Source organism: Streptomyces sp. S063 (genome assembly GCF_002832675.1).
Classification (GTDB): domain Bacteria; phylum Actinomycetota; class Actinomycetes; order Streptomycetales; family Streptomycetaceae; genus Streptomyces; species Streptomyces sindenensis.
In genome coordinates, this window is the sequence record NZ_CP021707.1 from 5,858,587 (window position 1) to 5,916,257 (window position 57,671).

Genomic DNA, 57,671 nt, shown 5'->3' on the forward strand with positions numbered 1-57,671 from the left:
GATCCACGCGGCGAGCGAGCCGGGACGGGGTTCGACCTTCACCCTGTACCTGCCGCTGCACCGCGCCGAGCTGCCGCCCCAGGGCTTCCCCGCGGTCGGTTCCGGTTCCGCCGAGGTGCTGGGTGGCGCGGGCGAGATGGGGCAGGCGCAGCCGCCGCAGGGCCAGTCGGCTCCGTACGGCGACCCGGCCAACTCGGCAGGGGTGTTCCGCAGGCGGCGCAAGGCCCTGGGGGACGCGGCCCGCAAGCCCGCGCTGCCGGCCGGTCGCACGGCGTCCGAGGGCGCCCCGCAGCAGGAGGAGTGGGTGCAGGGGAGCCAGGGCGGGAGTCAGGGGCAGGAGCAGGGCGCGGCGGCCGAGCCGGCGCCTCGGCGGACATTCCGTTTCCGGGGCGAGAAGGTGCTCATCGTCGACGACGACATCCGCAACGTCTTCGCACTCACCAGCGTGCTGGAGCAGCACGGGCTCTCCGTGCTGTACGCGGAGAACGGCCGTGAGGGCATCGAAGTCCTGGAGCAGCACGACGATGTGACGGTCGTGCTGATGGACATCATGATGCCCGAGATGGACGGGTACGCGACGACGACCGCGATCCGGCGGATGCCGCAGTTCGCCGGACTGCCGATCGTCGCGCTCACCGCGAAGGCGATGAAGGGCGACCGGGAGAAGGCCATCGATTGCGGAGCTTCCGACTATGTGACGAAGCCGGTCGATCCTGATCATCTGCTTGCGGTGATGGAGCAGTGGATGCACGGAGAGTGATCGAGGATTGAATGAATTGGCGTGAGTTGTTGACCGACTGTGCTCGAACGGGTGTGAACGCGCCGTATTCGGGGAACCTTCTGGTCTCCCACCGCGTTTGCGGTATGTGCACAGTGACATCGCGGTGACAGGGTGTGGTGACGGGCGGGGTGCGGCTACCATGACCGGCACAAGGACGGACGGCGTAAGGGAGTCGTCCCCTGGGGCGGCACCCGGTGCATTTCCGGGGCGAGGAGGGCGGGCCATGGTGCAGAAGGCCAAGATCCTCCTGGTCGATGACCGGCCGGAGAATCTGCTGGCGCTGGAGGCCATCCTCTCTGCGCTCGATCAGACACTGGTGCGGGCATCGTCAGGGGAGGAGGCGCTCAAAGCGCTGCTCACGGACGACTTCGCGGTCATCCTGCTGGACGTCCAGATGCCGGGCATGGACGGTTTCGAGACCGCCGCGCACATCAAGCGGCGCGAGCGGACCCGGGACATCCCGATCATCTTCCTCACCGCGATCAACCACGGTCCGCACCACACCTTCCGTGGGTACGCGGCCGGTGCGGTGGACTACATCTCCAAGCCCTTCGACCCGTGGGTGCTGCGGGCCAAGGTGTCCGTCTTCGTCGAGCTGTACATGAAGAACTGCAAGCTCCGCGAGCAGGCGGCCCTGCTGCGGCTCCAGTTGGAGGGCGACGGCCACGCGGGCGGCGAGAACGAGAAGGAGCCGGCCGGTCTGCTGGCCGAACTCTCCGCACGGCTCGCGGCGGTCGAGGAGCAGGCGGAAGCGCTCTCCAAGCAGCTCGACGACGAATCCGCGGACGCCGCGGCGGTCGCCACCGCGGCTCACCTGGAGCGCAAGCTGACCGGTCTGCGCCGCGCGCTCGACGCGCTGGAGCCGGGCACCGGTGGGGGCGCGGGCGTCCTGCCCGCACAGGGCTGACATTCCCCAGCCCCTGGCGCGTCGATCCTCGCTCGTGCGCAGCCCCTGCCGTGAAGCGGAGCCGGGGCCATGAGGCGGCGTCAGTTCCCGGCCGCTCGGAGGCGACACGGTCGGGTGAACCAGTAGGCGAACGTGTTCACGGGCGACGACAGCGGTAACCTCGGCACCATGGCCTCACGTACGTCCGGCAAGGGTTCCCAGGGCACGGCGGGCACCGCCAAGCGCGTCGGCCGTACTTCAGGCCCGGCGAAGAAAGCCGCGCCCGCCAAGAAGACCGCACCGAAGAAGTCGGCTGCCCCCGCGAAGAAGGCTCCCGCGAAGAAGGCGGCGGCCAAGAAGCCCGCGCCCAGGCCCGCGCCGTCACCCACCGGGGGCGTCTACCGGCTGGTGCGCGCGGTCTGGCTCGGAACGGCCCACGGTGTCGGCGCGGTGTTCCGCTCGATAGGGCGCGGTGCCAAGGGACTTGACCCCGCCCACCGCAAGGACGGGCTCGCACTCCTCCTGCTGGGCCTGGCTCTGATCGTCGCCGCGGGCACCTGGTCCAATCTGCAGGGGCCGGTCGGCGACCTGGTCGAGATGCTGGTGACCGGGGCCTTCGGACGGCTCGACCTGCTCGCGCCGATACTGCTGGGCGCGATGGCGGTGCGGCTCATCCTGTACCCGGAGCGGCCCGAGGCCAACGGCCGTATCGTCATCGGGCTGTCCGCGCTGGTCATCGGGGTCCTCGGTCAGGTCCACATCGCCTGCGGTTCGCCGGGCCGGGACGCGGGCACCGAGGCCATGCAGGACGCGGGCGGACTGGTCGGCTGGGCCATGTCCAAGCCGCTGATCTTCATGATGGGCGAGGTGCTCGCCGTACCGCTGCTGGTGCTGCTGACCGTGTTCGGTCTCCTCGTCGTCACCGCCACCCCGGTCAACGCCATTCCGCGGCGGCTGCGTCAGCTCGGCGTCCGCCTCGGCATCGTCGAGCCCGCCCCCGAGGAGTACGAGGGGTACGAGGACGACGACGAGCGCTACGACGAACAGTGGCGTGAGGCGCTGCCCGAGCGGACCCGCCGACGCGGTACACGGCGTACGGACACGGACCCGGCGGACGACCACGACCGGGCCGAGGAGGAAGCGCTCACCAAGCGCCGCAGGACCCGCAGGCCCTCCGCGCAGCCCGCGATGAACCGGCCGCTGGACCCGGTGGACGTCGCCGCCGCCGCCGCTGCCGCGCTCGACGGGGCCGTGCTCAACGGCATGCCGCCCTCTCCGGTCGTCGCCGACCTGACCCAGGGCGTCTCCGTGGACCGGGAGCGCACCGGGACGCCCGTGCCCGGGGCCCGGGAGGCCGAGCGGGAGGAGCGCCCGAAGCCCGGAGTCCGCAAGTCCGCCCCCGCGCCCGAGGGCGGCGAGGAACGGTCGGGCGGGGTGCCCGACCTGACCAAGCCCGCCCCCGAGTCCGCGCAGGGGCTGCCCGGCCGAGCCGAACAGCTCCAGCTCTCCGGCGACATCACCTACTCCCTGCCCTCGCTCGACCTGCTGGAGCGCGGCGGCCCGGGCAAGACCCGCAGCGCCGCCAACGACCGTGTGGTCGAGTCGCTGACCACCGTGTTCACCGAGTTCAAGGTGGATGCCGCCGTCACCGGCTTCACCCGGGGGCCCACCGTCACCCGGTACGAGGTGGAGCTCGGCCCCGCCGTGAAGGTCGAGAAGATCACCGCGCTGACCAAGAACATCGCCTACGCCGTGGCCAGCCCGGATGTCCGGATCATCTCGCCCATCCCGGGCAAGTCGGCGGTCGGCATCGAGATCCCCAACAGCGACCGGGAGATGGTCAACCTCGGCGACGTGTTGCGCCTGGCCGAGGACGACGACCCGATGATGGTGGCCTTCGGCAAGGACGTCGAGGGCGGCTATGTCATGCACAGCCTGGCGAAGATGCCCCACATGCTCGTGGCCGGCGCCACGGGTTCCGGCAAGTCGTCCTGCATCAACTGCCTCATCACCTCGATCATGGTGCGGGCCACTCCCGAGGACGTGCGCATGGTCCTCGTCGACCCCAAGCGCGTCGAGCTGACCGCGTACGAGGGCATTCCGCACCTGATCACCCCGATCATCACCAACCCCAAGAAGGCCGCCGAGGCGCTGCAATGGGTCGTGCGCGAGATGGATCTGCGCTACGACGACCTCGCCGCCTTCGGCTTCCGGCACATCGACGACTTCAACAAGGCGGTACGCGAGGGCAAGGTGAAGCTCCCCGAGGGGAGCGAGCGCGAGCTGTCCCCGTACCCGTATCTGCTGGTGATCGTCGACGAGCTGGCCGACCTGATGATGGTGGCCCCGCGCGACGTCGAGGACTCGATCGTCCGCATCACCCAGCTCGCCCGCGCGGCCGGCATCCACCTGGTGCTCGCCACCCAGCGGCCCTCGGTCGACGTCGTGACCGGCCTGATCAAGGCGAACGTGCCCTCCCGGCTCGCCTTCGCCACCTCCTCGCTCGCCGACAGCCGCGTCATCCTCGACCAGCCCGGCGCCGAGAAGCTCATCGGCAAGGGCGACGGGCTCTTCCTCCCGATGGGCGCCAACAAACCCACCCGCATGCAGGGCGCCTTCGTCACCGAGGACGAGGTCGCGGCCGTCGTTCAGCACTGCAAGGACCAGATGGCCCCGGTCTTCCGGGAGGACGTCGTCGTCGGTACGAAGCAGAAGAAGGAGATCGACGAGGACATCGGCGACGACCTGGACCTGCTCTGCCAGGCCGCCGAGCTGGTCGTCTCCACCCAGTTCGGATCGACCTCGATGCTCCAGCGCAAGCTGCGGGTCGGCTTCGCCAAGGCGGGCCGGCTGATGGACCTGATGGAGTCCCGCTCCATCGTCGGACCCAGCGAGGGATCCAAGGCGCGGGACGTCCTGGTGAAACCCGACGAGCTCGACGGGGTGTTGGCCGTCATCCGCGGGGAATCCGCTTCGTAACGGAATCCGCTCCGTAAAGGTTTTGTGGGCAACCGTTTCGTACGGTCGTACGTCCAGTTGAAGGGAGGGACGGAACCGTGCTCCTCCCCGCAGCTCGCTCCGTCACCACCTCACCCTTGCTCCTACCCCGTTCGGCCCACTACAGGTTGCCCAGTCCTCGATCGGGGCTGTCCCCCGCCCCCGCTCCGCACCGGAGCCGGAGGCGGGGACGTCCGGCGAAACCCGATGGCGTACAAAGTCGTCCCTCCCGGTTGCCCCACCCTTTCGCACCCCCCCTAGACTGAACATCCAGCAGGTGGCTCACGCTCGAAAGGCGCCCCCGTGTCCATCGGCAACTCCCCCGAAGACGACCGGCCTTCGATCGGTCGTGCCCTTCAGCAGGCTCGCATCGCCGCAGGCCTGACGGCCGAGGAAGTCAGCAGCTCCACCCGGGTGCGCATCCCCATCGTGCACGCGATCGAGCAGGACGACTTCTCCCGCTGCGGCGGCGACGTCTATGCCCGCGGCCACATCCGCACGCTCGCCCGTGCCGTCGGCCTCGATCCGGCACCGCTGGTCGAGGAGTACGACGCCGATCACGGCGGCCGCCCCGCCCCGACCCCCGCGGCACCGTTGTTCGAAGCGGAACGCATCCGCTCCGAACCCCGACGGCCCAACTGGACCGCCGCCATGGTCGCGGCCATCGTCGCCGTCGTCGGGTTCGTCGGCTTCACGCTCTTCAGCGGCGAGGACGAACCCACCAACACCGCCCAGGTCGCGGAGGGCTCCAAGCCCGACAAGACCGCGGCCAAGCCCACCGCCACCGAGCCCGCCGACCCCGAGCCGGTGCCCTCCGAGAGCGCCATCGCCGCCGCCCCCCGGGACAAGGTGACGGTCAAGCTCAGCGCGGACCGCGGCAAGAGCTGGATCTCGGTCAAGGACCACAACGGACGGCGGCTCTTCGACGGGCTGCTGCTCCAGGGTGAGTCCAAGACCTTCCAGGACAAGGAGCGCATCGACCTCGTCCTCGGCGACGCCGGGGCCATCGGCCTCTTCGTCAACGGCAAGCAGGTCGAGGACCGCTTCGGTCCCGGCCAGGTCGAACGGCTTTCCTACACCAAGGGTGACCCCGAGGCCGGCTGATCCGAGCCCTCGTTTCCCTGCCGCGTCCCGACGGGCGCCCGGTCTCGCACCGGGCGCCCGTCGGCGTTCCCCGCCCGGCCCCGGCTGCTACGGGGAGTAACAGCGGTGGGGCAGGCAACCCTGCACGGCAGGGCGGTCGCCGGGACGAAGTAGTCTTGAGTCCATGCCCGAACGCCGTACCGTCGCCCTTGTCACTCTTGGCTGCGCCCGTAACGAGGTGGACTCGGAGGAGCTTGCAGGCCGCTTGGCAGCGGACGGCTGGGACCTCGTCGAGGACGCCTCGGACGCGGATGTCGCAGTCGTCAACACCTGTGGGTTCGTCGAAGCCGCCAAGAAGGACTCCGTCGACGCCCTGCTCGAAGCCAACGATCTCAAGGACCACGGCCGCACCCAGGCCGTCGTCGCCGTCGGCTGCATGGCCGAGCGCTACGGCAAGGACCTCGCCGAGGCCCTGCCGGAGGCGGACGGCGTCCTCGGATTCGACGACTACGCCGACATCTCCGACCGGCTCCAGACCATCCTCAACGGCGGCATCCACGCCTCGCACACCCCGCGCGACCGCCGCAAGCTGCTGCCGATCAGCCCCGCCGAGCGGCAGGACGCCGCCGTGGCGCTGCCCGGCCACGCCCAGGAGGCGCCCGCCCCGGCCCCCGAGGACCTTCCCGAAGGCGTCGCCCCGGTCTCCGGTCCGCGAGCACCGCTGCGCCGCCGGCTCGGCACCAGCCCGGTCGCCTCGGTCAAGCTCGCCTCCGGCTGCGACCGCCGCTGCTCCTTCTGCGCCATCCCCTCCTTCCGCGGCTCCTTCATCTCGCGGCGGCCCTCGGACGTGCTCCAGGAGACCCGCTGGCTGGCCGAGCAGGGCGTCAAGGAGGTCATGCTCGTCTCCGAGAACAACACCTCCTACGGCAAGGACCTCGGCGACATCCGCCTCCTGGAGACCCTGCTGCCCGAGCTGGCCGATGTGGACGGCATCGAGCGGATCCGGGTCAGCTACCTCCAGCCCGCCGAGATGCGCCCCGGCCTCATCGACGTCCTCACCTCGACGCCGAAGGTCGCGCCGTACTTCGACCTCTCCTTCCAGCACTCCGCCCCCGGCGTGCTGCGCGCCATGCGCCGCTTCGGCGACACCGACCGCTTCCTGGAGCTCCTGGACACCATCCGGAGCAAGGCGCCCCAGGCCGGCGCCCGCTCCAACTTCATCGTCGGCTTCCCCGGCGAGACCGAGGCGGACCTCGCCGAGCTGGAACGCTTCCTCACCGGCGCCCGCCTCGACGCGATCGGCGTCTTCGGCTACTCCGACGAGGAGGGCACCGAGGCGGTCGGCTACGAGAACAAGCTGGACGCCGACGTCATCGCGGAACGCCTCGCCCACATCTCCCAGCTGGCCGAGGAGCTGACCTCGCAGCGGGCCGAGGAGCGGGTCGGCGAGACCCTCCAGGTGCTCGTGGAGTCCGTGGAGTCGGAGGACGACGGCGAGGTCGCGATCGGCCGTGCGGCCCACCAGGCCCCCGAAACCGACGGCCAGGTGCTCTTCACCACACGCGAGGGGCTCGTGCCGGGCCGTATGGTCGAGGCAAAGGCAGTGGGCACCGAGGGCGTCGACCTGGTGGCCGAACACCACGAGCTTGCGGAGGCAGCCAGATGACGGGAGTCCCGGCATCCGCGGCAGGCGGTTCCGGCGCGAAGCCGGTCCGCGGCGGCAAGCTGGGGACTGCGGCCGTCAACCAGGCCAGCCTGTGGAACATCGCCAACATCCTGACCATGGTGCGACTGCTGCTCGTGCCCGGCTTCGTCCTGCTGCTGTTCCACAACGGCGGCTACGATCCGGCCTGGCGCTCCTTCGCCTGGGCGGCCTTCGCCATCGCCATGATCACCGACCTGTTCGACGGCCATCTCGCGCGCACGTACAACCTGGTCACGGACTTCGGGAAGATCGCCGACCCGATCGCCGACAAGGCGATCATGGGCGCGGCGCTGGTCTCGCTGTCGATCCTGGGTGATCTGCCCTGGTGGATCACCGGTGTGATCATCGCGCGTGAGCTGGGCATCACCCTGATGCGGTTCTGGGTGATCCGCCATGCCGTGATCCCGGCCAGCCGGGGCGGCAAGCTGAAGACGCTCGCGCAGGGGACGGCGGTCGGGATGTACGTCCTGGCGCTCACCGGACCCCTGGCGACCCTGCGCTTCTGGGTGATGATGGTCGCCGTCGTGCTGACGGTCGTCACCGGACTCGACTACGTACGCCAGGCCGTCGTCCTGCGCCGCAAAGGCCTCGCGGCGGAGCGCGCCGCCGCGGCCGGGCGGGCGGCGGAGGCCGCGGAGGAGGCGTTGCAGACCGCGGCGGGGACCGCGGTCGGTGCCGGTGCCGCGGCCGGCGTGGCGGACGTACACGGTGGTGTCAGCGACGTACGGGGTGGCGTCGCCGACGTACGCGGTGCTGGGACGGATGTACGCGGTACGGCCGAGGCGCGCGACGCCGCGGAGGCCGAGCGGTGACAGCCGCGGCCCGGGTGCTCCGGCTTCTCGGGGCGCGGGGCGAGACGCTCGCCGTCGCGGAATCGCTGACCGGTGGCCTGGTCGCCGCCGAACTGACCTCCGTACCCGGAGCCTCACGGTCCTTCCGAGGCTCGGTGACGGCCTATGCCACCCCGCTGAAGCGGGACGTCCTGGGCGTCGACGCGACCCTTGTGGCGGAGCGCGGCGCGGTGGACCCCGAGGTCGCGTCGCAGATGGCGGCCGGTGTGCGCCGGGTGCTCGACGCGGACTGGGGGATTTCCACCACGGGCGTCGCGGGGCCGGAACCGCAGGACGGACAGCCCGTCGGCACCGTCTACGTGGCCGTCGCCGGACCCTCCGGCGTCGAGAAAGTGACGGCTCTGCGATTGAATGGTGAGAGGGCGGATATCCGTAGTGAGAGTGTGCGAGGCGTCCTCGAACTGCTCGCGAGCGAACTCGGTAGGAATGCGCGGGCACAGGATACGGAACAACCCGGGGGGAATTGATGTTTGCAGCCCTGAGTGAACACGACATCGCTCCCCGCACGGCCGCAGCACAAGGCGGTACGGTAGGGCGTGAAGGATGCGGCTACGCGGTCCGAGGAGGGAGCCACCGATGATTCTGCTCCGTCGCCTGCTGGGTGACGTGCTGCGTCGGCAGCGCCAGCGCCAAGGCCGTACTCTGCGCGAAGTCTCCTCGTCCGCCCGGGTCTCGCTCGGTTATCTCTCCGAGGTGGAGCGGGGGCAGAAGGAGGCATCCTCCGAACTGCTCTCCGCGATTTGCGACGCGCTTGACGTACGGATGTCCGAGCTCATGCGAGAGGTGAGCGACGAGCTCTCGCTCGCGGAGCTGGCCGAGTCGGCAGCTGCCACTGATCCGGTCCCAGTACCGGTTCGTCCCATGCTCAATTCCGTCTCCGTCTCGTCGGTCGCAGGTGTGCCGTCGGGACGTGTGACCATCAAGGCGCCCGCGGAAGCGGTGGACGTCGTCGCCGCCTGATCCACGCGGCACTGAGCTCGACCGGAGTCCCGGTCGGCCCCTACCGGGGTCGGCCGGGACTTTCGCGTCCGGTGCGGCTGGGGCCGGATGCGTTTCGGATCAGTGCATGCGTTTTTGCAGATCAGGTGTGTGAGCCGGGAGTCAGTGGGCACACGGAGACCAAGGCCCACATGACCGTTTTGCTTCATATGTGCCATCGTGGGTGATGCACTGAGACGGTCAGTGAAGTGGCTGACGGATGGGAGTAGCGCACATGTCTGTGGTCAAGAGCACGTTGTCCGAGGGGGATCTCAAGGTCGTGGGAACGGCGCTCCAAGGCGCCCTGGTCGACCTCGTCGACCTCTCCCTGGTGGCCAAGCAGGTCCATTGGAACGTGGTCGGTCCGCGCTTCCGCTCCGTGCACCTTCAGCTCGACGACGTCGTCACCACGGCCCGGCAGCACTCCGACACGGTGGCCGAGCGTGCCTCGGCGGTCGGGGTCAACCCGGACGGGCGCTCCGGCACCGTGGCCAAGGAGACGGCCATCGCGTCCGTGCCCGAGGGCTGGATCAAGGACGCCGACGCTGTGAAGATCCTGGTCGACGCGCTCGGCGTGGTCATCGGCCGGATGCGGGAGCGCATCGAGGCGACTGACGAGCCGGATCCCGTGACCCAGGATCTGTTGATCGCGCTGACGGCGGATCTTGAGAAGCACGCCTGGATGTTCCAGGCGGAGAGCGCCTGACCGGCGACCCGTGGTCGTCGAACGGCGACCGGTGACCGCTAAACGTCTGACGAGCGAAGGAGCGACATCATGAGCGACGGAGCCATGGACAAGCTGAAGGGCAAGGGCAAGGAAGCGGTGGGGAAGCTGACCGGCGACCACCGCAAGGAGGCCGAGGGCAAGGCCGACCAGGCCAAGGGCGGAGCCAAGGAAACGGCAGACGGGCTCACCGAGCGCGCCAAGGGTGTCAAGGACTCCGTCGGCCGGGACGACGACAAGTAGCCCCTCGGCCCCGGCCGCCCAGCCTTTCCGTGCCCCCGCCGTTCCGGTGGGGGCACGGTCGTGTGTCTGGGGGCCTTGCCTGTGGGGGTGGCTCTTCGGCCGGACGTTCTGGATGCACTGCCGTCGCTGCCAGGGGAAACTGCCGGAAAGGACCTCGGCCGCGGGAGGCAGCGATGACACGGCGATGGGTGCCGGCGCTGGTTCTCGGCGGGCTGTGGTGGTGGGCGGTGATCCGGCTGGTGCTGCGTCCGGAGCAGGCGGGGCTGGTGGAGGGGGCAGTGGCGGCGGGCGGCTGGGGGCTGAGCCTGTTGCCGGTTCATGTCGCGTCCGTGGTGCCGTTGAGCTCGCCGAAGGGCTCGGGGGCGGCTGTCGGGCGGCTCACCAGGGCATGGCGACGCCGCCGTTCGGCCGGAGGATCTGACCGGTCATGAAGCCGAGGCGTCCGAGGCCAGGTGCAGCACCGTGTGGGCGACGTCCTCCGGCACCCCGACCCGGCCCAGCGGGGATATCCGGGCCATCGTCGCCTCCGCCCGGTGCTGTCCGGCCGCCTCGTGCCGGTCGGTCATCGGCGTACGGATCCAGCCGGGTGCGACGGCGTTCACCCGTATGGCGTGCGGCCCCAGCTCCGTGGCCAGCGTCTTGGTGAGCTGGGCCACGGCGGCCTTCGCGACGCCGTAGCAGAGCAGGCCCGCGCTCGCGGAATCCACGCCCCCGACGCCATCGTGATCAGCGAGCCGGGGGCACCGGTGACGAACGCGGCGCGGCCCGTGAGGTCGTACGCAGAGAGAGGCATGGCCGGACCGTGCGACCGTATCTGACGGGTCGTCAATCAGGGATCGGTCCTGATTGGCAGCCGGGGCACCAGTAGGTGGGCCGGTCGTCCTGGTCGGCCAGGCGGATCGGGGTACCGCAGCGCAGACAGGGTCTGCGGGCCCGCCCGTAGACGTACAGCCGCTCCTGTACGTGGTGGGGCGGGCGTGGCCGGGGACGGCCGGTGCCCGGGACCGGGCCGGGGCCCCGGTCCGGTGGGGTGCGGTATTCGGAGGTGATCGTCGTCGTACGGGTGGCGCGGTCGCGGTTGGCGTACAGCAGACGCTCGGCGAGCGTGACGAGCCGGGGGAGTACCCCGTCGGGGAGGGCGCCCACGGGGAGCCAGGGGGTGACGCGGGCCAGGAAGCAGAGCTCGCATTTGTAGACGTTGCCGATGCCCGCCAGATTGCGCTGGTCGAGGAGTGCTTCCCCGAGGGGGCGGTCCGGTGCGGCGAGCAACCGGTCCACGGCGAGGCCGGGGTCCCAGTCGGGGCCCAGCAGATCCGGCCCCAGATGCCCCACGGCCCGGTCCTCCTCGGCGGTGCGCAGGAGCTCCAGCACGGGGAGCCGGTAGCCGACGGCGGTGTGCTCGGTGTTGCCGAGGATGGCCCGGATCTGGTGGCCCGGGCCGCCCCGCCACCGCTCGCCCGGGGCGAACACCCGCCAGGCCCCGTCCATCCGGAGGTGACTGTGCAGGGTCAGGCCACCCTCGATCCGGGTCAGCAGGTGCTTGCCGCGCGCGGTGACGTCCAGGACGGTCCGGCCGGTGAGGTCGGCGGTGGCGAAGCGGGGGACGCGCAGGTCCGACCGGGTCAGCACCTGCCCCGCCAGCGCCGCGTGCAGCCGGGTGGCGGTCTGCAGGACCGTGTCTCCTTCGGGCATGCCTCCATGATGGGCGCGCCGGGGCGCCCGTGCGTACCCCTGCGGGCGGCGTCCCGTGCGTCGCCCCGCGCCGGGGCGCCCGTGCGTACTCCCGCAGGCGGCGTCCCGTGCGTCGACCCGTATCCGACGGGCGGCCGCGGCGTGGTCCGGCGGCCCCGGTCAGGCGCGCAGGCGGAGGCCTCTCGGGGTGGCGAGGAAACCCGCCGCTTCCAGCGTCCGGCCCAGGGGCGAGGTGAGGGACGAGACGCCGTTCGTCCGCTCCACCGTCACCGTGCCCAGGGCGCCGGCGCGGGCCGAGGCGGCCAGGGCCTCGGCGGCCGCTCGCAGGGCCGGGGCCTCGGGGTCGGACGGCCAGGCCAGGAGGGATTTGCCGCCGCGCTCCATGTAGAGCGTCAGCTCGCCGTCGACGAGGACCACCAGCGCCCCCGCCTTGCGGCCCGGCTTGTGTCCGGCGCCGTCCGGGGACTCCGGCCACGGCAGCGCCGCGCCGTACGCGTTGGCCGGGTCGGCCGCGGCGAGCACCAGGGCCTCGGGCGCGGTCTCCGGATCCCGGCGGTCGCGAGCCGTGGAGGCCGCCCGCAGCCGGTCCACGGCCCCGTCCATCGCGAACTGGGCGGCTCCCAGTCCCTCGACCACATAGCCGCGCCGCGCCTGCCCGCTGTCCTCGAAGGCGGCCAGGACGCGGTACGTCGCGGAGAAGCCGCCCTCCACCCCCTCCGCCTGCACCGCCCCGCGGGTCACCACGCCGTGCCGGTCGAGGAGGGTCCGGGCCAGGGCATGGGCGCGGTGGGTCCGCTCCGGCTCGACCGGGGGCAGCAGGGACCAGCGGCCCGACACGGTCGGCGGGCCGGTCCGGGACGCGGGCCGGGCGGCGGCGGTGAGCGAGCCGTAGCGCCCGCGAGGGACGCTGCGCCGGGAGCGGTGGGCGGTGGAGCCCGCCGTCCGCCCGGAGCCCAGGAGCGAGCGCAGCGGGGCCAGGGTGTCGTTGGTGAGCCGCCCGGACCAGGCCAGGTCCCACAGGGCGTCGGCCAGCTGCTGGTCCGTGCAGTCCGGGTGGGTGGTGGCCCGGACCTGGTCGGCGATCTGGCGGAAGAAGAGGCCGTACCCGCCGGAGAGCGTGGTGAGCACGGACTCGTGGAGCGCCGACAGCTCCAGCGGGTGCGGGGGAGGCAGGAGCAGCGGCGCGCTGTCGGCGAGGTACAGGGAGACCCAGCCGTCCTTGCCGGGCAGCGCCCCCGCCCCCGCCCAGACGACCTCACCCGTGGTCGTCAGCTCGTCGAGCATCGCCGGGGCGTAGCCGAGGACCCGGCTCGGCAGGATCAGCTTCTCCAGCGCCGATGCGGGCACGGGCGCACCCTGGAGCTGCTCGACGGCGCGGGCCAGCCCGTCGATGCCCCGCAGCCGGTGGGAGCCGAAGTGCTGCCACTGGGGGAGGAAGGAGGCCAGGGCCGCGGGGGGCACGGGCTCCAGCTCCTGGCGGAGCGCCGCCAGTGAACGGCGGCGGAGCCGGCGCAGCACCGTGGCGTCGCACCATTCCTGGCCGATGCCCGCCGGGTGGAACTCACCCTGGACGGTCCTGCCGGAGGCCGCGAGGCGTTGCAGCGCCCCGTCGGTGACGGCGGTGCCGAGTCCGAAGCGCTCGGCGGCCCGGGCTGCGGTGAACGGGCCGTGGGTGCGTGCGTACCGGGCGAGGAGGTCGCCGAGCGGGTCCTTCACCGGCTCGGTGAACGCCTCGGGGACGCCGACCGGAAGCGCGGTGCCGAGGGCGTCCCGCAGCCGGCCCGCGTCCTCGATCGCCGCCCAGTGGCCGGCGCCGGCGATCCGGACCTGGATCGCCCGGCGGGCCGTCGCCAGCTCCGGCGCCCAGGACGGCTGGGCGCCCCGCTCGGCCAGCTCGGCGTCGGTCAGCGGACCGAGAACGCGCAGCAGGTCGGCCACCCCTTCGGCGTCCTTGACGCGCCGGTCCTCCGTGAGCCACTGCAGCTCCCGCTCCAGCTCGGTGAGGACCTCGGGGTCGAGCAGTTCGCGCAGCTCCGCCTGGCCCAGCAGCTCGGCCAGGAGATGGGAGTCCAGGGAGAGGGCGGCGGCGCGCCGCTCGGCCAGCGGTGAGTCGCCCTCGTACAGGAACTGGGCCACATAACCGAAGAGGAGCGAGCGGGCGAAGGGTGAGGGCTCCTGGGTGGTCACCTCGACCAGCCGGACCCGGCGCGCCTCCAGATCGCCCATCAGCTCCGTGAGCCCGGGGACGTCGAACACATCCTGGAGGCATTCGCGGACGGCCTCCAGAACGATCGGGAAGGAGCCGAACTCCGAGGCGACCTGGAGCAGCTGGGAGGCCCGCTGGCGCTGCTGCCAGAGCGGGGTGCGCTTGCCGGGGGAGCGCCGGGGCAGCAGCAGGGCGCGCGCGGCGCACTCCCGGAACCGGGCGGCGAACAGGGCGGATCCGCCCACCTGGTCGGTGACGATCTGTTGGACCTCGCCCTGGTCGAAGACGACGTCGGCCGCCGCCACCGGGGGCTGGTCGCTGTCGTACGCCAGGGCTCCCGGCGCCGGTCCGCCGTTCTCGGTCTCCGACGCCCCTGGAGCCGGGGGGGCGTCGAAATCGAGCAGATCCAGGCCCATCATGTCCGCGTCGGGCAGCCGCAGCACGATCCCGTCGTCGGCGTGCATGACCTGGGCGTCCATGCCGTAACGCTCACCGAGGCGGGCGGAGAGGGCGAGCGCCCACGGGGCGTGCACCTGGGCGCCGAAGGGGGAGTGCACGACGACCCGCCAGTCGCCCAGCTCGTCCCGGAACCGCTCGACCAGGATCGTCCGGTCGTCCGGCACATGGCCGCAGGCCCGACGCTGCTCGTCCAGATAGGCCAGGATGTTGTCGGCCGCCCAGGCGTCGAGTCCGGCCGCGAGCAGCCGCAGCCGGGCATCCTCCTCGGACAGGCCGCCGATCTCGCGGAGGAACGCCCCCAGGGCCCGGCCGAGCTCCAGCGGGCGGCCCAGCTGGTCGCCCTTCCAGAACGGCAGCCTCCCCGGAACGCCCGGGGCGGGCGAGACGAGGACCCGGTCCCGGGTGATGTCCTCGATCCGCCAGGACGTGGTGCCCAGGGTGAAGACGTCGCCGACGCGGGACTCGTAGACCATCTCCTCGTCCAGCTCGCCGACCCGGCCGCCGCCCTTCTTGGGGTCGGCCCCGGCCAGGAAGACCCCGAAGAGGCCGCGGTCCGGGATGGTGCCGCCCGAGGTGACGGCCAGCCGCTGCGCACCGGGACGGCCCGTGACCGTACCCCCCACGCGGTCCCACACCACCCGGGGGCGCAGCTCCGCGAAGGCGTCGGAGGGATAGCGTCCGGCGAGCATGTCCAGGACGGCGGTGAACGCCGACTCGGGCAGTGAGGCGAACGGGGCGGCCCGCCGCACCAGGGCCAGCAGGTCGTCGGCCTGCCAGCTGTCCAGGGCCACCATGGCGACCAGCTGCTGCGCCAGGACGTCCAGCGGATTGGCTGGGATGCGCAGCGCCTCGATGGCCCCCTCGCGCATCCGCTCGGTGACCACGGCGGCCTGCACCAGATCGCCCCGGTACTTCGGGAAGACCACCCCGGTCGAGACCGCGCCCACCTGGTGTCCGGCGCGGCCCACCCGCTGGAGCCCGGAGGCGACGGAGGGCGGGGACTCGACCTGGACCACCAGGTCGACCGCGCCCATGTCGATGCCCAGCTCCAGGCTGGAGGTGGCGACCACGGCGGGCAGCCGGCCCGCCTTGAGATCTTCCTCGACCTGGGCGCGCTGCTCTTTGGAGACCGAGCCGTGGTGGGCGCGGGCCAGCAGGGCGGGGGCGCCCTTGCCCGCACCGGACTGGGCCATGATCTCGGCGGGGGCGTGCGCCTCCGGGAGCGCGGGGGCCGGGTCGTCCGGGTCGAAGGGGGTGCCGGTCGCCCGCTCGTAGGCGATCTCGTTCAACCGGTTGCACAGGCGCTCCGCCAGCCGCCGGGAGTTAGCGAAGACGATGGTGGAGCGGTGCGACTGGACGAGATCGGCGATGCGCTCCTCGACGTGCGGCCAGATCGAGGGCTTGTCCGCCTGGCCGGATTCGCCTCCGGCGGCGGGGGAGCCGCCCAGCTCGCCGAGGTCCTCGACCGGGACGACGACAGAGAGGTCGAACTCCTTGGTGGAGCGGGGCTGGACGATCTCCACCTTCCGCTGCGGTGAGAGGAAGCGGGCCACCTCGTCGACCGGCCGGACCGTCGCGGACAGGCCGATGCGCCGGGCGGGGCGGGCCAGCAGCTCGTCGAGCCGCTCCAGGGAGAGGGCGAGGTGGGCGCCCCGCTTCGTCCCGGCGACCGCGTGCACCTCGTCGAGGATCACCGTCTCCACCCCGGCCAGCGAGTCCCGGGCGGAGGACGTCAGCATCAGGAACAGCGACTCGGGCGTGGTGATCAGGATGTCCGGCGGCCGGGTGACCATGGAGCGCCGCTCGGCCGGCGGGGTGTCCCCGGACCGGATGCCGACCCGCACCTCGGGCTCCGGCAGGCCCAGCCGCACCGACTCCTGGCGGATTCCGGTCAGCGGTGAGCGGAGATTGCGCTCGACGTCGACCGCGAGGGCCTTGAGCGGAGACACGTACAACACACGGCAGCGCTTCTTGGCGTCGGCGGGCGGCGGCTCGGCGGCCAGCCGGTCCAGCGAGGCGAGGAACGCGGCCAGCGTCTTGCCCGAACCGGTCGGCGCGACGACCAGGACGTCACTGCCCTCGCCGATGGCCCGCCAGGCGCCCTCCTGCGCGGCGGTGGGCGCGCTGAAGGCCCCGGCGAACCAACTGCGGGTCGCGGGAGAGAAGGCGTCGAGCGCTGATCCGGTCATGTCCCCCATCGTGCACCCCGTCACTGACAACGGTCCGGTGCGCCACCCGCCGTGGTCCGCTCGGCCGGTCGCGCACGACCCGGACCTGCGAGAATGGCCCCATGGCGGGAGCGGACGGCGCGGGCGAGTGGGCACGGCACTGGCAGTACGCCGCGCTGCCCGACCTCGATCTGCTGCGCGCCCGGTACGTCCGCCACACCTTCCCCCGCCACAGTCACGAGGGCTATGTCTTCGGAGCGGTGACCGGCGGGGTGGAGGACGTGGGGCTGCCGGGCGGCACGGTCCACGCGGTCCCCGGAACCGTCGTCATGATCAACCCGGAGGTGCCGCACACCGCCCGCTCCGGGGCCCCCGAGGGCTGGGCGTACTCCACGCTCTACCCGTCGGCGCAGGTCGTCAACGACATCGCGGCCGAGGTGACGTCCCTGCGCGGCACGGTCGGCTTCGCCGAGACCCGGGTGACCGACCCCCACGCCTCCCGGCTGATCACCGAGGTGCACCGGGCGGCGGAGGAGGGCAACGCGCTGGCGGCCGACAGCCTGCTGCGGATCCTGGTCACCCGGCTCATCGGCCGGCACGGCAGCCCGTTGTCCGGGCTGACCGCGCACACCGGGGGCGCGCGGAACGCCGTTCGCGCCCGCGCCGTGCTGGAGGAGCGCATGGCCGATCCGCCCACGCTGGAGACGCTCGCCGCTGAGCTGGGCATCGGCCCGTTCGCACTGCTGAGGGCCTTCAAGAAGGAGTACGGGATGCCGCCCCACACCTGGCTCACGGACGCCCGGGTGCGCAGGGCCCGCCGCCTGCTCGACGCGGGGGTCGCCCCCGCCGAGGCCGCGACCGCCGTCGGCTTCACGGATCAGCCGCACCTCAATCGGCACTTCACCCGGATCGTGGGTGTGCCGCCGGGCGCGTACCAGCGCGAGCGCGGAGTGCCGCGGCCCGGCGGGTGAGAACTCTGCGGCGCCGGGGAGGGGGGAAGCCGGTGGCCGGTGGGGTGCATGAACGCACAAGGGGGCCAGCGTGCACGAACGTCGAAGGGGCCAGCGTGCACGAACGTACAAGCGGCGGGGCGCGTGAACGGACAAGCGGCGGGGCGCAAGAACGTACAAGACCGGGCCCCGAAGTCCCCCGTAGCGTTCCGGGCGTGGCAGAACAGACAGCACCTCCAGAGCGCACCGGCATGCCCGGTGCCATAGCCGCCGGTCCGCCCGGCCCGCCCGGTCCGGCGTCCGAGACCCGACCGGACAAGCCGGACGCGGCCGTCGTCCGGGACGCGCTCGGCGTCGGCATCGCCGTCGGCCTCTCCGGCTTCGCCTTCGGCGTCACCTCCGCGGGCTCCGGCCTCAGCCTGCTTCAGACCTGCGTCCTGAGCCTTCTCGTCTTCACCGGTGCCTCGCAGTTCGCCCTGGTCGGGGCGCTGGCGGCGGGCGGCAACCCGTACACCGCGGCGGCCGGGGCGTTCTTCCTGGGCGTCCGGAACGCGTTCTACGGTCTGCGACTCTCCCAACTGCTCGCCCTCCCCCGTGCGGTACGGCCGTTCGCCGCCCACTGGGTCATCGACGAGACGACCACGGTCACCCTGCCCCAGCCCACCCGGCGGGCCGCGCGCATCGGCTTCACGGTCACCGGACTCACCCTGTACGTGCTGTGGAACCTCACCACCCTGGTGGGCGCTCTGGGCGCCGAGGCGCTGGGCGACACCGACGCGTGGGGCCTCGACGCGGCGAGCCCCGCGGTGTTCCTCGCGCTGCTCGCGCCGATGCTCACGAGCACCACCGAACGCGTCACGGCGGGACTGGCCGTCGTCCTGGCCCTGACCCTGCTGCCCGTGCTGCCCGCGGGGGTGCCCGTCCTGATCTCGGCGCTCGCCGCGCCCCTCGTCCTCTTCCTCATGGGACGGAAGAAGAAGGGGCCGGGCGACGGGAAGGGCTCGGGCGGAACGGTGACCCGGCGGAAGAAGGAGGAGTGGCACTCATGAACGTCTGGATTGCCATCGGACTGACCGTGGCGGGCTGCTACCTCGCCAAACTCCTGGGCCTGCTGGTCCCCGCGGGCGTACTGGAACGACCGCTCGTCCAGCGGATGGCCGCCCTGCTGCCCGTCGCGCTGCTCGCGGCACTCACCGCGCAGCAGACCTTCGGCGACGGCCATCAGCTCGTCCTCGACGCCCGTGCCGCCGGTCTCGGCGCGGCGGCACTCGCGCTGGTCCTTCGCGCTCCCTTCCTGGTCGTCGTCGGCGCGGGCGTTCTCGTCACGGCGGGCGTACGGGCGCTGGCCTGAGGGGACGGCCTGCAACCCCCCTGGCGGCCTGCCCCGGGGGGCAGCCGACTCCTGTGCGGCCTGCCGCGGGGGCAGCCGAGTCCCGTGCGGCCTGCCCGCAGGGTCAGCCGAGCGGGCGACCGTACGCGCGGAGCGTCTCCAAGGCCCTGAGCGTCACCAGCGGGCGCCCTTCCAACGCGGTTCCCGGAGCCCACCGACGCCAGGTCACGGGCCATCCGCCGTCGTCCTGCTGCTCGGCGGCCAGGTGGTCGAGCGAGCGCTCCAGCTCCTCGTCGGCGAACCAGCGGCGGGCCAGGGACCCGGGCGTACGGGCGTAGTCGTGCGGGAAGTGGTGCTCGCCAGGGGCGTAGCCGGTCGCCACCGGGTACTCCGCCCGCCGGGACGGGTCGAGCACCGCGAGCCGTTGTTCACGCACCAGACGGCCGAGGCGGTCGGCCGCCGCCTCCGCCCGGGCGCGGTCCGGGGCGCCGTCCAGGAAGGCGACCGCGGCCTCGACCTCGTAGGGATGCGACTGCTCCAGGGCCTCGACGGCGCTCCAGCAGAAGTCCGTCGCCCGGAACAGCCAGGCGTTCCACACCCGATTCCCGTGCAGCAGCCCGACGACCGGGCCGGTCGCGAGCAGCTCCGCCGGCGGATCGTCCACGATCGGGATGAACGGCGCCGCTGGATAACCACGTTGCGTGGGCAGCAGAGCGGGCAGCGCGCCTTCTTTGGTTGATACATCGGTCAGATAGCGGCAGATCCGTTCAACGCGCTGTCCGTCGCAGCGGTCGATCGAGTCGAGAACGCTCAGGGCGTGGGCGGTGTGCAGTGGTTGACTGACCGGCCCCCGCACATCGGGTTCCAGCGCGTGACCGTAGCCGCCGTCCTTGTTCAGGTAGGCGGCCAGGGCCGTCTCGACGGCGTCGGGGTCTCCGTCCAGGAAGGCATGGGCGAACCTCCTCTGTTCGAGGACGCGGGCGGTGAGCCAGATGAACTGCTCGGCACGGGCAAGGGTGTGTGCTCCGGTTCCAGCCATGGACCGACCGTAGAGGGCGAAGAGCCCGGGCACATGCCAGGTGGACCTGCTGCACCCTCAGGAGCGGGATACTGATGGCATGCGGTTGACGATTTTCTGGGAGCGGATGGCCGACCACTTCGGTGCGGCGTACGCGGACTCCTTCGCCCGTGACCATGTGATGGCCGAACTCGGCGGTCGCACGGTGCACCAGGCGCTGGAGGCGGGCTGGGACGCCAAGGACGTCTGGCGCGGGGTCTGTGCGGCCATGGACGTTCCGGCGGACAAGCGCTGAACGTCTCACGAACGTCCTGAACGGCTCATGAACGTTCTGCACCTTCAGGGCCGTGCAAACGTTCCGGTGGACGAGCGCCGAGCCCGGAAGACTCCCTGTTCCCGGCGGGAGCGGAGCCGGAGCGGCCGGTTCGGGGCGGGGGACCGGCTGTCCGTGGCGTAGGCGAGACTTGTCCCGTGTCATCGACAGACGAGAGCGCCCCGGCCCAGCCGTCCGCCTCCCCGCCCGCTCCGCCGAGCGTGCCACCCGCGTCGCCGTCCGGCGCCGGTGGGGTCCGTATGCCCGCCTGGCTGCCGCGTGCGATGGTGCTGGCCCTTGCGCTCTATGCCTGCTTCCAGCTCAGCAGCTGGGCGTTCGACCAGCTCATCGGGTTGCTGACGAACGTGCTGATCGCGTTCTTCCTCGCGCTCGCCATCGAGCCCGCGGTCAGCCGGATGGCGAGTCGCGGAATACGGCGGGGGCTCGCCACGTTTCTCGTCGTCCTGGGCCTCACGATCTTCGGCGTCGGGTTCGTGGTGCTGCTGGGGTCGATGCTCGCGGGCCAGATCGTCGACATGGTCGACGAGTTCCCCAAGTACATCGACTCGGTGATCAACTGGATCAATCAGACCTTCCGCACCGAACTCTCCCGGGTCGAGGTCCAGGACAGCCTGCTGCACTCCGACTGGTTGCAGAAGTACGTCCAGAACAGCGCCACCGGAGTGCTCGACGTTTCCACCACGGTCATCGGCGGGCTGTTCCGGCTGCTGACGGTCTTCCTCTTCTCGTTCTACTTCGCGGCCGACGGCCCCCGGCTCCGCCGTGCCCTCTGCTCCGTCCTCCCGCCGGCCCGGCAGACCGAGGTGCTGCGCGCCTGGGAGATCGCGGTCGACAAGACCGGCGGGTACATCTACTCGCGCGGTCTGATGGCCCTGATCTCCGGTGCCGCGCACTACATCCTGCTGGTGATCCTCGGGGTGCCCTACGCCCCGGCGCTCGCGGTCTGGGTCGGACTAGTCTCGCAGTTCATCCCCACCATCGGCACGTATCTCGCGGGTGCCCTGCCCATGCTGATCGCCTTCACGGTCGACCCCTGGTACGCGGTGTGGGTGCTCGGTTTCGTGGTGATCTACCAACAGTTCGAGAACTACGTGCTCCAGCCCAAGCTGACCGCGAAGACCGTCGACATCCACCCCGCGGTCGCCTTCGGATCGGTCATCGCCGGCACGGCCCTGCTCGGCGCCGTCGGTGCGCTGGTCGCCATCCCGGCCGTCGCCACGCTCCAGGCGTTCCTCGGTGCCTATGTGAAGCGGTACGACGTCACCGACGACCCGCGCGTCCACGGTGGAAGCAGCCGTGCGCCCGGGAGGCCGTTGACGTCGCGCATGAGCCGCCTGCTGAGAGGCCCCGGGGCCGTCGGCCGGGGAGGAGCGGAGGGCTCGCCGGACGGTCCGCGTCAACGGTAGCCCGTCACGTCGGCAGGGAGACCCGGGTTCTGGACCTCGGCCAGATAGCGCCAGGCGTCGGGCCGGTCCCCGTCCACATCGGTGAAGCCGTACACCTGGGCGAGCTGCCCGCTGGAGAGCGACCTGCCGTTCCAGCGGGCCACCTCGGGATCACCGGCGAGGGCGGCCACGGCACGGCCGACGTAGGCGGGTGACTCGGAGATCGCGAAGTGGGGAGCGTGCGCGACGGCGTCTCGCCAGGTGGCCTCGGTCACCCCGTGGGCCTGGAGCATGGCCTCCGACCGGAGCCACCCGGGGGTGAGCGCCACGGCCGTCGCACCGTGCGGTGCCAGTTCATGGCCGAGGGCGAAGGCCATCCGGTTCACCGCGGCCTTCGCCAGGTCGTAGAAGAACGAGACGCGGTAGTGGGACGCGTTGTACTCGTCCGTCCCGTCGGTCATCTCGACGACCAGCCCGCCCGGTGTCTCGATCAGCAGCGGCAGCGCGAAGTGACTGGTGATCGCATGGGTGTCGACAGCCAGCCGCAGGGTGTGCAGCCCGGTGTCGAGGGACGACTCCCACACCGGCTTGTCCCACTCGATCTCCGCCCCCCAGATGTCGTTCACCAGGATGTGCAGGGCTCCCTGCTCGGTCGCGATCCGGGCCACGAGCGCCCTGACCCCGTCGGGGACCAGATGGTCGACCCGGACGGCGATCCCCCTCCCGCCCGCTGCGTCGACCAGGGCCGCGGTCTCCTCGATCGTCTCGGGCCGGTCCATCTCGGAGCGCTCGGAACCGCTGGTCCGGCCGGTCACGTACACGGTCGCCCCGGCGGCGCCGAGCTGGACGGCGATGCCTCTCCCGGCCCCGCGGGTCCCTCCGGCGACGAGCGCCACACGCCCGGCCAGGTCGGGCCCGGGGGGTTGCCCGCCGAGGAAGGCTCCGGGTTCCGTGGTCGCTCCCATATCGACTGAATATAGGACGATATACCTGAATATGCAGGTGGCCGGTGAACCGCCCGAGGCTCCTGCGGGAGGGTGGGCCGCCGTGGGCCCGGGAACTCGTCGCCCCCGCGTCGCGGCTCCCGCGTGGTGCGCTTGACACGGAAATCGAACATCCATTCTGATGGGATTCCGGCCGGGTTTTCCCGGGCCCGGCCGTGGAGTTGTCCACAGGTCGGGAGGACGTCGAGGCCCATTGTCAGTGGCAGGGGTTAGCGTCTGTGACGTGAAGCGATCGACTCAAGCAAATCGGGTGGAACCCATGGCAGGAACCGACCGCGAGAAGGCGTTGGACGCCGCGCTCGCACAGATTGAACGACAGTTCGGCAAGGGTGCGGTGATGCGCCTCGGTGAGCGGCCGAACGAGCCCATCGAGGTCATCCCCACCGGATCGACCGCCCTCGACGTCGCCCTCGGTGTCGGCGGTCTGCCGCGCGGCCGCGTGGTGGAGGTGTACGGACCGGAGTCCTCCGGTAAGACGACGCTGACGCTGCACGCCGTGGCGAACGCGCAGCGGCTGGGCGGCTCGGTGGCCTTCATCGACGCCGAGCACGCCCTCGACCCCGAGTACGCGAAGAAGCTCGGCGTCGACATCGACAGCCTCATCCTGTCCCAGCCGGACAACGGCGAGCAGGCGCTGGAGATCACCGACATGCTGGTGCGCTCCGGTGCGCTGGACCTGATCGTCATCGACTCCGTGGCGGCCCTGGTGCCCCGTGCGGAGATCGAGGGCGAGATGGGCGACTCGCACGTGGGTCTCCAGGCCCGGCTGATGAGCCAGGCCCTCCGCAAGATCACCAGTGCGCTCAACCAGTCCAAGACCACCGCGATCTTCATCAACCAGCTCCGCGAGAAGATCGGCGTGATGTTCGGCTCCCCGGAGACCACGACCGGTGGCCGGGCGCTGAAGTTCTACGCCTCGGTGCGCCTCGACATCCGCCGGATCGAGACCCTCAAGGACGGCACCGACGCGGTCGGCAACCGCACCCGCGTCAAGGTCGTCAAGAACAAGGTCGCCCCGCCGTTCAAGCAGGCGGAGTTCGACATCCTCTACGGCCAGGGCATCAGCCGCGAGGGCGGACTGATCGACATGGGCGTGGAGCACGGCTTCGTCCGCAAGGCCGGCGCCTGGTACACGTACGAGGGCGACCAGCTCGGCCAGGGCAAGGAGAACGCCCGCAACTTCCTCAAGGACAACCCCGACCTCGCCAACGAGATCGAGAAGAAGATCCTGGAGAAGCTGGGCGTCGGCGTCCGCCCGGACGCCGACGCGGGCGAGCCCGGCGCCGACGCGGCACCGGCGGCCGACACGGTGGCGAAGCCCGCGACCACCGCGACCACCAAGGCCAAGCCGGCCAAGACCGCGGCGGCCAAGAGCTAGGCCGTGACACGTCGTACGGAGTGGCCGGACAGCCCCGCCGAGCCCAGCGGCGGTGCCGGATCCGATGACGGGCCCGTCGACGCGTCCGCTGCCGCGCGGGGGGCGGCAGCGGACGACGTCGGGGCGCGGTCCGGGCGCCGGTCACGCGGTGGAACAAGCGCCGGGAGCGGATTCGGCGAGGGGGCGGGCCGTCGTACCCGCTCCGGCACCAGAAGCAGCGGCTCCCCTTCCTCGTCGAGGGCCGAGAAGGGGGAGCCGCGTGACCCGGTCGAGCAGGCGCGCAACATCTGTCTGCGGCTGCTGACCGGGACACCGCGGACGCGCAAGCAGCTCGCGGACGCCCTGCGCAAGCGGGAGATCCCGGACGAGGCGGCCGAAGAGGTGCTCGCGCGCTTCGAGGACGTCGGCCTGATCGACGACGCGGCGTTCGCCGGGGCATGGGTGGAGTCCCGGCACCACGGCCGGGGGCTCGCGCGCCGCGCCCTCGTCCGTGAGCTGCGGACGAAGGGCGTGGACTCCGCCGTCATCGACGAGGCGGTCGGGCAGCTCGACTCGGACCAGGAGGAGGAGACGGCGCGCGAGCTCGTGGCCCGCAAGCTCCGCTCCACCCGGGGGCTGGACCGGGACAAGCGGCTGCGCCGTCTGGCGGGGATGCTCGCACGCAAGGGATACGGGGAGGGCATGGCCCTGCGGGTGGTGCGTCAGGCGCTGGAGGAGGAGGGCGAGGACACGGAAGGCCTGGACGAGCCCTTCTGACGCCGGTGCTCCGATGGTGAGTCACTCAGCGATCCCCTGACGCGAGTCCTTGTCGGCGGATCCGGAAGTATGTCCTTGTCCGGTGGCTACTGTCCGGCCAGGGACGCGCGGCGGATGGTGGCGTCGAGGAGGGCCAGGGCGTCGGCGGCGGTGCGGCCGGGATGGCGGTTCCAGGGGCCGATCAGCCCCGGCCATCCCTGTGCGCGCAACTCCGTGATCAGCCAGGCGCCGGCCCGGTCCACGGTGTCGAGGGAGCCGTAGCCGAGACGGTGCGCGGAGATCATGGCACCGCAGACACAGCGGGCGCCACGGACGTTCCGCAGCCGGTACGGGGTGTTCTGCCAGCCCCACTCGGCCAGGATCTGCCGTGCGTAGCCGAGATGGGTCGAGGGGCGCAGGTCGCTCTGCCCGACCCGCCGCCAGAGATGGACCCGGTCGGGCAGCATCGCCCCCAGCCGTCCGGGCAGCGGGCGCTGGTGCGGAGGCGGCGCGGGCAGGGACCGCACCGTGTCGTCGATCAGCCGGTCCACGGGTACGGACAACAGGCTTCGCCAGTCGGAGGGGCGCGTGGGTACGGGAGTGGGTGCGGGGGCCGACGCGGGCCCGGGGGCGCTGTGCTCCCAGCCCGTGACGATCTGCTGCCACGCCTGGGTGTCGTGCAGCCGGGAGGCCTGGCCGTCGAGCTGATCGGGGGTGAGGACAGCGGTCGCCATATGCGCTCATCTCCGTACATTTCGGTCCTCTGTGTGAGGCGAATGTCGGTCACGCGCGGCGATTGCTCCAGTGGAACGTGGCGTTCGGGTGCGGCACCGGAGAGCCGACGCCCGGCACCTGAGTTCAGGTGCCGGGCACCAGGGGGGATGTACCGGATCGCGGGTGCGGGCGTCAGGTGGAGGTGATCGGGAGCCCCGCCGCGCGCCAGGCCTGGAAGCCGCCGATCAGATCGGTGGCCCGGTGCAGCCCCAGCAGCCGCAGTGAGGCGACCGCGAGGCTGGAGGCGTATCCCTCGTTGCAGATGACGACGATCTGGAGGTCGTGGCCGACCGCCTCGGGTGCGCGGTGGCTGCCCCGCGGGTCGAGCCGCCATTCCAGCTCGTTGCGTTCGACGACCAGCGCACCGGGGATCAGTCCGTCCCGGTCGCGGAGTGCCGCGTACCGGATGTCCACGAGCAGCGCCCCGGCTTCCGCCGCAGCGGTGGCGGCGAGCGGGCCGATCCGGTCGTAGCCGGCCCTGACCCGCTCCAGCAGCTCGTCGATGCCCACCGGGACCTGGGCGTCCGTGCTCCGGCTCTCGCTCACTGCCAGTCCTCCGGGCTCTCGGTCTGCTCCAGCCGGAGCACGGCACCGGTGCGGCTGAACCGGCGGATCCGCGGCAGCGGCGGGTAGTAGGCGTGGACGGAGATCGCGTGCGCGTCCTCGGACGCGTTGAGGACCTCGTGGACGTGGTTCTGGCCGAAGGCCCGCCCCTGACCGGTCGCCAGCTCCCTCGACCGGTCCACCCCGTCCGTCAGCTCCAGCGTCTTCCAGCCGTCGGTGGGCAGCCGCACGGCCAGCGAGTGCTCCTCGAGGGCACCGGCCGCCGTCGTGAACGCGCCGATCGAGTCGGCGTGATCGTGCCAGCCCGTACCGGTGCCGGGCGGCCAGCCGATCAGCCACGCCTCGCTGCCGCCGGGGCCGTCGAGCCGGATCCAGGTGCGTCCCTCCGGATCGAGGGGCAACGAGGCGATGAGCGCCTCGTCCCGGGCGGTGCGGCGGACGAACTCCAGCAGCTCCGCGACCGTCGGCGCAGCGGTGGCGGGAGCGGCAGCGGAGGAAGGGGAAGAAGTGGGAGCAGCGGTGGATGAGGGAGAAGGCGCCGAGCCGGCCGTGGGCACGGCGGAGTGAGCGGAAGACACGAGGACCGTCCTGAGAGTTCGCGCGGGATCCCGGTCGTGCGGAAAGCGGCACGGACCGGCAGAGGGAGGCGATTCAGCAGGACGGGCGACACACACAGCCCGCGTAACGGACGAGGTCCATATGGACCCTCCGCCACAGGCGCACATCGGTGTCGGTCATGATCCGGAGTACACCACGCGTGCCCGTGACGGTCAATGTGCGTCCGCCACGGACGCACATGTACGGCGGACGCCGGACCACCGGTCAGCGGTGTCCCGCGGTCCCGTCTGCATGGACCCGCGGCCGGGCCCCCTTCTCGCCTCTGTTCTCCCGGCTCCCGCTCCCCTCGTCCTCCGCCTCCGCGCGCTCCCGCCCAGCACGCGGCGCGCCGCCCAACGCGGCCTGCGCCGCGCTGAACAGCTCCGCGGGCCGTACGCCGCCGAAGGCCGCCACCAGATGCCCGTCCGGCCGGACCAGCAGCACGGTGTGGGCCGACGCCCCCGGGTAGCTCTCGGTGACCAGCAGTTCCGTCGTACCGGGGAGCGCCGCCACGGCGTCCGTGAGGCGGGGCATGACGCCCGCCGTCTGCCAGTGCCGCCGGTCCCAGACGCCGGTCCCCGGCGCGACCAGGATCACCAGCGGATGCCCCTGCCCGAGCCGTTCCCGCAGCCGTGTCGTCGTTCCGTCCGGCGCGGTCACCGTCACATCCATGACCGGCGCACCGGGGGGCGTACCGACAGCGGTGTGCGCCTCGGTGTGCGGAGGCGCAAGAGGGGAGTGCGAGTACGAAGGGGGCGCACCCAGTGCCCCGCGGCCCAGATGGCCGTCGGCGAGCAGGGTGTCGTGACCGCGCGCGGTGCCGGGGACCAGGGTCCGCAGACCGCCTCCGCCACGCAGTATCGGCAGCGACTGATCGGCGGCGCGCAACCGGGCGGCCACCGCGGCCCGCCGCTCCGCCTGATAGCTGTCCAGCAGCTGCTCGGCCGGGCCGTGGTGCCAGGCGTGCGCCAGCTTCCAGGCCAGGTTCTCGGCGTCCCGGATGCCCTCGTCGAGCCCCTGCGTGCCCAGCGCCCCCAGCAGATGCGCCGCGTCCCCCGCCAGGAAGGCGCGCTGCCTGCGCCAGCGCCGGGCGAGCCGGTGGTGGAGCGTATGGACGCCGGTGTCCAGCAGTTCGTACGGAGGGGTCTCGCCGCACCAGCCTGCCAGCGTGTCCCGGATCCGGGTGATCACCGCCTCCGGGGTGACCAGTTCGCCGCGCGGCGGCAGCAGCCAGTCCAGCCGCCAGACGCCGTTCGGCAGCGGCCGGGCGGAGACCTCCTCGCCGCCGGTCCGCCACGGCGGCTGCCGGTGCGACACGGCCCGGTCGGGCCAGGGCAGTTCGGCCCGGAGCGAGGCGACGGCATGCCGCTCCACCGCCGTACGACCGGGAAAGCGGATGTCCAGCAGCTTGCGCACGGTCGACCGGGCGCCGTCGCAGCCGACCAGATAACTCCCGCGCCACCAGGTCGATCCCGGCTCCCTGGTGTGCACGGTGACGCCGTCGCGGTCCTGCTCCAGAGTGTCGATCCGGCTCAGCGGCGCGAGCTGGACCAGCGGGTCCTTGTTCACCGCCGCACGCAGCGCGGCGCTCAGCTCGTGCTGCGGCAGGTGCAGCGGCGAGGGGAGGAGCCCGGGGAGCGGCTCACCGTCCTCGTCCGGCCGGCCCCCGCTCAGCGGCATCTCCCGGACGAGCTGCTTCCGGCGCATCGAACGCCAGCCCGTCCAGCGCAGCCCGACCCGGTCCAGCTCCCGGCAGCCGAGGCGGCCCACCAGATCGGCCGTGTCCTCGCGCAGCACGACCGTGCGGGCGGGCCGCGGCTCCTCCGTGCCGGGGCCCTCGTCCAGGAGGACCGACGGGACGCCCTGGGCGGCGAGGGCCAGCGACAGCGCCAGGCCGACGGGCCCGGCGCCGACGACGATCACCGGGTCCACAGTGCGTACCCTCCGGCCCTGACGGTCATGCGGAACGTGGCAGAGGTAGCCGGGTGCGTGATCACAGAACGTATGCAACCCACTGGTGGTGCTTGCGTCAAGTGACCGAGGCAGCGACGCGTGCGCCGCTGCCTCGAATGCTCCTGCCGGGAGGGGCCGGGAAGGCCCCGGGCCGGTCAGTCCTTCGCCACTCCGGCCCCGGCTGCACCGTCGACCGTCGGACCTGCGCCCCCTGCGCCCCCCGCGTCGACGCCGGGAACGGCGCCCACGGTGGGGATGGTGGCGGTCTGGACGCCGGGCGCCACCTTGATGCCGGTCTTGGCGCGGCGTCCGCGCTTCTCGATCCACGTCGCCAGCGCCGAGAGCAGCAGACACATCGCGATGTAGATCGTGCCGATGACGACGATCGTCGAGACGTACGGGTACTGGCCGTTCACCTGGGTGTTGGAGGCGATCAGACGCGCGGTCTGGAGCAGCTCCGGGTACAGGATGATGAAGCCGAGCGAGGTGTCCTTGAGGGTCACCACGAGCTGACTGATGATCGTCGGCAGCATCGACCGGACCGCCTGGGGCATCAGGACGGTCGTCATCACCTGTGTCTTGCTCATCCCGAGGGCGTACGCCGCCTCGCTCTGGCCCTTGGGCACCGAGTTGATCCCGGCCCGCAGCACCTCGGCCTGGACGCAGCCGTTGTAGACCGAGAGGCCCGCCGCCAGCGCCCACATCGAGTAGTCGGTGAGGAAGCCGACCCAGATCGCGTAGATGGTGATCAGCAGCGGCAGCGAGCGGAACAGTTCGATGAAGGTGGTCGCCACCCAGCGGACCGGCTTGTGGTCCGAGAGCCGGCCCACCGCCAGGAGCACGCCGAGGACCAGCGAACCGACCGCGGCGAGACCGAACGCCTTGAGGGTGGCGAGCACCGCGTCGGCGATGTTCTGCCGGATGCCCGCGTAGTTGAAGATGTCCCACATCTCGGGGGCGAGGTGCCCCTTGTCGGCCAGCCGCAGGATGCTGACGACGATCAGCGCCGCGATGGCGAGGCTGCCGACGACGGCGTAGATCCGGTTGCGGACGACGGCCTTGGGGCCCGGGGCGTCGTAGAGAACGCTGGCGCTCATCGGGCGACCTCCATGCGACGCTCCAGCAGCCGGAAGAGGCCGCTGATGGTAAAGGTGATGATCAGGTACCCGATGGCCACCCAGATGAAGACGGGGACGATGTCGTAGCCCTTGTCACTCATGAGCTTCTGCCAGCCGAACAGTTCGGCGTTGCTGAAGGCGCCGGCGATCGCGGAGTTCTTCGTCAGGGCGATGAAGATGCTGCTCAGCGGCGGGATCACCGTGCGCGTGGCCTGGGGGAGCACCACGATCTGCAGGGTCTGGGCGAACGTCATGCCGATCGAGCGCGCGGCCTCCGCCTGTCCCAGCGGCACGGTGTTGATGCCGGAGCGGACCGCCTCGCAGACGAAGGACGAGGTGTAGAAGCCGAGGGCCAGGGAGCCGAGGACGAACGGGCTCATCCCCGGGAAGAGGATCTCCGGCACCACGAAGAAGAAGATCAGGAAGAGCAGCGTCAGCGGGGTGTTGCGCATCAGCGTGACCCACGCGGTGCCGAAGTACCGCAGCGGCGGCACCGGCGAGACGCGGAATCCGGCGACGACGACACCGAGAACCAGGGCGATAAGCGAGCTGACGGCGGTGATCGACACAGTTCCTATGAAGCCGTCGCGGAACGCTGGGAAATTGTCGAGCAGTACGTTCATGAGGTCTCCGCGTCGGCGGTCATCGGCATCGGGGCAGGGGAAGGAGCGCCCCGTACGCCCGCCGCCCCCGGGGAGAGGGGGACGGCGGCGGCGTACGGGACGCCTGGGTCACTCGCGGGGCGCCGTGACGGACGTCGGCGCTCGGGCACCGGGAGGTGCCGGGCGCCCGACGGTGCCGGGCGCCCGAGGGCGTCAGTAACGCTCGATGGCCGGCGGGTCGACGTAGTCCGAGCCGGACAGGCCGAGGGTGGCCTCGTAGATCTTCTTGTACGTGCCGTCCTTGACGCGGTCCTCCAGCGACTTGCTGATGGCCTCGCGGAGCACCTTGTCGTCCTTGTTCAGGCCGACGCCGTAGGGCTCGTCGGTGAACGGCTTGCCGACGACCTTGAGCTTGCCCTTGTTGGCGGCGGCGTAGCCCTTGAGGATCGAGTCGTCCGTGGTGACGGCGTCGACCTGCTTGGTCAGCAGCTGCTGCACGCAGTCGGAGTACTTGGCCAGCTCGACGACGCTCGCGCCGTACTCCGGCTTCTTGATCTCCTGCAGCGGCGTGGATCCGACGATCGAGCAGACCTTCTTGCCCTTCACCGACTCCTTGCCGGTGATCGCCGTCTCGTCCTTGCGCACGAGGAGGTCCGCGCCGGCCTTGTAGTACGGACCGGCGAAGCCGACCTGCTTCTTGCGCTCGTCGTTGATCGTGTACGTGCCGACGTAGTAGTCGACCTGGCCCTTGGAGATGGCCGTCTCACGGACACCGGAGTCGACGGTCTTCCACTCGATCTGCTTCTCCGAGAAGCCGAGGTCGGCGGCGACCATCTTGGCGATCTCGATGTCGAAGCCCGAGCGCTCCTTGGTCGACTGGTCCTCGAAGCCGAGGTACGGCTGGTCGGCCTTGGCGCCGATGATCAGCTTGCCGCGCTCCTTGGCCTTCTTGAAGACCGGGGAGTCGAGGTCGACACCGGTGGCCGCGGTGTAGGTGGGGAGCGCGGGGGCGTCGGAGGAACCCGGCTTCGTGCCACCCGGCTTGTCACCGGCGGAGCCCTCCTTGCCACCACACGCGGTCGCGGTCAGGGCGAGGACGGCGATGGCCGCCACGGCGGCGGACTTGCGGAGCTTCATGTGAACAATCCTTATGTCGTAGGTCGTTGTCGTCAGTGGTGAAGGATCTTCGACAGGAAGTCCTTGGCCCGGTCGCTGCGCGGATTGCTGAAGAACTGGTCGGGCGTCGCCTCTTCGACGATCTTCCCGTCCGCCATGAACACGACGCGGTTGGCGGCGGACCGGGCGAAGCCCATCTCGTGGGTGACGACGATCATCGTCATCCCGTCCCGGGCCAGCTGCTGCATGACTTCGAGGACCTCGTTGATCATCTCCGGGTCGAGCGCCGACGTGGGCTCGTCGAAGAGCATGACCTTCGGGTCCATCGCCAACGCCCGTGCGATCGCGACGCGTTGCTGCTGGCCACCGGAGAGCTGCGCCGGGTACTTGTCGGCCTGTACGCCGACGCCCACCCGGTCGAGCAGGGTCCGGGCCTTCTCCTCCGCGGCCTTCTTGTCGGCCTTGCGGACCTTGATCTGGCCCAGCATGACGTTCTCCAGCACCGTCTTGTGTGCGAAGAGATTGAACGACTGGAAGACCATGCCCACGTCGGCACGCAGCCTGGCCAGCTCCTTGCCCTCCTGGGGCAGGGGCTTGCCGTCGATCGAGATCGCTCCCGAATCGACCGTCTCCAAGCGGTTGATCGTGCGGCACAGCGTGGACTTGCCGGACCCGGAAGGCCCGATGACGACCACGACCTCGCCCCGGGCGATGGTCAGGTCGATGTCCTGGAGCACATGCAGCGCGCCGAAGTGCTTGTTGACGTTGCTCAGTACGACCAGGTCGTTCGCCGCGGGCGCGGCATCCTCGGCGTCCTTGGTCACTGAAACTCCGCTCATCGGCTTCTTGCTCCGTCCTCCTCGGTTGAACAAGGACCCTAATGACGCAGTGCGACCAACGTCATTACATCTGAGCGGAAATTGAGCATAACGATCCGGCGGCAACCGGACACTCCGCGTGAACAGGACGCCCGGCGCCGCCCCGGGGCGTACCGGGTGCATAACGGAAACCCCGCTGTAACCGGCAGACTCTTGACTGGTGTGCCGTTCATCGGCGTGGATGCCTTGAGCGAGGTCGACGCGAAGCGTCGATGAACGGAAGATCACGAGACGGGTCTTCCGGACGAAGCAGGGCGAAACGCGGGACAACACCCGGTGACAGCGTGCAACGGTTGCACGGATGAGCCCCAGGAGCCGGACGGCCCCGGGAGGGACGGAGGGAGGGTCATGAGACTGCTGCTCGTCGAGGACGACGACCATGTCGCCGCAGCCCTGTCCGCCGTGCTCGCCCGGCACGGATTCCAGGTCGTGCACGCCCGCAACGGCGAAGAGGCCCTTCGCGCGCTGCTGCCCGCGGAGAAGGAGCCCTTCGGGGTGATCCTCCTCGACCTCGGCCTGCCCGACCAGGACGGCTACGAGGTGTGTGGCAAGATCCGCAAGCGCACCGCGACCCCCGTGATCATGGTGACCGCCCGCGCCGACGTGCGCTCGCGCATCCACGGCCTCAACCTCGGCGCCGACGACTACGTCACCAAGCCGTACGACACCGGCGAACTGCTCGCCCGTATCCACGCGGTCGCCCGGCGCACCTCGAGCGGCGAGGACACCGCGCCCACCCCCGTCGCCTCCCTGCGCCTCGGGCCGGTCGCCATCGAGCTGCCGACCCGCCGGGTCAGCGTCGAGGACGAGGAAGTCCAGCTCACCCGTAAGGAGTTCGACCTGCTGGCCCTCCTCGCCCAGCGCCCCGGCGTCGTCTTCCGCCGCGAGCAGATCATCAGCGAGGTCTGGCGCACCAGCTGGGAGGGGACCGGACGCACCCTGGAGGTCCACGTCGCCTCCCTGCGCTCCAAGCTGCGGCTGCCCACCCTGATCGAGACCGTGCGGGGCGTCGGCTACCGGCTCGTCGCGCCGTCCGCGTAACCGGCGGGTACGTTTCCCCGGTGCGCTCCCGTCTGCTCCCGCTGCTCATCGTTCTGATGGCCGCAGTCCTGGTCACCCTCGGCTTCCCGCTCGCGATCAGCGTGGCCGCCGCCGAGCAGCAGCGCCTGGTCATCGACCGGATCGACGACACGGCACGGTTCGCCGCCCTGGCCCAGTCCATCACCGACACCTCCCCGGACAGCGAGGAGCGACGCCGCACCCTCCAGACCGACCTGGAGGTCTACGCCTCGGTGTACGACATCCGCGCCGGCGTCTTCTTCCAGGACGACCGGGCCCTGGCCAAGGCGCCCCGTTTCTGGACCCTGCCCGCCGAGGGGGAGGGCCGCACGGCTTTCGGCGAGGCTCTGCTCGGCCGCCGCTCGCACGATCCGCCGCAGGTCTGGCCCTGGCAGAACGGGCGCGTCGTCGTCGCCTCGCCCGTGGTGCGCGACGGTGACGTGGTCGCCGTGGTCGTCATCGACTCGCCCACCGGCGAGATGCGCTCCCGGATCCTGCGGACCTGGCTGCTCATCGGACTCGGCGAGGTATTCGCCCTGCTGGTGGCGGTCGCCGCGGCGGTCCGGCTCACCGGCTGGGTCCTGCTGCCCGTACGGACCCTGGACGCGGCCACCCGCGACATCGCCGGGGGCCGCATGCGCTCCCGCGTGGCGGCCTCCGCCGGACCACCGGAACTCCGGCACCTGGCCCGCTCCTTCAACGAGATGGCGGACAACGTCGAGGACGTGCTGGAGCAGCAGCGCGCCTTCGTCGCCGACGCCTCGCACCAGCTGCGCAACCCGCTCGCCGCGCTGCTGCTGCGCATCGAGCTGCTCGCCCTGGAACTGCCCGAGGACAGCGAGGAGGTCGCGGCCGTGCGCACCGAGGGCAAGCGGCTGGCCCAGGTCCTCGACGACCTCCTGGACCTCGCGCTGGCCGAGCACGCCGAGGCGGACCTCCAGCTCATCGACATCGTCCCGCTGACCGCCGAGCGGGTCGCCTCCTGGCGTCCGATGGCGGACCGGGAGGGCGTGCGGCTCACCCTGGAGGGCGCCCCGGCGGCCACCGCCTGGGCCGACCCCGTGGCACTCCCCAGCGCCCTGGACGCGGTGATCGACAACGCCCTGAAGTTCACCCCGGCCGGCGAGGACGTCACCGTCACCGTCGCCGTCGGAACCCGTACGACGACCGTCGTGGTCGCCGACCGGGGCCCCGGCCTCACCGAAGCGGAACTGGAACGCGTAGGGGACCGCTTCTGGCGCAGCACCCGCCACCAGAACGTCAGCGGATCGGGGCTGGGCCTCTCCATCTCCCGGGTGCTGCTCGCGGCGGGCGGCGGCTCGATCGCGTACGAGCACCACCCACCGCACGGCTTGCGGGTGACCGTCTCACTGCCCGCGAACGGCAGGGCGGCTGAGCCCGGGCCCCCATGCCGGGAGCCGCCGCGCTCTCGCCGAGAGCCGGTCACGGCTTCACCGAGCGGTAGTAGTCCTTGGCCCCTTCGTGCACGTCCAGCGGATCCGTGTAGATGGCCGTCCGCAGATCCACCAGCTGCGCCGCGTGCACCTCGCGCCCGATGCGGTCCCGGCTGTTGATCACCGTCCGGGTGAAGGCCTCGGTCATGCCCGCGTCCGTACGGTCGGTCGTGACGAGCAGATTGGCGACGGCGACCGTGGGCACCGACTGGCCCTGCTGGGCCTCCGGGTAGGCGTCCGCGGGCATCATGGCCGACCGGTAGAACCGGGTCGGGCCGGTCGCCGCCTGCAGCTTCGCGACCAGGTCGGCCTCCAGCGGCACCAGGCGGATGTCGAAGCGCTCCGACAGCTCCTGCACGGCACCGGTCGGCAGCCCGCCCGACCAGAAGAAGGCGTCCAGCTGCCCCTGCGTCAGCCGTACGGGCATGGTGTCGATGCCCACCGGCACCGGGGTGATGTCGTCGTCCGGATCGAGCCCCGCCGCCTGCAGGAGCCGGTCCGCGACCAGCCGTACCCCGGAACCCTCCTGGCCGACGCCCACCCGCTTGCCCCGCAGACCGGCGGCGCTGCGGATGTCGGAGTCGCGGGGGACGACCAGCTGGACGTAGTCGTCGTACAGCCGGACACAGCCGCGCAGCCGCTGGGCCCCCTGCCTGCCGTCGCGCAGATAGGTGGCCACGGCGTCGGCCGTCGCGATGGTGAAGTCCGCCTCGCCCGTCGCCACCCGGGCGAGGTTCTGCTGCGACCCCTCGCTGGTCCGCAGCCGTATGGCCACCTCCGGCATGTCCTTGGCGAGCGCGTCCTCCAGCCGCTCCCCGTACCGCTGGTAGACCCCGCTGGGCACTCCGGTGGAGAAGGTGAGCGGACCGCTCGGGCCCCTCTCGTCCCTCTGGGGCAGAAGCCACCACGCGAGCAGCCCGAGCACGACCGCGAGGACGGCGCCCGTCTGCAGGGTGCGCCGGCGACCGAATCGGGACAGAGCGTGGTGCATGCGCGCGATCCTGCCAGCTCACCCGCCCCCCTGGCCAGGCTCGCCCGTGAGGCCCGCCCCACAGCGGGCGGGGCCGGGAAGAGGGGCGGGGCACGGGGCAGGAGGGGCGCCGCCCGGCAACCGCCTACCCTTGTCCCATGAGCAGCGGCAACCGGAGCGAAGCAGTGGACGTCCAGAAGAGCTACGAAGTGCGCACCTACGGGTGCCAGATGAACGTCCACGACTCCGAACGGCTGTCGGGTCTCCTGGAGGGCGCCGGTTACGTCCGCGCCCCCGAGGGCTCCGACGGCGACGCCGACGTCGTCGTCTTCAACACCTGCGCGGTGCGGGAGAACGCCGACAACAAGCTCTACGGCAACCTCGGCCGCCTCGCCCCCATGAAGACCAAGCGTCCCGGGATGCAGATCGCCGTCGGCGGCTGCCTGGCGCAGAAGGACCGCGACACCATCGTCAAGCGCGCCCCCTGGGTGGATGTCGTCTTCGGCACGCACAACATCGGCAAGCTGCCGGTCCTCCTGGAGCGCGCCCGCATCCAGGAGGAGGCGCAGATCGAGATCGCCGAGTCCCTGGAGGCCTTCCCCTCCACGCTCCCCACCCGCCGCGAGTCCGCCTACGCCGCGTGGGTCTCCATCTCCGTCGGCTGCAACAACACCTGCACCTTCTGCATCGTCCCGGCGCTGCGGGGCAAGGAGAAGGACCGCCGCACCGGCGACATCCTGGCCGAGATCGAGGCACTGGTCGCCGAGGGAGTCTCCGAGATCACCCTCCTCGGCCAGAACGTCAACGCGTACGGCTCCGACATCGGCGACCGCGAGGCCTTCTCCAAGCTGCTGCGCGCCTGCGGAAAGATCGAGGGCCTGGAGCGCGTCCGCTTCACCTCGCCGCACCCCCGCGACTTCACCGACGACGTCATCGCCGCCATGGCCGAGACGCCCAACGTGATGCCGCAGCTCCACATGCCGATGCAGTCCGGCTCCGACACCATCCTGAAGGCGATGCGCCGCTCCTACCGTCAGGAGCGCTTCCTCGGGATCATCGAGAAGGTGCGCGCCGCGATGCCGGACGCCGCCATCTCCACCGACATCATCGTGGGCTTCCCCGGCGAGACCGAGGAGGACTTCGAGCAGACGATGCACGCCGTCCGCGAGGCCCGGTTCGCCAACGCGTTCACCTTCCAGTACTCCAAGCGCCCCGGGACGCCGGCCGCCGACATGGACGGCCAGATCCCCAAGGAGGTCGTCCAGGAGCGGTACATGCGCCTGTCCGCCCTCCAGGAGCAGATCTCCTGGGACGAGAACAAGAAGCAGGTCGGCCGCACCCTGGACGTCATGGTCGCCGAGGGCGAGGGCCGCAAGGACGGCGCCACCCAGCGCCTCTCCGGCCGCGCGCCCGACAACCGCCTGGTCCACTTCACGCAGCCCGAGCAGCCCGTGCGCCCGGGTGACGTGGTGACCGTCGAGATCACCTACGCCGCCCCGCACCACCTGCTCGCCGAGGGCACGCCGCTCGCCGTACGGTCCACCCGCGCGGGCGACGCCTGGGAGAAGCGCACCACCGAGGCCGCCGCGAAGCCCGCCGGAGTGATGCTCGGCCTCCCGGGCATCGGCGCCCCGGACCCGCTCCCGGCCGCCACGGCTCCGGCCTGCGGCATCGGCTGACGGCTGGGGGCTGGGGGCGGCCCCCGCTCCGGCCCCCCGCCTCCACCCCCGGGGCCCGGCCCGGTCCGCGGTCTCCCGGTCCGGTCCGGCCACTCCGTGCGGTCGACGGCACCGAGCCGCAGGCCCGAACGGCCGACCGGCTCGCGACGGTCGGCAAGTACGCTGACCGGCATGCTTGTCGCCGCCGCCGTCTGCCCCTGCCCGCCGCTCCTGGTGCCCGAGGTCGCCGCCGGGGCCGCCCCCGAACTCGACGCAGCGCGTGACGCGTGCCTCGACGCCGTCGGCCTGCTCGCCGCCGCGCGCCCGGACCTGCTCGTCGTCGTGGGGCCCGGCGACGAGCCGTCCGGATCGGACGAACACCCGGCCGTCGGGCCCTACCCGCCCGGCGCGCACGGCTCCTTCCGGGGTGTCGGCGTGGATCTCGACGTGACGCTCGGCCACGCACCCGAGGGCGCGACGACGGCGGGCCGCCCGCTGCCCCAGTCCCTCGCGGTGGGCGCCTGGCTGCTGGACCGGGCCCGCTGGACGGGAGCTCCCGTCGAAGGGCTCGCCCTTCTGCCGACCTCGGCCCCCGAGGACTGCGCGGAGGCGGGCCGTGCCGTCGCGGGGCGCGCCGACCGCATCGCGCTCCTGGTGATGGGCGACGGCAGCGCCTGCCGCACCCTCAAGGCGCCCGGCTACCTCGACGACCGGGCCGCCGCGTTCGACGCCCGGGCCACCGAGGCGCTCGGCTCCGCGGACCTCGACGCCATCGCCGCGCTCGACGCCGCACTGGCCCACGAGCTCAAGGTGGCCGGACGGGCCCCCTGGCAGCTGCTCGGCGGCGCCGCGCGGGACACCGGGCTCGCGGGACGGCTGCTGTACGAGGACGCCCCCTACGGCGTCGGCTACACCGTCGCAGCCTGGTCCTGACGGGCCGGCCGCTCCCGGTCGGACAACCTGGTCGCAACGGACCGGCGGCGGGCCCGGAGCGCTCGGCTCCGGACCCGCCGCCGGGGCAGCACGGTCACATCAGGACGCGGGCGGGGGCGGAGGAGGCGTGTTGCCGGGGCCGCCGGGGGTGCTCCCGGGCGTTCCCGGGGCACCGGGGGTTCCGGGCGCGCCGCCGTCCTTCTGGCCCAGCTTGTCCACGGCCTCCTTGGCCTTGCGCGTACCCGAGTCGATCTTGTCGCTGTACTTGCCCTTGGTCTTCTGGTCGACCGTGCGCGCGGCCTTGTCGAGGCCCTGCTCGATCTTGCCCCCGTGCTGCTGCGCGAGGTCGCCGACCTTCTCCTTGGCCGGACCCAGCTTCGCCTTCAGGTTGTCCAGGAACCCCATTGGGTCACCTTCCGTGCAGTGTGGAGGACTGTCGTCGCGGGAGTGTTCTCCCGCCCCCATTGTCCGTCACCTGTCCGTTCCTGCCGTTTTTACGCCTCCGATGGCGCCACCCGGCGTGTGTTCGGGAGGGCCCGGACTTTTTGGGAGACTGTCCGGGTGATCCCTCCCCGCCTCGCCCCCCGTGTCATCACCGTCGTAGGCCCCACAGCGGCCGGGAAATCGGATCTGGGGGTCTTTCTCGCCCAGCGGCTCGGCGGCGAGGTGATCAACGCCGACTCCATGCAGCTCTACCGGGGGATGGACATCGGCACGGCGAAGCTGACGCTCGCCGAGCGCGACGGCGTGCCGCACCATCTGCTGGACATCTGGGACGTCACCGAGGCCGCCAGCGTCGCCGAGTACCAGCGCCTGGCCCGCCTGGAGATCGACCGGCTGCTCGCCGAGGGCCGCACCCCCGTTCTGGTCGGCGGCTCCGGGCTGTACGTGAAGGGCGCCATCGACGCCCTGGAGTTCCCCGGTACGGACCCCGGGGTGCGCGCCCGCCTCGAAGCGGAGCTCGCCGAGGGCGGCTCCGGCGCCCTGCACGCACGGCTCGCCGCCGCCGACCCGGAAGCCGCCCGGTCCATCCTGGCGAGCAACGGCCGCCGCATCGTCCGCGCCCTCGAGGTCATCGAGATCACCGGCAAGCCCTTCACCGCCAACCTCCCCGGCGACGAGCCGGTCTACGACGCCGTTCAGATCGGCGTCGACGTGGGCCGCCCCGAACTGGACGAGCGCATCGCCCTGCGCGTCGACCGGATGTGGGAGGCCGGACTTGTGGACGAGGTGCGCGCCCTGGAGGCGTCCGGGCTGCGCGAGGGCCTCACCGCCTCACGGGCCCTGGGCTACCAGCAGATCCTCGCGGCGCTCGCGGGGGAGTGCACCGAGGACGAGGCGCGGACCGAGACCGTGCGCGCCACCAAGCGCTTCGCCCGCCGTCAGGATTCGTGGTTCCGCCGCGACCCGCGTGTCGTGTGGCTCGGCGGCGGAGACCATGACCGGGGGGAACTCCCGCACCGGGCACTGACGTTGGTCGAACGGGCGGTCACAGCCTGATCACGTGATGGCATCGGGAAGCTCCGCCCGTCAATGCGACGCCCGTGACCGTGCCATCATCGAGCATCGATCCACCAGTGAAGTCCGAGTTGGGAGGGCGCGTGGCGATGGAGGCCGGCCCTCGCGACACGGAGCAGCGCGACACAGAGCACGAGGTGCCGTCGCCGCGGGAGACCGCGGGACGGCTGAGCCCCGACGGGCCCGACGAGCAGGACGTGGCCCCCGAGGTCGAGGTGGAGCTGCGCCCCACCCGCAAACTGCGGATCTGGCAGCTCGCCCCCATCGTCATGCTGGCCGCGATCGGCTCGCTGATGTTCGCCTTCCCGCTCGCCTTCGAGTTCGGCGACGGCGGCGCGATCGTCGCCATGCTGGGGCTCCTGATCAGCTGCTGCGCGGCCGGCTGGGGCATGATGGCGGCCCGCCGCGTGGGTCACACCTGGCCCGGACTGCCCTCCCGGGGGTCGGGCGACCGCCCGGACTGGCGGGTGATCGCGCTGTACGCCGTGACCGGCCTCGCCCTGGTCGCCCTCGCCGTCTGGCGCGTCGCCCGGCTGCGCTGACGGCCGCGGACCCGCGCGACGAGCCCTCTCGCGTGGGGGCTGCCCCCGGACGCCGGGGTCCGCCGGAGCCGGTTGTCGGCGCCGCCTCGTACAGTGGGCGTGTGAGCACCTCGCAGATCGCCTTCCTCAAGGGTCACGGCACCGAGAACGACTTCGTGATCGTCCCGGACCCGGACAACGCCCTCACGCTGCCCGCCGCCCTCGTCGCCCGGCTCTGCGACCGCCGGGCCGGTATCGGCGGCGACGGGCTGCTGCACGTCGTGCGGTCCGCCGCGCACCCCGAGGCGCGGTCCATGGCGGACGAGGCCGAGTGGTTCATGGACTACCGCAACGCGGACGGCTCCATCGCCGAGATGTGCGGCAACGGCGTGCGGGTCTTCGCGCACTACCTCCAGCGCGCCGGCCTCGTCGAGGAGGGTGACCTGACCGTCGCCACCCGCGGCGGCACCAAGCGCGTGCACCTCGCCAAGAACGGCGACATCACCGTCTCCATGGGACAGGCCCGGCTGCCCGATACGAGCGTCACGGTCAGCGTCGGCAGCCGCAGCTGGCCCGCCCGCAACGTCAACATGGGCAACCCGCACGCCGTCGCGTTCGTCGACGACCTGGACCACGCGGGCGATCTGTTCACCGCCCCGCCCTTCACCCCCGAGGCGGTCTACCCCGAAGGCGTCAACGTCGAGTTCGTCGTCGACCGGGGCCCGCGCCACGTCGGCATGCGCGTCCACGAGCGCGGCTCCGGCGAGACCCGCTCCTGCGGCACGGGTGCCTGCGCGGTCGCCGTCGCCACCGCCCGCCGGGACGGCGCCGACCCCGCCGTCACCGGCCTCCCCGCCACCTACCGGGTGGATCTCCCCGGCGGCACCCTCGTCATCACCGAGCACCCCGACGGTGCGGTCGAGATGACGGGCCCCGCCGTGATCGTCGCCGAAGGCGTCATCGACCCGACCTGGCTCGAAACCGCCTGAGCATGGCTTGACACTTTCCGTGCGACGGCTCGCCGCCCTCTGAAGCGGGGTCCGCTCGAAACGGTGATCGGTCCGGGCTTCGCTCGAATGGGTGATCCGTTTCACGCTCGGCGAGAGCTGGACTGCGCCACGTGGTGGGCTCGATAGCATCAAGCACCGGCCCCGAGGCGCATCCAGCCCTCGCCCCGCCGGTCGAGTCGCCGGAGGTGCCCATGAGTGCAGAGGCCGCCGATCCGGGCGCCCCCCTTCGCAGGCGGAGCCGCCCCCGGATCGATCTGCGCAGACTGGGCCGGGTGGCGCTGCGCGGCCCGGTCTCCCGTGACCGGCTGCCCGACGCCATCAGCCATGTCGCCGAGGCGCACCGCGCCCACCACCCCGACGCCGACCTGACCATCCTGCGCCGGGCCTACGTCCTCGCGGAGTCCTCGCACCGCGGCCAGATGCGCAAGAGCGGCGAGCCGTACATCACACATCCGCTGGCCGTGACGCTGATCCTCGCCGAACTGGGCGCGGAGACCACCACCCTCACCGCCTCCCTGCTCCACGACACCGTCGAGGACACGGAAGTGACGCTCGACCAGGTCAAGGAGCAGTTCGGCGACGAGGTCTGCTTCCTCGTCGACGGCGTCACGAAGCTGGAGAAGGTCGACTACGGCGCCGCCGCGGAACCGGAGACCTTCCGCAAGATGCTCGTCGCCACCGGCAACGACGTCCGGGTGATGTCCATCAAGCTCGCGGACCGGCTGCACAACATGCGCACCCTCGGGGTGATGCGCCCCGAGAAACAGGCGCGGATCGCCAAGGTCACCCGGGACGTGCTCATCCCGCTCGCCGAACGGCTCGGCGTTCAGGCGCTCAAGACCGAGCTGGAGGACCTGGTCTTCGCGATCCTGCACCCCGAGGAGTACGAGGAGACCCGCGCGCTCATCGCTGCCGCGACGGGCCCGGACGACCCCCTCGAAGCCATCGCCGGCAACGTGACGCACACCCTGCGCGACGCGGGCATCAGCGCCGAAGTCCTCATCAGGCCGCGCCACTTCGTCTCCGTGCACCGGGTCCGCAGGAAACGCGGCGAACTGCGCGGCACCGACTTCGGCCGACTGCTCGTCCTGGTCGGCGAGGACGCCGACTGCTATGCCGTCCTCGGTGAACTGCACACCTGCTTCACCCCGGTGATCTCCGAGTTCAAGGACTTCATCGCCGCCCCCAAGTTCAACCTCTACCAGTCGCTGCACACCGCCGTCGTCGGCCCCGAGGGGGCCGTCGCCGAAGTCCTCATCCGTACGCACCGGATGCACAAGGTCGCCGAGGCGGGCGTCGTAGCGCTGGGCAACCCGTACGCCCAGGACCCCGCCGCACCCCCGCAGGCCGAGCCGTCCGACGAGCGCGCCGACCCGACCCGGCCCGGCTGGCTCTCCCGGCTGCTGGACTGGCAGGAGTCCGCCACCGACCCCGACACCTTCTGGACCACTCTGCGCGACGACCTCGCCCAGGACCGCGAGATCACCGTCTTCCGCACCGACGGCGGCACCCTCGGGCTGCCCGCCGGGGCCAGCTGTGTGGACGCCGCCTACGCGCAGTACGGCGACCGGGCCCACACGGCCATCGGGGCCCGGGTCAACGGCCGCCTCGCGACCCTGAGCACCGTCCTCAGCGACGGCGACACCGTGCAGCTGCTGCTGGCCCAGGACACCGCCTCCGGCCCCTCGCCCGACTGGCTGGACCATGCGCGTACCCCCGCCGCCCGGATCGCGATCACCGGCTGGTTCAGCGACCACCCGGACGAGGCGAAGCCCGACCCGGAGACCGCCGGGGCGACCTCGTCCGGCGCTCCGGGCGAGCCCGCGGCCTCCCCGGAACGCGAGGCCCCGGCGGGCGGGGCCCCCGTCCGCACCCGGTCCGGGCCCCGTGCCGCGGGCGTCGTCGTCGAGGGGCCGGACGCGCCGGTGCGCCTGGCCGGCTGCTGTACGCCGGTGCCCCCCGACGAGCTGACCGGCTTCGTCGTCCGGGGCGGCGCGGTCACCGTGCACCGCCGGGAGTGCCCCGCCGTCGCCGCGATGCAGGAGATCGGCCGGGCCCCGGTCGGGGTCCACTGGGCGGACGGGGAGGGCCGGGAGTCCGATACGGGCTGCCGGGTCACCCTGGTCGCCGAATCGTTCGGCCGCCCCCGCCTCCTCGCCGACCTCACCGAGGCGATCGCCACCGCCGACGCGGCGATCGTCTCCGCCACCGTGGAACCGCCCAGCGAGCAGCGGGTCCGCCACACCTACACCCTCCGGCTCCCCGACGCGGCCGGTCTGCCCGGCCTGATGCGTGCCATGCGCGACGTCGCCGGGGTCTACGACGTCAGCCGCGCCCAGCACCCGGCCCCGACGGGCTGAGCGGCACCCGCGACGGCCGCCCCACCGGCCGCCCCACCGGCCGGTCCGCACCGAACGCACCCGGCTCCGACGGGCCGAGCCGCCGCGCACCAGCCGTCCTCGTTCGGGTGGTGCGGCGCGCGGCTCCCCGGTCGGGCGGCCCCGCGCTGATAGCCGTAGTCCATGCCGCTCCTGACCCGCCGCCTGCGCGCCGCCCTGCTGGCGACCGCCTCGGCCGCCCTCGTCGCCGCCGCCCTGCCCGCCCCCGAGCCCCTGGGCATCGGCGACCGGCTCTTCCCTGAGCTGGGCAACCCCGGCTACGACGTCCTCGCGTACGACATCGCCCTCACGTACCACGGCAGCAACACCAAACCCCTGGACGCCGTCACCAAGATCAGGGCCCGCACCACCGCCCCGCTCGACCGGATCAACCTCGACTTCGCCCGGGGGACCGTCCGGGGCGTCGAGGTCAACGGGCAGAGCGTCGACTTCGGCAGCAAGCGAGAGGACCTCGTCCTCCAGGCCCCCCGCCGCCTCCCCGCGGGCGCACCGCTGAACATCACCGTCCGGCACACCAGCGACCCGAGTGGATCCGGGGACGACGGCGGCTGGGTGCGGACCGCCGACGGGCTCGCCATGGCCAACCAGGCCGACGCCGCCCACCGCGTCTTCCCGAGCAACGACCACCCCTCGGACAAGGCGTTCTTCACCTTCCGGATCACTGCCCCGGACCGGCTGACGGCGGTCGCGGCCGGGCTGCCCGTGGCGAAGACCCGGCACGGTTCCTCGACCACCTGGACGTACCGCACCGAGCACCCCATGGCCACCGAACTGGCCCAGGTCTCCATCGGCCGCTCCGCCGTCGCGCACCGCACCGGCCCGCACGGACTGCCGGTGCGCGACGTCGTCCCGGCCGCCGACCGGAAGGAGCTGGAGCCCTGGCTGGAGAAGACCCCGGCCCAGCTGGAGTGGATGGAGCGGCGGGTCGGCCGCTACCCCTTCGAGACGTACGGGGTGCTCGTCGCCGACAGCCCCATCGGCTTCGCCCTGGAGACCCAGACGCTCTCCCTGTTCGGGAAGTCCTTCTTCACCGAGCCCGGCTACCCGGAGTGGTACGTCGAGTCCGTGATGATCCACGAGCTGGCCCACCAGTGGTTCGGCGACAGCGTCTCGCCCGCGACCTGGTCCGACCTGTGGCTCAACGAGGGACACGCCAGCTGGTACGAGGCCCGGTACGCCGAGGAGAAGGGCGGCCCGACCCTGGAACGCCGGATGCGTGAGGCGTACAAGCTGTCCGACGGCTGGCGCGCGGACGGCGGTCCCCCGGCGCACCCGGACGGTCCGGCCCCGGGGCAGAAGCTCAGCCTGTTTCGCCCGGTCATGTACGACGGCAGCGCGCTGGTCCTCTACGCCCTGCGCCAGGAGATCGGCGAGAGGGCCTTCGACCGGCTGGAGCGCACCTGGGTCCGGGTGCACCGGGACTCCACGGCGACCACCGCGGACTTCACGCGGCTGGCGTCCGGTGTCGCCGGCCGTGATCTGACCGCCTTCTTCGACGGCTGGCTGTACGGGAAGAAGACCCCGCCGATGCCCGGACACCCGGACTGGCGCAGCGCGAAACCCGCGTGACGGGCCGGGCGGGGCCGTGCCACTATCGACGCGTCGGCGCGGCGGACCGCACCGGAATTCCCCGCAGGGAATCATCCGGGAAGATCACACGTTGTGACTGACGTAAAGACTTCTATCGACGTAAGGATCCAATGACCTCCTCTTCTTCCCTTCCCCAGGACGCGCAGGACGCGCAGAGCGCCACGGAGAACACCACCGAGAGCCTCACCGAGGCCCGCCGGGCCGACGCCCTGATGGAAGAGGACGTCGCCTGGAGCCACGAGATCGACGGAGCCAGGGACGGCGACCAGCTCGACCGCTCCGAGCGTGCCGCCCTGCGGCGCGTGGCCGGTCTCTCCACGGAGCTCGAGGACGTCACCGAGGTCGAGTACCGCCAGCTGCGCCTGGAGCGCGTGGTGCTGGTGGGCGTCTGGACCTCGGGGACGGTGCACGACGCGGAGATCTCCCTCGCGGAGCTCGCCGCACTCGCCGAGACGGCGGGCGCCCAGGTGCTGGACGCGGTGTACCAGCGGCGGGACAAGCCCGACCCGGCGACGTACATCGGTTCGGGCAAGGCGCTGGAGCTGCGTGACATCGTGCTCGAATCCGGTGCCGACACCGTCGTCTGCGACGGTGAGCTGAGCCCCGGCCAGCTGATCCACCTCGAAGACGTCGTCAAGGTCAAGGTGGTCGACCGGACGGCCCTGATCCTCGACATCTTCGCCCAGCACGCCAAGTCCCGCGAGGGCAAGGCGCAGGTCTCGCTGGCGCAGATGCAGTACATGCTGCCGAGGCTGCGCGGCTGGGGTCAGTCGCTCTCCCGGCAGATGGGCGGCGGCGGTTCCAGCGGCGGTGGCGGTATGGCCACCCGTGGCCCCGGTGAGACCAAGATCGAGACGGACCGGCGACGGATCCGCGAGAAGATGGCGAAGATGCGCCGGGAGATCGCGGAGATGAAGACCGGCCGCGAGATCAAGCGGCAGGAGCGCAAGCGCAACAAGGTGCCCTCCGTCGCCATCGCCGGATACACCAACGCCGGCAAGTCCTCGCTGCTCAACCGGCTGACCGGGGCCGGTGTCCTGGTGGAGAACGCCCTGTTCGCCACCCTGGACCCGACCGTCCGCCGGGCCGAGACGCCGAGCGGCCGTATCTACACCCTCGCCGATACCGTCGGCTTCGTCCGGCACCTGCCGCACCACCTCGTCGAGGCGTTCCGCTCCACGATGGAGGAGGTCGGCGAGTCCGATCTCATCCTGCACGTGGTGGACGGCTCCCACCCGGTGCCGGAGGAGCAGCTCGCCGCGGTCCGCGAGGTGATCCGGGACGTCGGCGCGGTGAACGTACGAGAGATCGTCGTCATCAACAAGGCGGACGCGGCGGACCCCCTGGTCATCCAGCGCCTCCTGCGCAACGAGAAGTACGCGATCACGGTCTCGGCCCGCACGGGCGAAGGCATCGACGAGCTGCTCGCGCTCATCGACGCCGAGCTGCCCCGGCCCTCCGTCGAGGTCGAGGTGCTCGTGCCGTACATCCAGGGGGCTCTGGTCTCCCGGGTGCACGCCGAGGGTGAGGTGCTCTCCGAGGAGCACACCGCCGAGGGCACCCTGCTCAAGGCCCAGGTCCACGAGGAGCTGGCCGCCGAGCTGGAGACCTTCGTCCTCGCCGCGCACTGACGGCCGCGGGACCGAAGACCGAACGACAGCCGAAGGCCCGGCCCGGACTCCTTGGAGAGTCCGGGCCGGGCCTTCGGCGTGTGACCGTCGTCCTGGCCTACTGACCGGCGAACTTGTCGCTCATCGTCGCGAAGGTGCGCCGGGCGTCCTCGCCGAGCCGGGGCCCGGCCAGCCAGCCCGAAGTGACCGGACCGATCGACGTGTTGGAGACCAGCATCGACTTCCCGTCCGGTCCGGCGACGAACCAGCCGCCACCGGAGGAGCCGCCGGTCATGGTGCAGCCGATCCGGTACATGGTCGGGGTCCCAGGGGCGATCGAGAGCCGCCCGGGACGGTCGACGCACTGGTGCATCAGCAGGCCGTCGTACGGCGGACCCGCCGGGTAGCCCCAGGCGCCCATGCCGCTGATCTGCTGGATCTCCGGGGCGTCGAAGGAGACCGGCAGCGCGTTGCCCACGGTCTCCTCCAGCGACTTCGTCCCGTTCTGGGGCTTCACGTGCAGGACCGCGTAGTCGTACGGCGCGCCGGCACCGCCCGTCGGGCCGCCGCCGGAGATCCACTCGCCGGAGGCCGCCGCCCAGTCCGCCCAGTAGGTGCCGTACGGGGCGACCTCCTGCGGCTGCGCGGTCCGCAGCTGTGCCGCGTTCTTGCCCTGGTCGTTGTACGAGGGCACGAAGATGATGTTGCGGTACCAGCCCCCGCCGGCGCCGGCGTGCACGCAGTGCCCGGCGGTCCACACGAGGTTGGACTTCCCGGGGTTCTTCGGGTCCTTCACGACCGTGCCCGAGCACACCATGGAGCCCTTGGGGGAGTCGAAGAAGACCTTGCCGACCGGGGCGGCGTGCCGGTGGTAGGGCAGTTTCTCCGGCTTGGCCCGCACAGGGGCCGGCTCCGGGTCGCTGACGTCCTGGCCGGCGGAGAGGTCACCGGCCGTCATCGTCTTGGCGGGCTCCTCGGCGGTGGCCATCCGGTCCGGCTTCCAGAGCCCGTCGATGACCGGGTTGACGAAGTCCTCGGCCTTGCGGAGCCAGCCGTCCTTGTCCCAGTTCTTCCACCCGCCGTCCTTCCACTTCTCCGGGTCGACCCCGTGCTTCTCCAGGGCGTCACTCAGTTCACCGGGCAGGCCGGCGGCGGGGTCCTTGTCGGCCGCCCCGTCGGTCGCCGACGGCTTGGCGGCCGCGGAGTCCTCCTCGGGACCGCAGGCCGTGGCCGTCAGCGTGAGCGCCGCGACGAGGCCGGTGGCGGCCAGCAGCGGACGTATCGATCGCATGGAAGAAGTCCCCCTGAACAGCTGATGCGTGCGATGGTGCGCGACCCCGCCCGGCGCGGGAACGCGGTGGTGCGCGGTCGCGGTCGTGCATTCTGTCATGCGCTTGTCATGTCGGCCGCCGGAGCGGGCCGTCGGCCGAGCACGGCCCCCGGCAGGCGGCAGCCGGTCGAACACGGCCCCCGGCAGACGACTGCCGGGGGCCATGGACCCGCAGGCCCTCGCGGGCTCTACCGGCCCGCGTACTTCTCACTCACCGCGCGGTAGATGCCCTCGGCCTCCTTGCCGAGCCGCGGTCCGGCCAGCCAGCCCGCCGTGACCGGGCCGATCGAGGTGTTCGAGACCAGGGCGGGCTTGCCGTCCTGCCCCGCCGCGACCCAGCCGCCACCGGAGGAGCCGCCGGTCATCGTGCAGCCGATGCGGTACATCGTGGGCTGCTCCCTGAAGACCGAGAGCCGGCCCGGCTTGTCCTTGCACCGGAGCAGCTGCTGACCGTCGTACGGCGGTGCGGCCGGGTAGCCCGTGGCCGTCATCTCGGCGATCTTCGGCACCGCCGGGGCGTTGAACTCGACCGGCAGCGCCGAACCGACCGTCTCCTCCAGCGACTTGCCGCCCGAGCCCTTCTCCGGCGTCACGTGCAGCACCGCGAAGTCGTACGGCGCGCCCTGGCCGCCGGTCGCGGCGCCCTGCTCGATCCACTGCTCGGAGGTCTGGGCCCACTGGCCCCACCACAGGCCGTAGGGGGCGATCTTCTCCTTCGGTGCGGTCTCCAGCTCGGCCAGGGACAGGCCGTCGTTGTTGTACGCCGGGACGAAGGCGATGTTGCGGTACCAGCCGCCCTCCTTGCCCGCGTGCACACAGTGCCCGGCGGTCCACACCATGTTGGACTTGCCGGGGTTCGCCGGGTCCTTCACGACGGTCGCCGAACAGACCATCGAGCCCTTCGGGCCGTCGAAGAGCAGCTTCCCGGACTCCGGGGCGTTGTCGTGGTACGGCGTCGCGACACCGGCGGCCCGGACCGGGGCCGGCGTCGGGTCCGTCACGCCGTCGTCGCCCGAGATGTCGTTGTCGACCGGGTTCTCCGGGGGCTTGTCGGCCTCCCGCATCCGGTCCGGGTCCCACAGGTCCTCGATGATCGGGTTGACGAAGTCCTTGGCCTCACGCAGCCACTTGTCCTTGTCCCAGTTCTTCCACTCCCCGTCCCGCCACTTGTCGGGGTCGATCCCGTGTTCCTTGAGGCGGTTCTTGAGGTCGTCCGGAATGGTGATCTTGCCGTCGGACTGACCGGCCGAGGCACTGGGCGTACCTCCCGCGTTGTCCTCCTCCGGACCGCACGCCGTGGCGGTGAGCGCCAGCACGGCGGCGACGGCGGTCGCGGCGAGCGCGGAGGAGGGCATGCGCCGTGCGCGCCTCCCGCGGCGTGCGGTATCGGTCGGGCGAATGGGTCGCATCTCGTGATCCCCCTGGGACTTCGTCACTCGGTACTCGTGCTGCATTGCGGACACTTCGGGCGCCGGAGCGGAGGCTTCCGCGCCGCTGTGCGGCCCCCACTATGCCGGTGCCGATGGTGACGGTACGCGGCAGGTCCACGGTTCCGTCGCCGCGAGGATGTTCCGATTTACCCGTGATCCATCGCGGACGGCGTCGTTGGTACGTACGGGGGACACCAGGACAGCGTTCACGTCCTTGGTGTGTCCGCGCGCAAACGTACCGACGTGCAACGCAACTGTTACCGCAGGAGGATCAAGAGCCGTGTCCGTGACCGAACCCGCACCGGTGGCGCCGCCCTCCGCGCACGAGGGCATCCTCCGGCGCCAGTCCCTGCGCGAATCGGCGGCCCGCACCTACGCCCGGTCCCTGCCGATCGTCCCGGTGCGCGCCCGCGGGCTCACCATCGAGGGCGCGGACGGCCGCCGGTATCTGGACTGCCTGTCGGGCGCGGGCACCCTGGCGCTCGGCCACAACCACCCGGTCGTGCTCGAAGCGATCCGCAAGGTCATCGACTCCGGCGCCCCCCTGCATGTGCTGGACCTCGCCACCCCGGTCAAGGACGCCTTCACCACCGAGCTGTTCGCCACCCTGCCCCAGGAGTTCGCCGACAACGCCCGCATCCAGTTCTGCGGTCCCGCCGGAACGGACGCCGTCGAGGCCGCGTTCAAGCTGGTCCGTGCCGCGACCGGCCGCACCGGCCTGCTCACCTTCACCGGCGCCTACCACGGCATGACCGCCGGGGCCCTGGAAGCCTCCGGCGGCGCCACCGACGTACGCGTCACCCGGCTCCCCTTCCCGCAGGACTACCGCTGCCCGCTGGGGACCGGCGGCGAACACGGCGCCACGCTCGCCGCCCGCTGGACCGAACACCTCCTGGACGACCGCAAGGGCGGAGTACCGGCCCCCGCGGGGATGATCGTGGAACCGGTCCAGGGCGAGGGCGGCGTCAACCCCGCCCCCGACGCCTGGCTGCGCCGCATGCGCCGGATCACCGAGGAACGGTCCATCCCGCTCATCGCCGACGAGATCCAGACCGGGGTCGGCAGGACCGGTGCGTTCTGGGCCGTCGAGCACAGCGGCATCGTCCCCGACGTCATGGTCCTCTCCAAGGCGATCGGCGGCTCCCTGCCCCTTGCCGTGATCGTCTACCGCGCTGAGCTGGATCTTTGGCAGCCGGGCGCGCACGCGGGTACGTTTCGTGGCAACCAGCTCGCCATGGCGGCGGGCGCGGCCACGCTCGCGTATGTCAGGGAGAATCAACTGGCGGACCGCGCAGCGGTCCTGGGGGCCCGGATGCTCGCCTCGCTCAGGGAACTGAGGGCGCATCACCCGGCAATCGGTGACGTACGGGGGCGTGGACTGATGATCGGCCTGGAGCTGGTGGATCCCGACAGCGCGCCCCTGCCCGCCGAAGCCGGCGACCCCGCCCCGGCCCCGCCACCCGACCCGGCCCTCGCCCTCGCCGTCCAGCAGGAATGCCTGCGACGCGGCCTCATCGTCGAACTCGGCGGCCGGCACGGCGCCGTGGTCCGCCTTCTGCCGCCCCTCACCCTCACCGACGAGCAGGCGACTGCCGTCGTCGACCGTCTCGCCGACGCGCTGGCAGCCGCGACACGCTCCCCGCGCCGTCGGACCACCGCCGGGCCGACCACCTGACCCCAAAATCCCCACAAGGAAGAACGCCGTGAACCCCACCCCCGCGTCCGAGGCCGACGGCCCCGGCACCCCCCAGCACCGAGGGCAGGACGGACCGGCCGCCCCCGGCACGGTCGAGGCGACGACCGTGCCCCGCCAGAAGACCCCGCACGAACCCGACTCCGCCGCGTACGCCCCTGGCCGGGACCTCGGGGTCCGGAGCAAGGACGTCGACGCGCTCGACGACCCGGACCCGCTGCGGGCCGCCGACGCGGCGGGCACCGAAAGCCTGCTGCGCTGCTGGGCCCGGGAGAACGACCTGCCCCGCCCTGACGGCGACACCCTGCGCATCGCCTTCCCCGCGAGCGGCACCGCCCTCCTCGTCCCCGTGCACTACTGGTCCGTCACCGGGGCCCACCGCTTCGGCGCGCCCGCCCTGGAGAACGCCCCCGCCGGCGCCCCGCCCGCCGACGCCGCCACCGTCGCCGTCCTCATCGGCCGCGAGGGCGGCGAGAGCGGCGCGGGCGATCTCGTCGCCCGGGTCGCCGACTCCGTACGCCACACCGCCGGCTTCATCGAGCAGCGGCGGCGCAGCCCGGCCGACCCCGCCGAGGCGGACCTCTTCCTCACCGCCGAACAGTCCCTGCTGCTCGGCCACCCCCTCCACCCCACGCCCAAGAGCCGCGAGGGCCTCTCCGCATCGGAGTCCCGCCGGTACTCGCCGGAGCTCCACGGCTCCTTCCCGCTGCACTGGTTCGCCGTCGACCGGACGCTGGCCGCCACCGACTCCGCCTGGAGCGACGGCGGTCCCGCCACCGCCGAGGAACTGCTCGCCCCGCACGCCGCGGGGCTGAAGACGCCTCCCGGCACCGTCGCCGTCCCCGTCCACCCCTGGCAGGCCGCCGACCTGCTCCACCGCCCCCAGGTCCGGGCCCTCGCCGATACCGGCCTCCTCCACGACCTCGGCCCCCACGGCGAGCACTGGCACCCCACCTCCTCCATCCGCACCGTGCACCGCCCCGGGGCGCGCGTCATGCTCAAGCTCTCCCTCGGCGTACGCATCACCAACTCCCGCCGGGAGAACCTCCGCAAGGAGCTCCACCGGGGCGTCGAGGTGCACCGCCTCCTGTCCACCGGCCTCGCCGAGCTCTGGCAGCGCGAGCACCCCGGCTTCGACATCGTCCGCGACCCCGCCTGGCTCGCCGTCGACGACCCCGAGGGCACCCCCGTCCCCGGGCTCGACGTGGTACTCCGCCACAACCCCTTCGGCCCGGGCGACGACGCCGCCTGCATCGCCGGACTCACCGCACAGCGACCCCGGCCCGGCCACCCCGGCATGCGCTCCCGGCTCGCGGAGGTCGTCTCCGGCCTGCGCGCCCGCACCGGCCTCTCCGGCACCGACGTCTCCGCCGAATGGTTCCGGCGCTATCTGCACCACGTCGTGCGCCCCGTCCTCTGGCTCGACGCCCACGGCGGCATCGCCCTCGAAGCGCACCAGCAGAACACCCTCGTCCTCCTCGACCCGGACGGCTGGCCCGTCGGCGGCCGCTACCGGGACAACCAGGGCTACTACTTCCGCGACTCCCGCCGCGCCGAGCTGGACCGGCGGCTTCCCGGCATCGGCACCGTCAGCGACACCTTCGTCTCCGACCCGGTCACCGACGAGCGGTTCGCCTACTACCTCGGCATCAACAACGTCCTCGGGCTCATCGGGGCGTTCGGGGCCCAGCGCCTCGCCGACGAACAGCGACTCCTCACCGTCCTGCGCCAATTCCTCGACGAGACCGCGGAACTGGGCTCGCCCCTGCCCGCGTATCTCCTGGACAACCGCCAACTGCGCTGCAAGGCCAACCTGCTGACCCGGCTGCACGGCCTCGACGAGCTGGTCGGACCGGTCGACACCCAGTCCGTCTACGTCACCATCGCCAACCCGCTCCACAGCTGAACCGCCGCACCAGTCAGACTCCGACCGCACCCGCACCGGAGAAGCTCACCGACCGCACCCGGTCCAGAGAGGAGAGCGCCACCGTGCCTCCCGCCGACGCCTCAGCGGAACCCGGCACCGCACCCGACGGCGGGAGCACCGGAGCCGAGGACACCCTCGACCTGAAGCTCACCGAGGAACTCCTCGCGCTGATCACCGAGGAACGCAGCGCCGGGCCCGGGCGGGTCGCGGTCCTCGCCGACCTGCTGGGCGACCCGGGCTCCTGGCCGCCCGCGCGGACCACGGCGGGGGAGTTCGCCCTCCTCCCCGTCCGGCTGGAGCGCGACCTCCCCGTCATCAGCCGCTGGATGAACGACCCCGCCGTGGCGGCCTTCTGGGAGCTCGCCGGACCCGAGTCCGTCACCGCCGACCACATCCGGCCCCAGCTCGAAGGGGACGGGCGCAGCATCCCCTGTCTCGGCGTGCTCGACGGCACCCCCATGAGCTACTGGGAGATCTACCGCGCCGACCTCGACCCCCTGGCCCGCCACTACCCCGCCCGACCCCACGACACCGGCGTCCACCTCCTCGTCGGGGGCGTGAAGAACCGCGGCCGGGGCGTGGGCACCACGCTGCTCCGCGCCGTCGCCGACCTCGTCCTGGACAACCTTCCGCGGTGCGGACGGGTCGTCGCCGAACCGGACCTGCGCAACACCCCGTCCGTATCCGCGTTCCTCAGCGCCGGTTTCCGTTTCTCCGCCGAAGTGGATCTCCCCGACAAACGTGCCGCGCTGATGATCCGCGACCGAACGTACCGAGCCCAGCTGTGACTTGCTCTCCGCACCGCCCATACCGCTCGAACCTCATAGGTTCCCTCCGGAGGAGTCCCCGTGCCGATATCTCCCACGAGCCGTGATGCAGCCGAGTCCCCGCAGCTGTTCAGCCCTCCGGAGCTGAACCGACAGATCTGGGACCGGGCCGCGGCGAGGCTCCTCGCCAAGATGCTCGGCGAGTTCGCCTACGAGAAGATCATCGAGCCGGTTCCGGAGCCCGGGACCGGCGGACTCCACCGGCTGACCCTCGACGACGGGGGAGCGCTCGCCTTCACCGCCCGGCGTGGCGTTTACGGCAGCTGGCGCGTCGACCCCGGGTCGATCGAGATCACCGCACAGCCCCCGGCCGCCCATCCCGACGGACCGCCCGGCGCCGAGGCCGACGTACCGTCCAACGGTTCGGTCCCCGCACAGGCCGACGCACAGCCCAACGGCTCGTCCGCCACCCCGTCCAACGGCTCGTCCGCCGCTTCCCGTCCCTTCCGCGACCCGCTGATCTTCCTCACCCGGGCCCGCGACCTCCTCGGGCTCGACGGCACGACGCTGGGCCACCTCATCCGCGAGCTGACCCTGACGCTGTCCGCCGACGCCCGGCTCGACCACACCGCGCTCACCGCGGACCGGCTCGCAGCCCTGGACTACGCGGAGCTGGAAGGCCACCAGACCGGTCACCCCTGGCTGGTGGCGAGCAAGGGGAGGCTCGGCTTCTCCGCCGCCGACGCCGCCCGCTTCACCCCCGAGACCCGCAGCGCGGTCCGGCTGCCGTGGATCGCGGTCAGCGCCCGTATCGCGCGGTTCCGGGGCGTCGGCCGCGTCTCCACCCCCGACCGGCTGTACGCAGGTGAGCTCGACCCGGACGTCCGGGACACCTTCGCCGACGTGCTGCGGGCCCGGGGGCACGACCCGGAGGACTACTTCTACCTCCCCGTCCACCCCTGGCAGTGGGACGAGTGGATCGTGCCGCTCTTCGCCCCGGCCATCGCCGACGGCGACATCGTGGCCCTGTACACCGACGGCGACGTCCGCCTCCCGCAGCAGTCCATCCGCACGTTCGCCAACGTGGACCGGCCCGAACGGCACACGGTGAAGCTCCCCCTCTCCATCCTCAACACCCTGGTCTGGCGCGGCCTGCCGACCGAGCGGACCCTCGCCGCCCCCGCCGTCACCGCCTGGGTCCAGGGGCTCTGCGAGGGCGACCCCTTCCTCCGCGACACCTGCCGGGTCATCCTCCTCGGCGAGGTCGCCTCCGTCGCCGTCGAGCATCCGCTGTACGACCACCTCCCCGAAGCGCCCTACCAGTACAAGGAACTCCTCGGCGCGATCTGGCGGGAGCCGCTGCCGCCCCGCCTCGCCCCGGGCGAACGCGCCCGCACGCTCGCCTCCCTCCTCCATACGGACCCGACGGGCCGCGCGTTCACCGCGGAGCTGGTCGAGCGCTCCGGCCTCCCGCCGGAGACCTGGCTGAAGCGGCTCTTCGCCGCCCTGCTGCCGCCCCTGCTGCACTTCCTCTACCGCTACGGCACCGTGTTCTCCCCGCACGGCGAGAACGCCATCGTCGTGTTCGACGAGAACGACGTGCCCGTACGGCTCGCCATCAAGGACTTCGTCGACGACGTCAACATCAGCGCCCACCCGCTGCCGGAACACGACACCATGCCCGACGAGGTGCGCGCCGTCCTCCTCACCGAGGAGCCGTCCTTCCTCACCCAGTTCATCCACTCCGGACTCTTCGTCGGTGTCTTCCGCTATCTGTCACCCCTGTGCGAGGAGCAGCTCGACATCTCCGAGGACGCCTTCTGGTCACTCGTCCGGGCGGAGATCGTGCGCCACCACGCGCGCTTCCCGGAGCTGAAGGAGCGGTTCGAGCTGTTCGACATGCTCACTCCGGAGATCGAACGCCTCTGCCTCAACCGCAACCGCCTGCATGTCGACGGCTATCGGGACCGGGCCAGCCGCCCGCACGCGGCGATCCACGGCACGGTCCCCAACCCGTTGCATCCCTCCGCCCGGGTCCGGGAGTGACCGCCGTTGTCGGTGGTGCGCCGTAGGCTGGTCGGGCTATGACGAAGCCATCCCTCTCCGAGCTCCTGCACGCCGCCGTCACCGCCGTCGGCGGTACGGAACGGCCCGGCCAGGTCACCATGGCCGAGGCCGTCGCCGAGGCCGTCGACGACCAATCCCACCTGCTCGTCCAGGCCGGCACCGGTACGGGCAAGTCGCTCGGCTATCTGGTGCCGGCCCTGGCGCACGGGGAGCGGGTCGTCGTGGCCACGGCCACCCTCGCCCTCCAGCGCCAGCTCGTGGAGCGCGACCTTCCGCGTACGGTCGAGTCCCTGCATCCGCTGCTGCGTCGGCGCCCGCAGTTCGCCATGCTCAAGGGCCGGTCGAACTACCTCTGCCTCCACCGGCTGCACGAAGGGGTACCGCAGGACGAGGAGGAGGGGCTCTTCGACCAGTTCGAGGCGGCGGCCCCGTCCAGCAAGCTGGGGCAGGACCTGCTGCGGCTGCGGGACTGGTCGGACGAGACGGAGACGGGCGACCGCGACGACCTCACGCCCGGTGTCTCGGACCGGGCCTGGGGCCAGGTCTCGGTCTCCTCGCGGGAGTGTCTCGGCGCCACGAAGTGCGCGTACGGCGCGGAGTGCTTCGCCGAGGCCGCCCGCGAGCGGGCCAAGCTCGCGGATGTCGTCGTCACCAACCACGCTCTGCTCGCGATCGATGCCATCGAGGGCGCACCGGTGCTGCCGTCCCACGAGGTGCTGATCGTGGACGAGGCCCATGAGCTGGTCTCCCGGGTCACCGGCGTCGCCACCGGCGAGCTGACCCCCGCCCAGGTCAACCGCGCGGTCCGGCGTGCGGCGAAGCTGGTCAACGAGAAGGCGGCCGACGCCCTCCAGACCGCGGCGGAGGGGTTCGAGCGGGTCATGGAGCTGGCGCTGCCCGGACGGCTCGAAGAGGTGCCCGAAGACCTCGGATACGCGTTGATGGCGCTGCGCGACGCGGCGCGCACGGTGATCTCCGCGATCGGCGCCACCCGGGACAAGTCGGTCGAGGACGAGAACGCCGTACGCAAGCAGGCACTGGCATCGGTGGAGTCGATCCACGGTGTCGCCGAGCGCATCACCCAGGGCTCGGAGTACGACGTCGTCTGGTACGAGCAGCACGACCGGTTCGGCGCCTCCGTCCGGGTCGCCCCGCTCTCCGTGTCGGGGCTGCTGCGCGAGAAGCTGTTCGCCGAGCGGTCCGTGGTGCTGACCTCGGCCACCCTC

Annotated in this window: 49 protein-coding genes and 2 pseudogenes (2 of these 51 only partly in view); 33 read left to right on the plus strand and 18 right to left on the minus strand. The window is 71.9% G+C overall.

Annotated features, from left to right (window positions below):
- The 11 genes from CCZ36_RS27045 to CCZ36_RS27095 all read left to right on the plus strand — a co-directional run.
- Positions 1-760: the end of a HAMP domain-containing protein gene (locus CCZ36_RS27045; protein WP_069738701.1), read on the plus strand. The gene continues 4,700 nt to the left of window position 1, outside the view; 760 of the gene's 5,460 nt are visible here — the last part of the coding sequence; its start codon lies beyond the left edge, outside the window; the stop codon is at positions 758-760.
- A gap of 244 nt (positions 761-1,004) precedes the next feature.
- Positions 1,005-1,688, plus strand: a complete 684-nt coding sequence (locus CCZ36_RS27050) for a response regulator (protein ID WP_128818752.1) — start codon at positions 1,005-1,007, stop codon at positions 1,686-1,688.
- 168 nt (positions 1,689-1,856) lie between these two features.
- Entirely contained in the window at positions 1,857-4,646 is a 2,790-nt protein-coding gene (locus tag CCZ36_RS27055; RefSeq protein WP_069738705.1) for a DNA translocase FtsK, read from the plus strand.
- A 321-nt stretch (positions 4,647-4,967) separates the two neighbouring features.
- Positions 4,968-5,768: a helix-turn-helix domain-containing protein gene (locus CCZ36_RS27060; RefSeq protein WP_069738700.1), complete on the plus strand. Its 801-nt coding sequence runs from the start codon at positions 4,968-4,970 to the stop codon at positions 5,766-5,768.
- Positions 5,769-5,931: 163 nt separating this feature from the next.
- A complete protein-coding gene (rimO, locus tag CCZ36_RS27065) occupies positions 5,932-7,413 on the plus strand; it encodes a 30S ribosomal protein S12 methylthiotransferase RimO (RefSeq protein WP_069738699.1) in 1,482 nt (493 codons plus the stop codon).
- Positions 7,410-8,264: a CDP-diacylglycerol--glycerol-3-phosphate 3-phosphatidyltransferase gene (gene pgsA / locus CCZ36_RS27070; RefSeq protein WP_069738698.1), complete on the plus strand. Its 855-nt coding sequence runs from the start codon at positions 7,410-7,412 to the stop codon at positions 8,262-8,264. The genes rimO and pgsA overlap by 4 nt, the downstream gene beginning before the upstream one ends.
- Complete coding sequence (locus tag CCZ36_RS27075; RefSeq protein ID WP_069738697.1) at positions 8,261-8,770, plus strand: CinA family protein; 510 nt, start codon at positions 8,261-8,263, stop codon at positions 8,768-8,770. Before pgsA ends, CCZ36_RS27075 begins: the two co-directional genes overlap by 4 nt.
- A gap of 109 nt (positions 8,771-8,879) precedes the next feature.
- Positions 8,880-9,263 (plus strand): helix-turn-helix domain-containing protein, encoded by a 384-nt coding sequence (locus tag CCZ36_RS27080; RefSeq protein ID WP_015611861.1) that lies wholly within the window; start codon positions 8,880-8,882, stop codon positions 9,261-9,263.
- A gap of 253 nt (positions 9,264-9,516) precedes the next feature.
- Positions 9,517-9,987, plus strand: coding sequence for a Dps family protein (locus CCZ36_RS27085; RefSeq protein ID WP_065481759.1), 471 nt, complete (start codon positions 9,517-9,519; stop codon positions 9,985-9,987).
- A gap of 69 nt (positions 9,988-10,056) precedes the next feature.
- Positions 10,057-10,248: a CsbD family protein gene (locus CCZ36_RS27090; protein WP_069738696.1), complete on the plus strand. Its 192-nt coding sequence runs from the start codon at positions 10,057-10,059 to the stop codon at positions 10,246-10,248.
- A gap of 173 nt (positions 10,249-10,421) precedes the next feature.
- Complete coding sequence (locus CCZ36_RS27095) at positions 10,422-10,679, plus strand: hypothetical protein (RefSeq protein ID WP_079134211.1); 258 nt, start codon at positions 10,422-10,424, stop codon at positions 10,677-10,679.
- Here the strand turns inward: CCZ36_RS27095 and CCZ36_RS27100 are convergent.
- From CCZ36_RS27100 to CCZ36_RS27110, 3 genes and pseudogenes are all read right to left on the minus strand, one after another.
- Positions 10,627-10,993 (minus strand): annotated as a pseudogene (locus CCZ36_RS27100) (SDR family NAD(P)-dependent oxidoreductase); the annotation flags it as partial. The gene CCZ36_RS27095 and the pseudogene CCZ36_RS27100 overlap by 53 nt on opposite strands.
- Before the next feature lie 80 nt (positions 10,994-11,073).
- Positions 11,074-11,940: an Fpg/Nei family DNA glycosylase gene (locus tag CCZ36_RS27105; RefSeq protein ID WP_128818753.1), complete on the minus strand. Its 867-nt coding sequence runs from the start codon at positions 11,938-11,940 to the stop codon at positions 11,074-11,076.
- A 159-nt stretch (positions 11,941-12,099) separates the two neighbouring features.
- Positions 12,100-16,794 carry an Lhr family ATP-dependent helicase gene (locus tag CCZ36_RS27110; protein WP_128818754.1) on the minus strand — a complete coding sequence of 1,565 codons (4,695 nt, stop codon included), beginning with the start codon at positions 16,792-16,794 and terminating at the stop codon, positions 12,100-12,102.
- A 101-nt stretch (positions 16,795-16,895) separates the two neighbouring features.
- Here CCZ36_RS27110 and CCZ36_RS27115 point away from each other — a divergent pair, with 101 nt between their 5' ends.
- From CCZ36_RS27115 to CCZ36_RS27125, 3 genes are all read left to right on the plus strand, one after another.
- A complete protein-coding gene (locus CCZ36_RS27115) occupies positions 16,896-17,744 on the plus strand; it encodes an AraC family transcriptional regulator (protein ID WP_128818755.1) in 849 nt (282 codons plus the stop codon).
- 194 nt (positions 17,745-17,938) lie between these two features.
- Positions 17,939-18,772 (plus strand): AzlC family ABC transporter permease, encoded by an 834-nt coding sequence (locus CCZ36_RS27120; RefSeq protein WP_128818756.1) that lies wholly within the window; start codon positions 17,939-17,941, stop codon positions 18,770-18,772.
- On the plus strand, positions 18,769-19,074 hold the full coding sequence (locus CCZ36_RS27125; RefSeq protein WP_128818757.1) for an AzlD domain-containing protein: 306 nt from the start codon (positions 18,769-18,771) through the stop codon (positions 19,072-19,074). Before CCZ36_RS27120 ends, CCZ36_RS27125 begins: the two co-directional genes overlap by 4 nt.
- Before the next feature lie 103 nt (positions 19,075-19,177).
- On the opposite strand, the gene CCZ36_RS27130 is transcribed toward CCZ36_RS27125, so the two are convergent.
- Positions 19,178-20,092 (minus strand): hypothetical protein, encoded by a 915-nt coding sequence (locus CCZ36_RS27130; RefSeq protein WP_069738704.1) that lies wholly within the window; start codon positions 20,090-20,092, stop codon positions 19,178-19,180.
- A gap of 79 nt (positions 20,093-20,171) precedes the next feature.
- Here CCZ36_RS27130 and CCZ36_RS27135 point away from each other — a divergent pair, with 79 nt between their 5' ends.
- Together CCZ36_RS27135 and CCZ36_RS27140 are read left to right on the plus strand one after the other, a co-directional pair.
- On the plus strand, positions 20,172-20,366 hold the full coding sequence (locus CCZ36_RS27135; protein ID WP_006128024.1) for a DUF3046 domain-containing protein: 195 nt from the start codon (positions 20,172-20,174) through the stop codon (positions 20,364-20,366).
- A gap of 278 nt (positions 20,367-20,644) precedes the next feature.
- Positions 20,645-21,811, plus strand: coding sequence for an AI-2E family transporter (locus tag CCZ36_RS27140; RefSeq protein ID WP_128819755.1), 1,167 nt, complete (start codon positions 20,645-20,647; stop codon positions 21,809-21,811).
- On the opposite strand, the gene CCZ36_RS27145 is transcribed toward CCZ36_RS27140, so the two are convergent.
- Complete coding sequence (locus CCZ36_RS27145; RefSeq protein WP_128819753.1) at positions 21,802-22,686, minus strand: SDR family oxidoreductase; 885 nt, start codon at positions 22,684-22,686, stop codon at positions 21,802-21,804. The two genes, CCZ36_RS27140 and CCZ36_RS27145, sit on opposite strands and share 10 nt — an antisense overlap.
- Positions 22,687-23,053: 367 nt before the next feature.
- On the opposite strand from CCZ36_RS27145, the gene recA reads away from it, so the two are divergent.
- Both recA and recX read left to right on the plus strand, forming a co-directional pair.
- A complete protein-coding gene (gene recA / locus CCZ36_RS27150; RefSeq protein WP_069738689.1) occupies positions 23,054-24,172 on the plus strand; it encodes a recombinase RecA in 1,119 nt (372 codons plus the stop codon).
- Between the two features lie 3 nt (positions 24,173-24,175).
- Entirely contained in the window at positions 24,176-24,928 is a 753-nt protein-coding gene (recX, locus tag CCZ36_RS27155; protein WP_128818758.1) for a recombination regulator RecX, read from the plus strand.
- Between the two features lie 86 nt (positions 24,929-25,014).
- Here the strand turns inward: recX and CCZ36_RS27160 are convergent, their stop codons facing one another.
- The 9 genes from CCZ36_RS27160 to CCZ36_RS27195 all read right to left on the minus strand — a co-directional run bounded on the left by CCZ36_RS27160 (position 25,015) and on the right by CCZ36_RS27195 (position 32,470).
- Positions 25,015-25,641, minus strand: coding sequence for a DUF6197 family protein (locus tag CCZ36_RS27160; protein WP_069738687.1), 627 nt, complete (start codon positions 25,639-25,641; stop codon positions 25,015-25,017).
- A gap of 172 nt (positions 25,642-25,813) precedes the next feature.
- Positions 25,814-26,227, minus strand: a complete 414-nt coding sequence (locus tag CCZ36_RS27165; RefSeq protein ID WP_128818759.1) for a rhodanese-like domain-containing protein — start codon at positions 26,225-26,227, stop codon at positions 25,814-25,816.
- A complete protein-coding gene (locus CCZ36_RS27170) occupies positions 26,224-26,823 on the minus strand; it encodes a cysteine dioxygenase (protein ID WP_128818760.1) in 600 nt (199 codons plus the stop codon). Before CCZ36_RS27170 ends, CCZ36_RS27165 begins: the two co-directional genes overlap by 4 nt.
- A gap of 73 nt (positions 26,824-26,896) precedes the next feature.
- Complete coding sequence (locus tag CCZ36_RS37015) at positions 26,897-27,043, minus strand: putative leader peptide (RefSeq protein WP_373297768.1); 147 nt, start codon at positions 27,041-27,043, stop codon at positions 26,897-26,899.
- A gap of 24 nt (positions 27,044-27,067) precedes the next feature.
- Entirely contained in the window at positions 27,068-28,774 is a 1,707-nt protein-coding gene (locus CCZ36_RS27175; RefSeq protein ID WP_128818761.1) for an FAD-dependent monooxygenase, read from the minus strand.
- 176 nt (positions 28,775-28,950) lie between these two features.
- Positions 28,951-29,892 carry an amino acid ABC transporter permease gene (locus tag CCZ36_RS27180; protein WP_069738683.1) on the minus strand — a complete coding sequence of 314 codons (942 nt, stop codon included), beginning with the start codon at positions 29,890-29,892 and terminating at the stop codon, positions 28,951-28,953.
- Positions 29,889-30,536, minus strand: a complete 648-nt coding sequence (locus CCZ36_RS27185) for an amino acid ABC transporter permease (protein ID WP_006128036.1) — start codon at positions 30,534-30,536, stop codon at positions 29,889-29,891. The genes CCZ36_RS27180 and CCZ36_RS27185 overlap by 4 nt, the downstream gene beginning before the upstream one ends.
- A 192-nt stretch (positions 30,537-30,728) precedes the next feature.
- Entirely contained in the window at positions 30,729-31,652 is a 924-nt protein-coding gene (locus tag CCZ36_RS27190) for a glutamate ABC transporter substrate-binding protein (RefSeq protein WP_069743341.1), read from the minus strand.
- Positions 31,653-31,684: 32 nt separating this feature from the next.
- Positions 31,685-32,470: an amino acid ABC transporter ATP-binding protein gene (locus CCZ36_RS27195; RefSeq protein ID WP_069738681.1), complete on the minus strand. Its 786-nt coding sequence runs from the start codon at positions 32,468-32,470 to the stop codon at positions 31,685-31,687.
- A gap of 387 nt (positions 32,471-32,857) precedes the next feature.
- Between CCZ36_RS27195 and CCZ36_RS27200 the strand changes: the two genes are divergently transcribed.
- Together CCZ36_RS27200 and CCZ36_RS27205 are read left to right on the plus strand one after the other, a co-directional pair.
- On the plus strand, positions 32,858-33,550 hold the full coding sequence (locus CCZ36_RS27200) for a response regulator transcription factor (protein ID WP_069738680.1): 693 nt from the start codon (positions 32,858-32,860) through the stop codon (positions 33,548-33,550).
- Positions 33,551-33,570: 20 nt separating this feature from the next.
- A pseudogene (locus CCZ36_RS27205) lies at positions 33,571-34,944 on the plus strand (sensor histidine kinase); the annotation flags it as partial.
- A gap of 67 nt (positions 34,945-35,011) precedes the next feature.
- Here the strand turns inward: CCZ36_RS27205 and CCZ36_RS27210 are convergent.
- Positions 35,012-36,013, minus strand: coding sequence for a TAXI family TRAP transporter solute-binding subunit (locus tag CCZ36_RS27210; protein WP_128818762.1), 1,002 nt, complete (start codon positions 36,011-36,013; stop codon positions 35,012-35,014).
- A gap of 137 nt (positions 36,014-36,150) precedes the next feature.
- Between CCZ36_RS27210 and miaB the strand changes: the two genes are divergently transcribed.
- Both miaB and CCZ36_RS27220 read left to right on the plus strand, forming a co-directional pair.
- Positions 36,151-37,671, plus strand: coding sequence for a tRNA (N6-isopentenyl adenosine(37)-C2)-methylthiotransferase MiaB (miaB, locus tag CCZ36_RS27215; protein WP_069738677.1), 1,521 nt, complete (start codon positions 36,151-36,153; stop codon positions 37,669-37,671).
- 171 nt (positions 37,672-37,842) lie between these two features.
- Complete coding sequence (locus CCZ36_RS27220) at positions 37,843-38,583, plus strand: class III extradiol dioxygenase subunit B-like domain-containing protein (RefSeq protein ID WP_069743337.1); 741 nt, start codon at positions 37,843-37,845, stop codon at positions 38,581-38,583.
- A gap of 99 nt (positions 38,584-38,682) precedes the next feature.
- On the opposite strand, the gene CCZ36_RS27225 is transcribed toward CCZ36_RS27220, so the two are convergent.
- The gene (locus CCZ36_RS27225; protein WP_128818763.1) at positions 38,683-38,988 is read right to left on the minus strand and encodes an antitoxin; all 306 of its coding nucleotides are present in this window, start codon (positions 38,986-38,988) and stop codon (positions 38,683-38,685) included.
- Between the two features lie 156 nt (positions 38,989-39,144).
- On the opposite strand from CCZ36_RS27225, the gene miaA reads away from it, so the two are divergent.
- The 6 genes from miaA to hflX all read left to right on the plus strand — a co-directional run bounded on the left by miaA (position 39,145) and on the right by hflX (position 47,252).
- On the plus strand, positions 39,145-40,083 hold the full coding sequence (miaA, locus tag CCZ36_RS27230) for a tRNA (adenosine(37)-N6)-dimethylallyltransferase MiaA (protein ID WP_128818764.1): 939 nt from the start codon (positions 39,145-39,147) through the stop codon (positions 40,081-40,083).
- Between the two features lie 107 nt (positions 40,084-40,190).
- Complete coding sequence (locus CCZ36_RS27235; protein WP_069743332.1) at positions 40,191-40,643, plus strand: hypothetical protein; 453 nt, start codon at positions 40,191-40,193, stop codon at positions 40,641-40,643.
- 101 nt (positions 40,644-40,744) lie between these two features.
- The gene (dapF, locus tag CCZ36_RS27240) at positions 40,745-41,611 is read left to right on the plus strand and encodes a diaminopimelate epimerase (RefSeq protein ID WP_128818765.1); all 867 of its coding nucleotides are present in this window, start codon (positions 40,745-40,747) and stop codon (positions 41,609-41,611) included.
- 212 nt (positions 41,612-41,823) lie between these two features.
- Entirely contained in the window at positions 41,824-43,992 is a 2,169-nt protein-coding gene (locus CCZ36_RS27245; protein WP_128818766.1) for a RelA/SpoT family protein, read from the plus strand.
- A 162-nt stretch (positions 43,993-44,154) separates the two neighbouring features.
- Positions 44,155-45,600: a M1 family metallopeptidase gene (locus CCZ36_RS27250; RefSeq protein ID WP_069743330.1), complete on the plus strand. Its 1,446-nt coding sequence runs from the start codon at positions 44,155-44,157 to the stop codon at positions 45,598-45,600.
- A gap of 131 nt (positions 45,601-45,731) precedes the next feature.
- Positions 45,732-47,252: a GTPase HflX gene (gene hflX, locus CCZ36_RS27255; protein ID WP_128818767.1), complete on the plus strand. Its 1,521-nt coding sequence runs from the start codon at positions 45,732-45,734 to the stop codon at positions 47,250-47,252.
- A gap of 97 nt (positions 47,253-47,349) precedes the next feature.
- On the opposite strand, the gene CCZ36_RS27260 is transcribed toward hflX, so the two are convergent.
- Complete coding sequence (locus CCZ36_RS27260; protein WP_069743328.1) at positions 47,350-48,522, minus strand: trypsin-like serine peptidase; 1,173 nt, start codon at positions 48,520-48,522, stop codon at positions 47,350-47,352.
- 227 nt (positions 48,523-48,749) lie between these two features.
- Positions 48,750-49,916, minus strand: coding sequence for a trypsin-like serine peptidase (locus CCZ36_RS27265; protein WP_069743327.1), 1,167 nt, complete (start codon positions 49,914-49,916; stop codon positions 48,750-48,752).
- Between the two features lie 355 nt (positions 49,917-50,271).
- Here CCZ36_RS27265 and CCZ36_RS27270 point away from each other — a divergent pair, with 355 nt between their 5' ends.
- The 5 genes from CCZ36_RS27270 to CCZ36_RS27290 form a co-directional block, all read left to right on the plus strand.
- Positions 50,272-51,666, plus strand: a complete 1,395-nt coding sequence (locus CCZ36_RS27270) for a diaminobutyrate--2-oxoglutarate transaminase family protein (RefSeq protein ID WP_069738666.1) — start codon at positions 50,272-50,274, stop codon at positions 51,664-51,666.
- Positions 51,667-51,694: 28 nt separating this feature from the next.
- Positions 51,695-53,590 (plus strand): IucA/IucC family protein, encoded by a 1,896-nt coding sequence (locus CCZ36_RS27275; RefSeq protein WP_069738665.1) that lies wholly within the window; start codon positions 51,695-51,697, stop codon positions 53,588-53,590.
- A gap of 83 nt (positions 53,591-53,673) precedes the next feature.
- The gene (locus CCZ36_RS27280) at positions 53,674-54,399 is read left to right on the plus strand and encodes a GNAT family N-acetyltransferase (RefSeq protein ID WP_069738664.1); all 726 of its coding nucleotides are present in this window, start codon (positions 53,674-53,676) and stop codon (positions 54,397-54,399) included.
- A gap of 60 nt (positions 54,400-54,459) precedes the next feature.
- Positions 54,460-56,424: an IucA/IucC family protein gene (locus CCZ36_RS27285; protein ID WP_128818768.1), complete on the plus strand. Its 1,965-nt coding sequence runs from the start codon at positions 54,460-54,462 to the stop codon at positions 56,422-56,424.
- A 38-nt stretch (positions 56,425-56,462) separates the two neighbouring features.
- On the plus strand, positions 56,463-57,671 hold the 5' portion of the coding sequence (locus tag CCZ36_RS27290; RefSeq protein ID WP_128818769.1) for an ATP-dependent DNA helicase. Its footprint extends 762 nt past the window's final position; only the first 1,209 of its 1,971 coding nucleotides appear in the window; it begins with the start codon at positions 56,463-56,465; the stop codon falls past the right edge of the window.

Coding starts and splice junctions, on each gene's coding strand:
- CCZ36_RS27050 (WP_128818752.1), top strand. CDS start 1,005: ATGGTGCAGAAGGCCAAGATCCTCCTGGTCGATGACCGGCCGGAGAAT.
- CCZ36_RS27055 (WP_069738705.1), top strand. CDS start 1,857: ATGGCCTCACGTACGTCCGGCAAGGGTTCCCAGGGCACGGCGGGCACC.
- rimO (WP_069738699.1), top strand. CDS start 5,932: ATGCCCGAACGCCGTACCGTCGCCCTTGTCACTCTTGGCTGCGCCCGT.
- pgsA (WP_069738698.1), top strand. CDS start 7,410: ATGACGGGAGTCCCGGCATCCGCGGCAGGCGGTTCCGGCGCGAAGCCG.
- CCZ36_RS27080 (WP_015611861.1), top strand. CDS start 8,880: ATGATTCTGCTCCGTCGCCTGCTGGGTGACGTGCTGCGTCGGCAGCGC.
- CCZ36_RS27085 (WP_065481759.1), top strand. CDS start 9,517: ATGTCTGTGGTCAAGAGCACGTTGTCCGAGGGGGATCTCAAGGTCGTG.
- CCZ36_RS27090 (WP_069738696.1), top strand. CDS start 10,057: ATGAGCGACGGAGCCATGGACAAGCTGAAGGGCAAGGGCAAGGAAGCG.
- CCZ36_RS27095 (WP_079134211.1), top strand. CDS start 10,422: ATGACACGGCGATGGGTGCCGGCGCTGGTTCTCGGCGGGCTGTGGTGG.
- CCZ36_RS27105 (WP_128818753.1), bottom strand. CDS start 11,940: ATGCCCGAAGGAGACACGGTCCTGCAGACCGCCACCCGGCTGCACGCG.
- CCZ36_RS27110 (WP_128818754.1), bottom strand. CDS start 16,794: ATGACCGGATCAGCGCTCGACGCCTTCTCTCCCGCGACCCGCAGTTGG.
- CCZ36_RS27115 (WP_128818755.1), top strand. CDS start 16,896: ATGGCGGGAGCGGACGGCGCGGGCGAGTGGGCACGGCACTGGCAGTAC.
- CCZ36_RS27125 (WP_128818757.1), top strand. CDS start 18,769: ATGAACGTCTGGATTGCCATCGGACTGACCGTGGCGGGCTGCTACCTC.
- CCZ36_RS27130 (WP_069738704.1), bottom strand. CDS start 20,092: ATGGCTGGAACCGGAGCACACACCCTTGCCCGTGCCGAGCAGTTCATC.
- CCZ36_RS27135 (WP_006128024.1), top strand. CDS start 20,172: ATGCGGTTGACGATTTTCTGGGAGCGGATGGCCGACCACTTCGGTGCG.
- CCZ36_RS27140 (WP_128819755.1), top strand. CDS start 20,645: ATGCCCGCCTGGCTGCCGCGTGCGATGGTGCTGGCCCTTGCGCTCTAT.
- recA (WP_069738689.1), top strand. CDS start 23,054: ATGGCAGGAACCGACCGCGAGAAGGCGTTGGACGCCGCGCTCGCACAG.
- CCZ36_RS27160 (WP_069738687.1), bottom strand. CDS start 25,641: ATGGCGACCGCTGTCCTCACCCCCGATCAGCTCGACGGCCAGGCCTCC.
- CCZ36_RS37015 (WP_373297768.1), bottom strand. CDS start 27,043: ATGTGCGTCCGTGGCGGACGCACATTGACCGTCACGGGCACGCGTGGT.
- CCZ36_RS27180 (WP_069738683.1), bottom strand. CDS start 29,892: ATGAGCGCCAGCGTTCTCTACGACGCCCCGGGCCCCAAGGCCGTCGTC.
- CCZ36_RS27185 (WP_006128036.1), bottom strand. CDS start 30,536: ATGAACGTACTGCTCGACAATTTCCCAGCGTTCCGCGACGGCTTCATA.
- CCZ36_RS27190 (WP_069743341.1), bottom strand. CDS start 31,652: ATGAAGCTCCGCAAGTCCGCCGCCGTGGCGGCCATCGCCGTCCTCGCC.
- CCZ36_RS27195 (WP_069738681.1), bottom strand. CDS start 32,470: ATGAGCGGAGTTTCAGTGACCAAGGACGCCGAGGATGCCGCGCCCGCG.
- CCZ36_RS27200 (WP_069738680.1), top strand. CDS start 32,858: ATGAGACTGCTGCTCGTCGAGGACGACGACCATGTCGCCGCAGCCCTG.
- CCZ36_RS27210 (WP_128818762.1), bottom strand. CDS start 36,013: ATGCACCACGCTCTGTCCCGATTCGGTCGCCGGCGCACCCTGCAGACG.
- miaB (WP_069738677.1), top strand. CDS start 36,151: ATGAGCAGCGGCAACCGGAGCGAAGCAGTGGACGTCCAGAAGAGCTAC.
- CCZ36_RS27220 (WP_069743337.1), top strand. CDS start 37,843: ATGCTTGTCGCCGCCGCCGTCTGCCCCTGCCCGCCGCTCCTGGTGCCC.
- CCZ36_RS27225 (WP_128818763.1), bottom strand. CDS start 38,988: ATGGGGTTCCTGGACAACCTGAAGGCGAAGCTGGGTCCGGCCAAGGAG.
- CCZ36_RS27235 (WP_069743332.1), top strand. CDS start 40,191: ATGGAGGCCGGCCCTCGCGACACGGAGCAGCGCGACACAGAGCACGAG.
- CCZ36_RS27245 (WP_128818766.1), top strand. CDS start 41,824: ATGAGTGCAGAGGCCGCCGATCCGGGCGCCCCCCTTCGCAGGCGGAGC.
- CCZ36_RS27250 (WP_069743330.1), top strand. CDS start 44,155: ATGCCGCTCCTGACCCGCCGCCTGCGCGCCGCCCTGCTGGCGACCGCC.
- hflX (WP_128818767.1), top strand. CDS start 45,732: ATGACCTCCTCTTCTTCCCTTCCCCAGGACGCGCAGGACGCGCAGAGC.
- CCZ36_RS27260 (WP_069743328.1), bottom strand. CDS start 48,522: ATGCGATCGATACGTCCGCTGCTGGCCGCCACCGGCCTCGTCGCGGCG.
- CCZ36_RS27265 (WP_069743327.1), bottom strand. CDS start 49,916: ATGCCCTCCTCCGCGCTCGCCGCGACCGCCGTCGCCGCCGTGCTGGCG.